General features: G+C 51.6%; 59 protein-coding genes and 4 tRNA genes (1 of these 63 running past the window's edge). 43 read left to right on the forward strand and 20 right to left on the reverse strand.

Annotated elements, in window-relative coordinates:
* A partial coding sequence (locus QI197_03530) for a hypothetical protein (protein MDK2372432.1) occupies nucleotides 1-565 on the forward strand: 565 nt, incomplete at its 5' end.
* Nucleotides 546-1205: an ERCC4 domain-containing protein gene (locus tag QI197_03535; GenBank protein ID MDK2372433.1), complete on the forward strand. Its 660-nt coding sequence runs from the start codon at nucleotides 546-548 to the stop codon at nucleotides 1203-1205. The genes QI197_03530 and QI197_03535, both read left to right, overlap by 20 nt.
* Here the strand turns inward: QI197_03535 and asnS are convergent.
* Entirely contained in the window at nucleotides 1196-2494 is a 1299-nt protein-coding gene (asnS, locus tag QI197_03540; protein MDK2372434.1) for an asparagine--tRNA ligase, read from the reverse strand. The genes QI197_03535 and asnS overlap by 10 nt on opposite strands.
* A 71-nt stretch (nucleotides 2495-2565) precedes the next feature.
* Here asnS and QI197_03545 point away from each other — a divergent pair, with 71 nt between their 5' ends.
* From QI197_03545 to QI197_03555, 3 genes are all read left to right on the forward strand, one after another.
* Nucleotides 2566-3891, forward strand: a complete 1326-nt coding sequence (locus QI197_03545) for a UbiD family decarboxylase (protein ID MDK2372435.1) — start codon at nucleotides 2566-2568, stop codon at nucleotides 3889-3891.
* Nucleotides 3892-3953: 62 nt separating this feature from the next.
* Nucleotides 3954-5060: a 50S ribosome-binding GTPase gene (locus QI197_03550; protein ID MDK2372436.1), complete on the forward strand. Its 1107-nt coding sequence runs from the start codon at nucleotides 3954-3956 to the stop codon at nucleotides 5058-5060.
* A 54-nt stretch (nucleotides 5061-5114) separates the two neighbouring features.
* Nucleotides 5115-5663, forward strand: coding sequence for a hypothetical protein (locus QI197_03555; protein MDK2372437.1), 549 nt, complete (start codon nucleotides 5115-5117; stop codon nucleotides 5661-5663).
* Here QI197_03555 and speB read toward each other — a convergent pair.
* Nucleotides 5589-6503, reverse strand: coding sequence for an agmatinase (speB, locus tag QI197_03560; GenBank protein ID MDK2372438.1), 915 nt, complete (start codon nucleotides 6501-6503; stop codon nucleotides 5589-5591). The genes QI197_03555 and speB overlap by 75 nt on opposite strands.
* 98 nt (nucleotides 6504-6601) lie before the next feature.
* On the opposite strand from speB, the gene QI197_03565 reads away from it, so the two are divergent.
* The 4 genes from QI197_03565 to QI197_03580 all read left to right on the forward strand — a co-directional run bounded on the left by QI197_03565 (nucleotide 6602) and on the right by QI197_03580 (nucleotide 9342).
* On the forward strand, nucleotides 6602-6856 hold the full coding sequence (locus QI197_03565; GenBank protein ID MDK2372439.1) for a hypothetical protein: 255 nt from the start codon (nucleotides 6602-6604) through the stop codon (nucleotides 6854-6856).
* Between the two features lie 101 nt (nucleotides 6857-6957).
* Entirely contained in the window at nucleotides 6958-7227 is a 270-nt protein-coding gene (locus tag QI197_03570) for a 4Fe-4S binding protein (protein ID MDK2372440.1), read from the forward strand.
* A 1-nt stretch (nucleotide 7228) separates the two neighbouring features.
* Complete coding sequence (locus QI197_03575) at nucleotides 7229-8458, forward strand: transketolase C-terminal domain-containing protein (GenBank protein MDK2372441.1); 1230 nt, start codon at nucleotides 7229-7231, stop codon at nucleotides 8456-8458.
* A complete protein-coding gene (locus QI197_03580) occupies nucleotides 8455-9342 on the forward strand; it encodes a 3-methyl-2-oxobutanoate dehydrogenase subunit beta (GenBank protein MDK2372442.1) in 888 nt (295 codons plus the stop codon). Before QI197_03575 ends, QI197_03580 begins: the two co-directional genes overlap by 4 nt.
* Here QI197_03580 and QI197_03585 read toward each other — a convergent pair.
* The gene (locus tag QI197_03585; protein MDK2372443.1) at nucleotides 9287-10921 is read right to left on the reverse strand and encodes a hypothetical protein; all 1635 of its coding nucleotides are present in this window, start codon (nucleotides 10919-10921) and stop codon (nucleotides 9287-9289) included. The genes QI197_03580 and QI197_03585 overlap by 56 nt on opposite strands.
* Nucleotides 10922-10995: 74 nt before the next feature.
* On the opposite strand from QI197_03585, the gene QI197_03590 reads away from it, so the two are divergent.
* On the forward strand, nucleotides 10996-12309 hold the full coding sequence (locus QI197_03590; protein ID MDK2372444.1) for an amidohydrolase: 1314 nt from the start codon (nucleotides 10996-10998) through the stop codon (nucleotides 12307-12309).
* Here the strand turns inward: QI197_03590 and QI197_03595 are convergent.
* Both QI197_03595 and QI197_03600 read right to left on the reverse strand, forming a co-directional pair.
* Nucleotides 12286-12849: a class IV adenylate cyclase gene (locus QI197_03595; protein MDK2372445.1), complete on the reverse strand. Its 564-nt coding sequence runs from the start codon at nucleotides 12847-12849 to the stop codon at nucleotides 12286-12288. The two genes, QI197_03590 and QI197_03595, sit on opposite strands and share 24 nt — an antisense overlap.
* A 47-nt stretch (nucleotides 12850-12896) precedes the next feature.
* A tRNA-Leu gene (locus QI197_03600) sits at nucleotides 12897-12986 on the reverse strand.
* A gap of 62 nt (nucleotides 12987-13048) precedes the next feature.
* Here QI197_03600 and QI197_03605 point away from each other — a divergent pair.
* The 7 genes from QI197_03605 to QI197_03635 are packed head-to-tail and all read left to right on the forward strand — an operon-like array spanning nucleotide 13049 to nucleotide 19203.
* Nucleotides 13049-13393, forward strand: a complete 345-nt coding sequence (locus QI197_03605) for a V-type ATP synthase subunit F (GenBank protein ID MDK2372446.1) — start codon at nucleotides 13049-13051, stop codon at nucleotides 13391-13393.
* Nucleotides 13394-13409: 16 nt separating this feature from the next.
* The gene (locus QI197_03610) at nucleotides 13410-13721 is read left to right on the forward strand and encodes a V-type ATPase subunit subunit G family protein (GenBank protein ID MDK2372447.1); all 312 of its coding nucleotides are present in this window, start codon (nucleotides 13410-13412) and stop codon (nucleotides 13719-13721) included.
* Nucleotides 13699-14340, forward strand: coding sequence for a V-type ATP synthase subunit E family protein (locus QI197_03615; GenBank protein ID MDK2372448.1), 642 nt, complete (start codon nucleotides 13699-13701; stop codon nucleotides 14338-14340). The genes QI197_03610 and QI197_03615 overlap by 23 nt, the downstream gene beginning before the upstream one ends.
* A gap of 2 nt (nucleotides 14341-14342) precedes the next feature.
* A complete protein-coding gene (locus tag QI197_03620) occupies nucleotides 14343-16130 on the forward strand; it encodes a V-type ATP synthase subunit A (GenBank protein MDK2372449.1) in 1788 nt (595 codons plus the stop codon).
* A 1-nt stretch (nucleotide 16131) separates the two neighbouring features.
* Entirely contained in the window at nucleotides 16132-17538 is a 1407-nt protein-coding gene (locus QI197_03625) for a V-type ATP synthase subunit B (protein ID MDK2372450.1), read from the forward strand.
* A 2-nt stretch (nucleotides 17539-17540) separates the two neighbouring features.
* A complete protein-coding gene (locus QI197_03630) occupies nucleotides 17541-18158 on the forward strand; it encodes a V-type ATP synthase subunit D (GenBank protein MDK2372451.1) in 618 nt (205 codons plus the stop codon).
* A 1-nt stretch (nucleotide 18159) separates the two neighbouring features.
* Nucleotides 18160-19203, forward strand: a complete 1044-nt coding sequence (locus tag QI197_03635) for a V-type ATPase subunit (GenBank protein MDK2372452.1) — start codon at nucleotides 18160-18162, stop codon at nucleotides 19201-19203.
* Nucleotides 19204-19329: 126 nt separating this feature from the next.
* Here QI197_03635 and QI197_03640 read toward each other — a convergent pair whose 3' ends face one another.
* On the reverse strand, nucleotides 19330-19656 hold the full coding sequence (locus tag QI197_03640) for an ATP synthase subunit C (GenBank protein ID MDK2372453.1): 327 nt from the start codon (nucleotides 19654-19656) through the stop codon (nucleotides 19330-19332).
* A gap of 73 nt (nucleotides 19657-19729) precedes the next feature.
* Nucleotides 19730-22135 (reverse strand): V-type ATPase 116kDa subunit family protein, encoded by a 2406-nt coding sequence (locus tag QI197_03645; protein MDK2372454.1) that lies wholly within the window; start codon nucleotides 22133-22135, stop codon nucleotides 19730-19732.
* Nucleotides 22136-22214: 79 nt separating this feature from the next.
* On the opposite strand from QI197_03645, the gene wecB reads away from it, so the two are divergent.
* The 4 genes from wecB to QI197_03665 are packed head-to-tail and all read left to right on the forward strand — an operon-like array spanning nucleotide 22215 to nucleotide 24718.
* Complete coding sequence (wecB, locus tag QI197_03650) at nucleotides 22215-23585, forward strand: UDP-N-acetylglucosamine 2-epimerase (non-hydrolyzing) (protein MDK2372455.1); 1371 nt, start codon at nucleotides 22215-22217, stop codon at nucleotides 23583-23585.
* A gap of 4 nt (nucleotides 23586-23589) precedes the next feature.
* Nucleotides 23590-23829, forward strand: a complete 240-nt coding sequence (locus QI197_03655) for a DUF131 domain-containing protein (protein ID MDK2372456.1) — start codon at nucleotides 23590-23592, stop codon at nucleotides 23827-23829.
* On the forward strand, nucleotides 23826-24098 hold the full coding sequence (locus QI197_03660; protein ID MDK2372457.1) for a hypothetical protein: 273 nt from the start codon (nucleotides 23826-23828) through the stop codon (nucleotides 24096-24098). The genes QI197_03655 and QI197_03660 overlap by 4 nt, the downstream gene beginning before the upstream one ends.
* Nucleotides 24092-24718, forward strand: a complete 627-nt coding sequence (locus tag QI197_03665; protein ID MDK2372458.1) for an orotidine 5'-phosphate decarboxylase — start codon at nucleotides 24092-24094, stop codon at nucleotides 24716-24718. The genes QI197_03660 and QI197_03665 overlap by 7 nt, the downstream gene beginning before the upstream one ends.
* A 4-nt stretch (nucleotides 24719-24722) precedes the next feature.
* Here QI197_03665 and QI197_03670 read toward each other — a convergent pair whose 3' ends face one another.
* Nucleotides 24723-27566: a DEAD/DEAH box helicase gene (locus QI197_03670; protein MDK2372459.1), complete on the reverse strand. Its 2844-nt coding sequence runs from the start codon at nucleotides 27564-27566 to the stop codon at nucleotides 24723-24725.
* A gap of 203 nt (nucleotides 27567-27769) precedes the next feature.
* On the opposite strand from QI197_03670, the gene thsB reads away from it, so the two are divergent.
* The 5 genes from thsB to QI197_03695 all read left to right on the forward strand — a co-directional run bounded on the left by thsB (nucleotide 27770) and on the right by QI197_03695 (nucleotide 32211).
* Nucleotides 27770-29401, forward strand: a complete 1632-nt coding sequence (gene thsB, locus QI197_03675) for a thermosome subunit beta (GenBank protein ID MDK2372460.1) — start codon at nucleotides 27770-27772, stop codon at nucleotides 29399-29401.
* 1 nt (nucleotide 29402) lies between these two features.
* On the forward strand, nucleotides 29403-29663 hold the full coding sequence (locus QI197_03680; GenBank protein ID MDK2372461.1) for a DNA-directed RNA polymerase subunit omega: 261 nt from the start codon (nucleotides 29403-29405) through the stop codon (nucleotides 29661-29663).
* A gap of 95 nt (nucleotides 29664-29758) precedes the next feature.
* Nucleotides 29759-30040 carry a DNA-binding protein Alba gene (albA, locus tag QI197_03685; GenBank protein ID MDK2372462.1) on the forward strand — a complete coding sequence of 94 codons (282 nt, stop codon included), beginning with the start codon at nucleotides 29759-29761 and terminating at the stop codon, nucleotides 30038-30040.
* A 73-nt stretch (nucleotides 30041-30113) separates the two neighbouring features.
* A complete protein-coding gene (gene lysS / locus QI197_03690) occupies nucleotides 30114-31736 on the forward strand; it encodes a lysine--tRNA ligase (GenBank protein MDK2372463.1) in 1623 nt (540 codons plus the stop codon).
* A complete protein-coding gene (locus QI197_03695; GenBank protein MDK2372464.1) occupies nucleotides 31720-32211 on the forward strand; it encodes a hypothetical protein in 492 nt (163 codons plus the stop codon). Before lysS ends, QI197_03695 begins: the two co-directional genes overlap by 17 nt.
* Here QI197_03695 and QI197_03700 read toward each other — a convergent pair.
* The 3 genes from QI197_03700 to QI197_03710 are packed head-to-tail and all read right to left on the reverse strand — an operon-like array spanning nucleotide 32205 to nucleotide 34879.
* Nucleotides 32205-33386 carry a glycosyltransferase gene (locus tag QI197_03700; GenBank protein MDK2372465.1) on the reverse strand — a complete coding sequence of 394 codons (1182 nt, stop codon included), beginning with the start codon at nucleotides 33384-33386 and terminating at the stop codon, nucleotides 32205-32207. The two genes, QI197_03695 and QI197_03700, sit on opposite strands and share 7 nt — an antisense overlap.
* A 10-nt stretch (nucleotides 33387-33396) precedes the next feature.
* Nucleotides 33397-34011, reverse strand: coding sequence for a TIGR00296 family protein (locus tag QI197_03705; GenBank protein ID MDK2372466.1), 615 nt, complete (start codon nucleotides 34009-34011; stop codon nucleotides 33397-33399).
* 4 nt (nucleotides 34012-34015) lie between these two features.
* Nucleotides 34016-34879 (reverse strand): ARMT1-like domain-containing protein, encoded by an 864-nt coding sequence (locus QI197_03710; GenBank protein ID MDK2372467.1) that lies wholly within the window; start codon nucleotides 34877-34879, stop codon nucleotides 34016-34018.
* A gap of 58 nt (nucleotides 34880-34937) precedes the next feature.
* Here QI197_03710 and tpiA point away from each other — a divergent pair, with 58 nt between their 5' ends.
* Nucleotides 34938-35624, forward strand: coding sequence for a triose-phosphate isomerase (gene tpiA / locus QI197_03715; GenBank protein MDK2372468.1), 687 nt, complete (start codon nucleotides 34938-34940; stop codon nucleotides 35622-35624).
* Here tpiA and fbp read toward each other — a convergent pair.
* The 5 genes from fbp to QI197_03740 form a co-directional block, all read right to left on the reverse strand.
* Nucleotides 35611-36708 carry a fructose-1,6-bisphosphate aldolase/phosphatase gene (gene fbp / locus QI197_03720; GenBank protein MDK2372469.1) on the reverse strand — a complete coding sequence of 366 codons (1098 nt, stop codon included), beginning with the start codon at nucleotides 36706-36708 and terminating at the stop codon, nucleotides 35611-35613. The genes tpiA and fbp overlap by 14 nt on opposite strands.
* A gap of 64 nt (nucleotides 36709-36772) precedes the next feature.
* Nucleotides 36773-37363 carry a TATA-box-binding protein gene (locus tag QI197_03725; GenBank protein MDK2372470.1) on the reverse strand — a complete coding sequence of 197 codons (591 nt, stop codon included), beginning with the start codon at nucleotides 37361-37363 and terminating at the stop codon, nucleotides 36773-36775.
* A 146-nt stretch (nucleotides 37364-37509) separates the two neighbouring features.
* Nucleotides 37510-38097, reverse strand: a complete 588-nt coding sequence (locus QI197_03730) for a signal peptidase I (GenBank protein MDK2372471.1) — start codon at nucleotides 38095-38097, stop codon at nucleotides 37510-37512.
* 1 nt (nucleotide 38098) lies between these two features.
* Nucleotides 38099-38242: a DNA-directed RNA polymerase subunit P gene (locus tag QI197_03735; GenBank protein ID MDK2372472.1), complete on the reverse strand. Its 144-nt coding sequence runs from the start codon at nucleotides 38240-38242 to the stop codon at nucleotides 38099-38101.
* Nucleotides 38243-38282: 40 nt separating this feature from the next.
* Nucleotides 38283-39335 carry a TFIIB-type zinc ribbon-containing protein gene (locus QI197_03740; GenBank protein ID MDK2372473.1) on the reverse strand — a complete coding sequence of 351 codons (1053 nt, stop codon included), beginning with the start codon at nucleotides 39333-39335 and terminating at the stop codon, nucleotides 38283-38285.
* A gap of 239 nt (nucleotides 39336-39574) precedes the next feature.
* On the opposite strand from QI197_03740, the gene QI197_03745 reads away from it, so the two are divergent.
* The 10 genes from QI197_03745 to rnz all read left to right on the forward strand — a co-directional run bounded on the left by QI197_03745 (nucleotide 39575) and on the right by rnz (nucleotide 47625).
* Nucleotides 39575-39651: transfer RNA gene (locus tag QI197_03745), tRNA-Gly, on the forward strand.
* Nucleotides 39652-39671: 20 nt separating this feature from the next.
* Nucleotides 39672-40013 carry a hypothetical protein gene (locus QI197_03750; protein MDK2372474.1) on the forward strand — a complete coding sequence of 114 codons (342 nt, stop codon included), beginning with the start codon at nucleotides 39672-39674 and terminating at the stop codon, nucleotides 40011-40013.
* Nucleotides 40010-41659 (forward strand): C25 family cysteine peptidase, encoded by a 1650-nt coding sequence (locus QI197_03755; protein MDK2372475.1) that lies wholly within the window; start codon nucleotides 40010-40012, stop codon nucleotides 41657-41659. Before QI197_03750 ends, QI197_03755 begins: the two co-directional genes overlap by 4 nt.
* Nucleotides 41660-41697: 38 nt before the next feature.
* Nucleotides 41698-41775, forward strand: a tRNA-Thr gene (locus tag QI197_03760).
* 21 nt (nucleotides 41776-41796) lie between these two features.
* Nucleotides 41797-42393, forward strand: a complete 597-nt coding sequence (locus tag QI197_03765) for a proteasome subunit beta (protein ID MDK2372476.1) — start codon at nucleotides 41797-41799, stop codon at nucleotides 42391-42393.
* Nucleotides 42394-42404: 11 nt separating this feature from the next.
* A complete protein-coding gene (locus QI197_03770) occupies nucleotides 42405-43514 on the forward strand; it encodes a M20/M25/M40 family metallo-hydrolase (protein MDK2372477.1) in 1110 nt (369 codons plus the stop codon).
* A 26-nt stretch (nucleotides 43515-43540) separates the two neighbouring features.
* Nucleotides 43541-44656 carry a site-2 protease family protein gene (locus QI197_03775; protein ID MDK2372478.1) on the forward strand — a complete coding sequence of 372 codons (1116 nt, stop codon included), beginning with the start codon at nucleotides 43541-43543 and terminating at the stop codon, nucleotides 44654-44656.
* A 5-nt stretch (nucleotides 44657-44661) separates the two neighbouring features.
* Nucleotides 44662-45711, forward strand: coding sequence for an NOG1 family protein (locus QI197_03780; protein ID MDK2372479.1), 1050 nt, complete (start codon nucleotides 44662-44664; stop codon nucleotides 45709-45711).
* Nucleotides 45683-46720, forward strand: coding sequence for a DNA methyltransferase (locus QI197_03785; GenBank protein MDK2372480.1), 1038 nt, complete (start codon nucleotides 45683-45685; stop codon nucleotides 46718-46720). The genes QI197_03780 and QI197_03785 overlap by 29 nt, the downstream gene beginning before the upstream one ends.
* On the forward strand, nucleotides 46696-47625 hold the full coding sequence (gene rnz, locus QI197_03790; GenBank protein MDK2372481.1) for a ribonuclease Z: 930 nt from the start codon (nucleotides 46696-46698) through the stop codon (nucleotides 47623-47625). Before QI197_03785 ends, rnz begins: the two co-directional genes overlap by 25 nt.
* Here the strand turns inward: rnz and QI197_03795 are convergent.
* A complete protein-coding gene (locus tag QI197_03795; protein MDK2372482.1) occupies nucleotides 47608-48093 on the reverse strand; it encodes an RNA-binding domain-containing protein in 486 nt (161 codons plus the stop codon). The two genes, rnz and QI197_03795, sit on opposite strands and share 18 nt — an antisense overlap.
* Nucleotides 48069-48503 (reverse strand): hypothetical protein, encoded by a 435-nt coding sequence (locus QI197_03800; protein MDK2372483.1) that lies wholly within the window; start codon nucleotides 48501-48503, stop codon nucleotides 48069-48071. The genes QI197_03795 and QI197_03800 overlap by 25 nt, the downstream gene beginning before the upstream one ends.
* An 87-nt stretch (nucleotides 48504-48590) precedes the next feature.
* Between QI197_03800 and QI197_03805 the strand changes: the two genes are divergently transcribed.
* Complete coding sequence (locus QI197_03805; GenBank protein ID MDK2372484.1) at nucleotides 48591-49736, forward strand: MarR family transcriptional regulator; 1146 nt, start codon at nucleotides 48591-48593, stop codon at nucleotides 49734-49736.
* Nucleotides 49737-49742: 6 nt separating this feature from the next.
* Here QI197_03805 and QI197_03810 read toward each other — a convergent pair.
* Together QI197_03810 and QI197_03815 are read right to left on the reverse strand one after the other, a co-directional pair.
* Nucleotides 49743-49829, reverse strand: a tRNA-Leu gene (locus QI197_03810).
* Between the two features lie 31 nt (nucleotides 49830-49860).
* Nucleotides 49861-50715, reverse strand: coding sequence for an NAD(+)/NADH kinase (locus tag QI197_03815; GenBank protein ID MDK2372485.1), 855 nt, complete (start codon nucleotides 50713-50715; stop codon nucleotides 49861-49863).
* 60 nt (nucleotides 50716-50775) lie between these two features.
* On the opposite strand from QI197_03815, the gene QI197_03820 reads away from it, so the two are divergent.
* The 5 genes in view from QI197_03820 to QI197_03840 are tightly spaced (at most 4 nt apart) and all read left to right on the forward strand, a layout consistent with a single transcriptional unit that may run on beyond the window.
* Nucleotides 50776-51273, forward strand: a complete 498-nt coding sequence (locus tag QI197_03820) for a hypothetical protein (protein ID MDK2372486.1) — start codon at nucleotides 50776-50778, stop codon at nucleotides 51271-51273.
* Complete coding sequence (locus QI197_03825) at nucleotides 51273-53414, forward strand: minichromosome maintenance protein MCM (protein ID MDK2372487.1); 2142 nt, start codon at nucleotides 51273-51275, stop codon at nucleotides 53412-53414. Before QI197_03820 ends, QI197_03825 begins: the two co-directional genes overlap by 1 nt.
* Before the next feature lie 4 nt (nucleotides 53415-53418).
* Complete coding sequence (locus QI197_03830) at nucleotides 53419-55530, forward strand: DEAD/DEAH box helicase (GenBank protein ID MDK2372488.1); 2112 nt, start codon at nucleotides 53419-53421, stop codon at nucleotides 55528-55530.
* Nucleotides 55511-56896, forward strand: a complete 1386-nt coding sequence (gene purB, locus QI197_03835; protein ID MDK2372489.1) for an adenylosuccinate lyase — start codon at nucleotides 55511-55513, stop codon at nucleotides 56894-56896. The genes QI197_03830 and purB overlap by 20 nt, the downstream gene beginning before the upstream one ends.
* Nucleotides 56865-57671, forward strand: partial view of an MBL fold metallo-hydrolase RNA specificity domain-containing protein gene (locus QI197_03840; protein MDK2372490.1) — the 5' portion only. It continues 543 nt past the right edge of the window; the window shows 807 of its 1350 coding nt (coding positions 1-807); the start codon lies at nucleotides 56865-56867; its stop codon lies beyond the right edge, outside the window. The genes purB and QI197_03840 overlap by 32 nt, the downstream gene beginning before the upstream one ends.

The raw sequence follows: 57671 nt of genomic DNA on the forward strand, positions 1-57671 counted from the left end.
TCCTCCCAAACTGGAAAAGGCAGCTAAGAGGATAAAGTATAGGAGGATGTGGATAGGCGAATCATCTGATGGCCTAAGGGAGTTCAGGGGGACAATCATCTCGTTCTCCGATACTGCGAGGGTGACTTGGCACTGTCCTAACTGCGGTGCGCGTGTAGAGTTTGAGTATGGTAGATTTCACTGTCCCAATTGCGGTGAGTTGGAGAGGGCCACCCCTCTGCTCTATATCACATTCACAATAGATGATGGGACGGGAATAGCAAGGGTCGTGGCCTTCAGGGACAGAGCCGAGAGGATACTGGGAATGAGCACTGAGGATGTGATAAAGGCAGCTGATGAGTTGGGGGAGCCCTCTCATTCCGTACCAACCGATAAAATAGCGAGAGAGATGATAGGTCGGGAAGTGATAGTTAGGGGAAGGGCCACGTACTTGGAGAGCGGTGCCGTTAGGATGGTACTGGATGAGATGGAGTATGCTGACTCAGCTGAGGAGAGCAGGGAACTAATTAGGGAGATAAGGAGCGTATGGCTCAGCGGTGAGGACATTGAGGATAGTCATGGATGATAGAGAGCCAGAACTAATAGAGAAACTGCTTAGAAAGCGAGGAGTAGTCGTTGAGAGGAGGAGAATAGAGGTATCGGATTATCTGATTGGTACCAACGTCTGCGTGGAAAGAAAATCACTGAACGATTTCATCAAGTCCATCTACGACGGCAGGCTATTCGATCAGGTCGAGCAAATGAGAACTAACTGTGAGATCATCGTAATAGTCATAGAGGAGCCCTATTTCCATATCAGACGAAATGCCGTCCCTCATTACTTGGGGGCTCTCTCCTCCTTAGCCCTTAGAGGCGTCTCAGTCATCCACGTCACATCCCCCGAGGACACGGCTAGGTTTCTGGCCTATTTATCTAGGAAGGTTGAGGGGGACAGACCCTCTATAATACCCATCAAAAGGAGGAGGAAGCCGAAGTCTTGGGAGGAGGCCTACTCGATCCTCGTGAGCTTTCCCTCTATAGGTCCTAAATCAGCCGAGAAGTTGTTAAACGAGTTTGGAACGCTAAGAGACGTTTTTAGTGCTGATTTCCATAGGTTGAGAAGGGTGGTGGGCGAGGCCAAGGCTAGGAAGCTCCAAGAGGTCCTGAACACGCCTTTTAAGCGGGTGAAAGAGGCGAAGTTGGAGGATGTGGGGGATCAGGGATAGAGCCTTGTCGGAGTCCTCGGGAAGGGTATTGCATCCCTTATGTGCGGTAGGCCGGCTATCCACCTTATTGTCCTCTCTATTCCTAGGCCGAAGCCTGAGTGAGGTACGCTGCCGTACTTCCTGAGGTCTATGTACCACTTGTAGTCTGAAGGATTCAACCCCTCCTCTCTAATCCTCTTGAGGAGCTCTTCCTCTGATTCTATCCTCTGACCTCCTCCCACTATTTCACCTATTCCCTCTGGTGCCAATAGGTCAGCGCATAGGACCACTTCAGGCCTATCAGGATCTGGTTTGTGGTAGAAGGCCTTAGCCTGCTTCGGATAGTGGGTCACAAATACAGGTAGATCGAATTCTAGCGATATGGCTCTCTCCACCTCGGTCCCGAAATCCTCCCCCCATTCTATGGATGCGCCCTTTCTTTGGGCGATGTCCAATGCCTCATCGTACGTAATCCTCGGGAAGTTTCCTTCTAGAGACTCGAATCTCCTACCTAGGGCTTCTAGCACATGGCCAGCTCTCTCCACCACCTTCTGGGAGACATATTTGAGCAGTGATTCAACCACATCCATCATGTCATTGAGATCGGCCCAGGCCATCTCCGCCTCGGCGTGCCAAAACTCGGTCAGATGCCTCCTAGTTCTGGACTTCTCCGCTCTGAAGCTGGGTTGCACCGTATACACATTCTCGAACGAGAATATGGCGGCCTCTAGGTAGAATTGGGAGCTCTGGGTTAGATATGCCTTCCTGTTGAAGTAAGGGACCTCAAACAGTGTGGCCCCTCCCTCAACCGCAGCTCCCACGAAGGTCGGGCCCTCGACCCTGACGAAGCCATTGGTTATGAACCACTCCTCAACGGCCCTCATGACCTCCCTTCTGATCAGAAGGGCGTTCCTCATTTTAGTAGTCCTGAGATGGAGGTGCCTGTTATCCAGCAGGAACTCCTCACCAGAGTCAGGTTTTATCGGGAAGTCGTGGGAGGAGCCGACTATCTTGATGCTGGAGGCGAGAAGTTCGACTCCTGTAGGGGACCTCGGATCCCTCTTCACCCTGCCCTCTACAACCAAGGATGCCTCAATGCCCGCACTCCTGCAGCGCTCTAGATCGTCTTGCCCAACTTCTCCCTCTTTCACCACCACTTGGACAACACCCGTGGAGTCTCGAAGTCGTATAAACACCACGCCTCCCAACTCGCTCTTCCTGTACACCCAACCCGCTATCCTAACGCGTTCTCCCTCAGGAAGGTCCTGCAGCTCTCCTATGAAGTGAGTCCTTTCACCGAATTTCCACATGGGGAAGGACACCTCGGTGGGAATCCGTAGTAGGGAATAAAAAGATGTTAAGGTCAGTGGGGGGGAGGCTTATGGATCTCAGGCTTGCCTTAAAAAGACTGAAGGAAAGAGATCTTCTGCACGTAATCGACAAGGAAACTTCCGTAGAGTATGAGATTGCGGCTCACCTGAAGAAATGGGATGGCAGGAAGGCGGTCCTCTTCAAAAATCCCCTGTTAATTGATGGAAGGAGGAGCGCTTTCCGGGTAGTGGGTGGTGTGGCGACGTCAAGGGAGACCCTCCTTACTTCCTTCAGTATCTCTGATATGAGGGAGATGAGAAGTAGGATAAGGAGGGCCCTCAAGAATCCCATCCTACCAGTGGAAGGGGGTCCTGAATGGGTTAGGGCAGGTATAACCCTATCAGAGCTTCCCATACTGAAGCACTACATAGGTGAACCCGGTCCTTACATGACGGCGTCTATCGTCGTATTCAAGGACGAAGATGGTCTCTTCTCATCATCTTACCACAGGATGATGCCTATCGGAGATAAAAAGCTCGTTTTAAGGGCTGTTGAGGGCAGAAAGCTCAGCAGAACCATAGAGAGATTTTCGGAGAAGGGTGAGGACTTACCGGCGGCGATCTCCATTGGAAGCCCTCTTGAGGTAATGCTGGCCTCGGCGGTGCCAGCGGAGAGCATGGACAAGATAGCATTGGCTGGGGGGATAGCTGGAGAGCCCGTAAGCATTTCCCAATGCGAAGGAGTTGAAGCGTGGGCCCCCTCCAGATCGGAGATAGTCATCTGTGGAAAGATTCTAGCCAAGGAGAGGGCCTTCGAAGGGCCCTTTTACGAGATATTGGGAAAGGACATCGTCAGGCAGCAGCCGGTCTTTGAAGTGGAGGAAATCTATGCGAGGCCTGATGGATTTTACCAAGCGATACTCCCTGCTGGGAGTGAGCATCAGCTCCTGATGGGTCTTCCTGTGGAACCGCTCATCGAGGACAGGGTCTCCGAGGTGGCGGATGTGGTGGATGTAGCCATGACCCCCGGTGGGGCTGGATGGATCGAGGCTGTGATTTCCATAAGGAAGAGCTCTCCTGATCAGCCTGCCTTAGCGGGATTGATGGCCATTTCGGCTCATAAAAGCCTGAAGAGGGTCATCATAGTCGACGATGACGTGGATGTGTTGGACTATGTGGAGGTTATGAGGGCCGTGTTGCAGAGGGCGCACATACCCGACGACTTCAAGGTGATCTCAGGGATTAAGGGGTCCTCCTTGGATCACAGTAACCTGAGGGAGATCGAATTAGATGGTAAAAAGAGACTCATCAAGCTCCCTCAAGGCAAGATGATAATAGACGCCACTGTTAAGGGTCCGAAGGAGCTTACAGAGAGGCCTCGTAACCCATACCTTTAGCCTCGAGAGCGAACAGTTTATTTACTCGATACCTAGATGCACAGGGAGGGAGGAAAGAGTAGGTGGCCGGATACAGGGCCATAACGGGAATGGTCAAGACTAACGTCCACGACCATCACATGTACAAGATAAGGATGGGTGAGCTGGAGTCCCTACTCAGGGCTCTCGGTTACAGGATAGTGGAGAGAATAATTCAGGTGAGGCCGAAGGAGACCGTGGACTATGTATTCGGGAAGGGCAAGGTTGAGGAGATCCGTGAAAGGATCAAGAGGATAGATCCCGACGTATTCGTGATCTATAACACCCTAACCAGCAAGCAGAAGTGGAACCTAGAGAGGAAACTGGGCGTTGAGGTCATAGACAGGTATGATGTCACCCTGATGATATTCAGAGAGGCCGCCAGTGACATACTATCGAAGCTCCAGATAGAGCTAGCCACCCTAGAGAAGGCATTCCCCTACGTAAAGCTGTCGGCTTCGATAAAGTACAAGAAGATGAGGGCAGGTTTCAGGGGAGGCGGTGAGTACGCCTACCACAAGCAGATCAGGGCCATACAGAAGAGGATGAAGATCTTGAGGAGGAAGATAGACAAGCTCAGCAGGCAGAAGGAGCTCGAAATAATGAAGAGGATCGAAGGAGGGGCGAGAATCGCGGTATTGACCGGCTACTACAACGCGGGGAAGACGAGTTTATTCAATGCTTTGACGGGGTTCGAGAAGCCTGTCAGCGATATGCCCTTCACCACCCTATCGTCCAAGTACGGGGGAATAGAGGGAGAGAATACATATTTAGTGGATACTATCGGGTTCGTTCTGGATCTGGACCCGCGACTGATAGCTTCCTTCCAGTTGAACCTTTTGGACATAACTCATTCCCACAGGCAGGTGCTGGTGGTGGACGTATCCGACAAGCTGGACCTCATGAGGGTCAAGCTAGCTGAGAGTCTGAAGATCTTATCTGAACTAGGTAAAGGAAGGGAGACTTTTGTGATAGCCGCTAACAAGGTGGACAGGCTAGAGGACTACGAGTACGATGCGAGAGAGGAAGTCATCAGGGAAATGATAGGTGATGGAGTCCCCATAATTCCAGTATCGGCTAAGAGTGGGGAAGGACTCCGAGAACTCGTTAGAGCGATAGTCCGGGCCCCGGAGTTAGAGGTAGCGGAGTGATTTCATTTTAGAAATATTTTTATTTTTGAAAGCATAGCCGCGTCGGTGGCTACCTTGGCGGTCCATGATGCGAGTAAGAGAATAGCCGCTGTATCGATGTTCGGAGCTTTGGGGAACGTGCTTGCCCTATTTTCGACGGTTTTAGGTAATTTACATCCTCAGATAGCGGTGGACTTATCGCATATCGCTACCGTATTTTCTGCCTATATGCTAGGCCCAGCTGAAGCTACCCTAGTGGGGGCAATAATCTCCCTAGTGCCCTTCATCAGATTCGGACTGCTAGGCGGGCTGGGACCTTTAGCTGGATCCCTGATGTTCCCGGGGAAGGCCTTGACTGGTCTGTTCACTGGACTACTAGCCAAGAAAACTAGTCACCCACTCCTAGCCCTAATGGTGGGGTATATCCCAGAGTCCCTCTTCACGTGGGCCAGCTTCAAGCTGTGGATCCCGGTGATAGCCCCCCAAGTATCGGGATGGATCACCGACGCGGTGATCTATGGGATTCTGATAAAGGCGTGGATAGAGATCCTACTCATCGGCGCCGCATCTGAGGTCCTGCTTCCCAGAGTAAAGGACATGATACCCTATGGACTTGTAGACTAGCCTAGCCACGGTGTAAGCATCGGACCTCATGCCCGGGCACGGGGAGAATTCTACGAAGTCCATCGCCACGACTTTCGCCCTCCTGAAGACCTTCCTGAGGACCATTACTACGTCTCTATAGCTCATCCCCCCGGGCTCGGGTGTTCCCAAGCACGGAAGTGCAGATGGGTCGAGCACATCCACATCCACGCTCAGATACACATTTTTCCCCTCTATTCCTCTGAGGAGTGCATCCATAGCTTCACCATCACGAGCGAGTAGAGGGATTAGGGTGACATTGTCTAAGGAGTCTAGCTCCTCCCTCTCCTCCCATCCTAAGGTCCTTACCCCGTAAATGATTACCTCCTCCACGAGCTCACTGATCCTCTTAGAGACTGTCGCGTGAGATATTCTTCGCCCCTCGTACTCGTCGTAAAAGTCTGCGTGAGCATCGAGTGTCATATAAACCTCAATCCTATCCTTCACCCCCTGTACGGCTCCTAAGCTCAGGGTGTGCTCCCCTCCCAGTAAAATAGGGACTTTCCCATCATCGATCACCTTGCCTACCGCTAATCTAACCGTGCTCACCATGGATTCCGGGGTAGATTCCAGCACTGAGAGCTCTGGAATGGTATGCAGACCAGCTTCAGCCGGTATGCATCCTAGCTCCATGTCGTAAGGGTCCATATAGCGAGATGCCTCGATTATGGCTAGGGGTCCCGCTCTGGAACCGGGCATCCAAGATGAGGTTGCATCATAAGGGACGCCCACTATAACATAACTAGAATCCTTGTAGCTCTCCTGAATTCCTAGGAAGCTATACGGGACAATACTACCCTCTAGACCGCTCAGGGAAACCACCTGTCCGACAGGATAACTCTCGCAGTTATATTTTTAAATGGACAGTAGCACGAGGGAGTAGACTGGCCCCATAACGGGCAGTGCGAGAGGTGAGCAATATGGTAACGAGAAGGGTTGGAGTTCCCATGACGGACCGGATACTTGAATTCCTTGAGGAGAAGAGGCCTGGACTCAAGGCCAATGTCTGGAAGATCTTTTACCCCATGAGAGACGAGCAGCCCATTGAGGTGAGCGTGAAGCCCGGTGCTCTTGCTGGGGAGACCCTCGAGCTCGAGTTCGAGGGCAAGAGGCTCATAGTAAAGGAGGAGGCCGTCGAGAGGAGGCCTGCTAGAGCCGGTGCAGGGGCTTACTGAGCCCCTACAAATTCCTTATTTTAGGAGGGGCTTTTTCCGGCCGTTCTATGCTTAACAATGTTTATAGGGGTTTTCTTGTAAGAGTCCTTGGTGCCTGTTAGATGGGCCTAGGTATCCCAATCATTATCCCAGTGTCCAAGCCGTCCAAAGGAGCGGCTGGTAAAACTGGTCTCTGGAGGGTCGAGAAGCCCGTAGTTGACGAAGATAAGTGCATAAAGTGCTGGCTGTGCTGGCTTTACTGCCCTGAGGATGTGATAACCGAGGGACCCAACGGGTTCCCACAAATAGACTATACTTTCTGTAAAGGATGCGGTGTCTGCGCTGACGTGTGCCCCACGAAGGCCATACAAATGATCAAGGAGGAGGAGTGATATGGCGGTCGAGGGAACTTGGGAGATAATAACTGGTAACCAGGCCGCAGCCATAGCAGCTAAACTGGCTCGTGTTAAGGTCGTTCCAGCGTACCCCATTACCCCTCAGACCACCATAGTTGAGTACATAGCTTCATTTATAGAATCCGGCCACATGGATGCTGAGTACATAAGGGTTGAGAGCGAGCATAGTGCCATGGCCGCAGCCATAGGAGCGTCGGCGGCTGGGGTGAGGGCCTTCACGGCTACCGCCAGTCAAGGGTTACTGCTGATGTCGGAGGTCCTCCACTGGGCAGCTGGCTCCAGGCTGCCGATAGGTATGGCCGTCGTCAACAGGGCGGTGGGTCCCCCTTGGAACATTCATGTCGATCACCAAGACGCCATGTCCCAGAGGGATACCGGCTGGCTCCAAGTCTACATATCATCCAATCAGGAAGTGTTGGACACCATACTCATGATGTACAAGGTGGCTGAACATCCTGATGTTCTCCTGCCGTTCATGGTGTGTTTGGATGGGTTCGTGCTCAGTCACACCTACATGCCTGTCAATATCCCGAGGCAGGAGGATGTCGATGAGTTTCTCCCAGAGTACAGCCCACCTCACTGGAAGTTGGATCCTGAGAATCCTATAACATTCGGCAATCTGGCGCTTCCTGAAGAGTATCAGGAGATGAGGTGGTCCATGGATCTCTCAATGAGGAGAGCCCTCGATCTCATCGAGGATGTCGCTGAAGAGTTCTTCCAGAAGTTCGGCAGGTACCACGGAGGGGTCACTTGGAAGTACAAGGTGGAGGACGCCGACTACGTCGTAGTGACGGCTGGCACTATGGCCTCTGAGGCTGAAGTGGCGGTGGACGAGCTCAGGGAGGAGGGAATGAGAGTCGGCCTCCTGAAGGTAAGGGCGTTCAGGCCGTTCCCTCACAGAGACGTGGCTGAGGTTCTGCAGGACAGGAAGGGAGTGATCATCATAGACAGGAGCATCGCCTTCAGCTCTGGCGGTCCCATTGGGATAGAGGTAAGATCTTCGCTCTACAACATATCTGGCAGCCCTCCGGTAGTCAACTACGTTACGGGTTTAGGAGGCAGGGATGTAACTTACGAGGACATAGTTGAGATGACCAAGGATGGGATCGGGAGGATAACCTCCGATCGGCTGAGGAGACCCTACTACTGGTACAAGCTCAAGCCGGAGTATGAGAAGATAGAACTCTCGGAGGAGGTGAGGTTATGACCTTGACCATACACGATCTGAGGAAGGAATCTGGTTCCTATCTTCCGGGATCGGCAGCCTGTCCCGGCTGTGGGGCGACTTTAGCTTTCAGAATAGCTTCTAGGGTGCTGGGACCTAACACCGTGTACGTGGTTCCTGCCTCGTGCTTCAGTGTCATTCAGTCGCCGTTCCCCAAGAGCGCCATCTCAGCACCTCTCTACAATATAGCATTCCCAGCAGCTGCCGCCACGGCATCTGGAGTGTACAGGGCTTATAAGATGCTTGGGAGGGATGTGAACGTTGTCGTCTGGGCGGGAGACGGGGGGACTGTCGACATAGGTATACAGGCCCTATCAGGGGCTGCTGAGAGGGGAGAGGACATAATCTACGTATGTTACGATAACGAAGCATACATGAATACGGGCATTCAGAGGTCAGGAGCCACCCCCTTTAGGGCTTGGACCAAGACCACTCCGACCGGCAAGAGGGAGATGCCCAAGGACATGCCCATGATAGTGGCGGCGCATAGGGTTCCTTACGTAGCCACCGCCAGTGTCGGATATCCCTTCGATCTAGCGAACAAGTTCGAGAAGGCCAAGAAGATAAAGGGATTCAGGTACATCCACATATTCTCTACCTGTCCGCCTGGCTGGAATTCCCCAGTAAGTAAAACCGCTGAAGTGGCCAAGCTCGCGGTAGATACCTACTTCTGGCCTCTATACGAGATAGAGAATGGGAAATTGAGGATAACGGTGAAACCGAGGAAGAGGCCCCTTAAGGAATTCTTGGAGCTTCAGGACAGATTCAGGGGGTTAAGTGATGAGGAAATTGAGGAGTTGGAGAAAATAGTCATGGAGAAGTGGAATTTTCTGCTCCACCTTGAGAAGTCGGAGAGGGTGTTCTGAGACCCTCCCCGCCCCCCTCCTTTTCGTTCGTGATTGACCCCTGTTCATAAGGAATGTTCCTGCCTCTTAGAAGGAATGTAATGCCTGAGATTATCACCGCGGCTGTCAAGGCCTCGGTGACAAGTCCAAGCGCCACCATCGCCATTGCCTGTATGGCCGTCTCTTTGGTCCTGCTCTCGCTCAGTACCTCAAGCGCCTCCTTTGAAAACGGGTTGAACCACGAGGTGGCCTCCGCATACTCCCTAGCTGTTTTCATTAGGGCTAAGGTCCTCTCATCTATCGATTCTACGTCTATGCCGAATGACTTGAGGAAGTCGGAGATGTCCTGACCGGCTGCCTCGCTGAGGTACCTGACGAAATCCCCTAGCTCCTTGACGATGACCCTGTCTCTCCTGATGAGCTGGAAGAACCTCTTGTAGAGGTCGGGTCCTCCGTACTTGTCCGCCAGCCTCCTTATCAGGACCTCACTAGCCGCGTAGTATAGACCGGGGTTGCCTGGGAGGCCCCCTCCCTTCCATCCTAAGATGAAACTTAGGTCTCCACCGGTTTGCATCATCACAGCTCTTTCGGCTTCCTTATCGTAGGGAACATGGAATCTAAGCGCCTTCTCCACTATCACGGAGCTTAGATATTGGGCCAGACCTTCGTGGGCCCATCTCAGGTCCACACTGAGTCCTGCTGCCTGCATGTACTGATGGAGGAGTTCGTGCACGAAGGTGTTCGGCAGCTCGTAATCGGGCATTCTGACCAGCATCATGTTCAGATTTATCTCTCCCTGAGTTATCACATCAGATGTGAACCTAGGCCCCGTGTATCCCAAGGTTGTTATCTCCTCCATGGCCCCTGGAACGAACAGATTGACTTTTACAGGTATCTCCTCTCTAACAGATGTGTACTCCTCTATTAAGGGTAGAGTGGCCTCGTAGTACTTGGTTATGTTGTCGACGACATCCTCGTATCTGGGGGGGTAGCTTATGGTGAGCTTGCCGACCTCCCTTTTACTGAACTCCTGACCGTCCTTCACCTTGAACGATATGAGGACCCTCATCGTATTGTTCTTGCTCCCGTCTACGTCATACTTCACCACATTGTACTCCCCCTCTCTCCGAAGCTCGTATCCCTTCGGCTCGATCCCTTGGGGGATGAAGCCCTTTGGAAGCTTCACCAGTATGGTTGCATCATCCTCCCGAGAGAAGGCTATCTGTGTGGAGAAGAACGCTCCGTTGGGTTCCACGATGAGAGCGCCAAACCTATAACTCCACGAGATCTCCACATTAGTTTCTGGTGTGTATGAGAACGTGAGGTTCGAGTAGAAGTAGTAGGACGTGTCCCTTATTAGCTCCTTATCCTTGATGGACCCTGAGAGGACCGTGAAGTTGTAGTCCCTGAATTTCGGCACAAGGACCCAGGTACTTCCCTCCCCCGTCGAGTTGAACCGAGTCACTATGTCTATCCAACCGCTCTCCTTGACCGTGTATATGTAAGTGTAATGTCCACTCCCCTCCTCCTGCTGAGCCGAGGGGATCATCTCAGGAAACATTAGAACAATCGTCAATAGGACAAGAGCCTTCCACTTCATTTAAGATACCAAGCTGGAATCCAGTAACGTCTATTTAATTTATCCGGCTGCTGATGAGGGGGATTCCCTTGGAAGTGCTCATCAAGGGGCTGGAGTATGTGGTTACTCAGGACGATAAGAGGAGGGTCCTGAGGGGGGCAAGCATCCTGATAAAGGACGGGGAGATTGAGGATGTGGGTGATGTGAAGGGACCTGTTGATGAGGTGATCGATGGGAGCAGCATGGTGGCGATTCCCGGGTTGATTAATACGCACTCCCACATACCGATGACCCTTCTAAGAGGAGTGGCTGACGACATGGACCTCTTCCCGTGGTTGCAGGAGAAGATCTGGCCCATGGAATCTCACCTGAGACCAGATCACATAAGGGCCGGAACCGCTCTGGGAGTGCTAGAAGCGGTGCGAACCGGTACCACGACGATCTTCGATATGTACTTCTTCGAGGACGTCGTAGCTGAGGTTCTCAGTGATCTAGGGATGAGAGGTGCGCTGAGCGAGGCGATAATAGACTTTGGAACTCCGGAATGCAAGAATGTAGACGAGTGCATGGTTTTAGCAGATCGGTTCGTTCAGAAGTGGCGAGATCACCCATTGATCGAGCCGGGCTATGGACCTCACGCTCCCTACACGGTCTCTCCGGAGAGGATGAGGGAAATTTCGGAGAAGGCGGAGGATAATGGGTCCACCATCCAGATTCACCTAGCGGAGACCGAGAAGGAGGTGTCTGATATTAAAGAGAAGTACGGGAAGGGGGCGATAGAGCTGGCCCATGAATACGGTATATTGGGTGATAGAACGGTCGCTGCGCACGTAGTTTGGCCTAGCAAGATGGAGATCGCTCTCCTTAGGGAGACATCCACCTTAGTATCTCACAATCCCGTGAGCAATCTTAAGTTGGCCTCGGGGATCTCCCCAGTACCCGACCTAGTCGAGAAAGGGGTTAGGGTTTCTCTTGGAACCGACGGACCAGCCAGCAACAACACATTAGATATGTTCGAGACCATGAAGGTGGCCGCCCTCATTCACAAGGTCTCGAAGAGGGATCCTAAGGCGATACCGGCTCAGACGGCGCTGGACATGGCCACTAGAATACCCGGAGATTTCCTTCGATGGAAGATCGGGAGGATCTGTAAAGGATACAGGGGGGATATTGTTCTTCTGAACGTCAAAGTACCTTGGTGGGTGCCCCTCCACTCCGTGGTGTCCCATCTGGTCTACTCTGCTAGATCTACAGATGTGAGGCACGTCCTGATAGATGGTAAGGTTATCTTGAAGGACGGCAAATTCACCAGGAGGGACGAGGAGGATATCTTTGCTGAGGCAGAGAGGGCTTCTCTGGACTTGCTTGAGAAATCAGGCGTGAAATCACTGCTTAAGGGCGTGGATTAGATCAGCGTAGCTGGGTATGATTGCTCTGCACTCTATACCGAGTATTCGAACTAGATCCATTGCATCGTCTCCCTCCACCTCCACGAACTCTCCTAAATCTCTCACGTAGTCCAGCGTGACCTCTACATCGAATCCATCCAATAGAACGGGCGTCCTTCTCTTCCATACCACGATCTTCACCTCATAACCTCTACTGGAGAGCAGGTTCATCAGCTCGTTGAGTTCGGGTGGGCAATTTACGTTTATTCCTACTTTGGAGAGGGCTTCCCCGCATTTCTCATCCCCCAATTCCCCTTCAATCTCCTCCCTGACCTTCTCTATACCTCCACCCTTCCTCCTCCCCTTGTAGGTGACTCTGACTAGATTACTAATGATCCTCACCCTCAATACCCTTCCTGAGGTGAGGAGGTCACAGGAGCGAGTGTCCATATAGAAGTCCTCCTGCTCTATCGCTTCCAGTATCTTGAAGGAGATTTTCTTCCCCCTCAAGAGACTCAGAAATTCGCTATGGGGGATCTTCAGCTTGACCTCCCTTTCCACTCCCAAGCAGATGCTCACCTCATGAGGGGTGAAAGGCGGCGGGGCCCTGGTGCGGGGGGTGGGATTCGAACCCACGCGGGCCTGACGCCCAGCGGATCTTAAGTCCGCCGCCTTGGTCCGAGCTCGGCCACCCCCGCTAGGGTAAGCGGGCTATATGGCTTTTTATAATTTTCCAAGCTTTCGGGTATAGGGTGCTTCAGTGAGCGAACGGACGAGGATTGCCAGCTCCCCTATAGCTGTAACGGACGACGAAGTGCTCGCGCTGGGATTCGAGATGATCGGAGTGCCCGCGAAGGTAATCAGGGGTCGCAGGAATCTGATAAAATTTTTCAGGGACAATGAGAGCGAGTTACCTCACGTGGTATTCATCAACGAGAGGGTAGCTGAGGAGATCAGAGATTATAGGGAGGATCTACTCAGAAGGGGTAAGGTGAGCCCTGTGTTCGCGGTAGTGCCCGATATGGAAGGTGCGAGGGGGGTGAGGTTGAAGGAGCTGGCATCCTTGCTGGCTAGAGCTTTAGGTAGCGAGGAGCTGAAGTTCTGATTATGAGGTGAGAGAAATGCCGAGATTGGTTGAGGCCATTATGGAGGCCGAGAAGGAGGCTGCCAAGATCATTCAGGAGGCCGAGGAGGAAGCCAAGAGAATGATCGAGGAAGCCGAGGAAGAGGCAAAGAAAATAATCGAGGAGGCCAAGAACACTCCGGTGGAGGTAGCGGTAATGGAGGATATCGAGAGGGAAGTTAAGGAGATTGTTGATAGGGCTAAGATGAAAGCTGAGGAGCTAAGGAGGGTGGCATCCGAGAGGATGAGTTCCCTCGTCGATGAAGTCGTTAGGGAGGTGCTCGAGGGTGAGTGGGGAGGAAGTAGTTAGCGTGGATAAGGACTCCGAGGCCATCGTCAGGGCTATCCTCAAGATGGCTGAGGATAGGGCTGATGCCATCAGGAAGGAGGCCGAGAAGAGAGCTAAGGAGATAATCGAGTCAGCCCGGAGAAAGGCGGAGGAGATACTGAGATCCAAGAGGGAGAGGGCAGAGAGGGAGATGAGGGAGGAGATTGCGAGGAAGAGAAGCGCTGCTGAGGTAGAGGCTAATCAAATAGTTCTCATGACCAAATCCGAGCTGCTGAGTGAATTCTTCAGGAGAGTGCACGAGAAGCTGGCCGCTATAGCCGATGGCCAAGAGCCGGGATGGAACTACGAGGAGATACTGACGAGATACTCGCTGGAGGGGGCGAAGGTCCTAGGAGAGAAGGAGGTACTCCTCATGGGTAGGGAGAAGGATAAATCCCTGCTCGAAAAGGTAGCTAGGAAGTTGGAGAAAGAAAATATAAAGGCCTCCGTTGACGAGAGAACGGTCCCGGTCATCGGAGGGGTCGTTGTGAGGGACAGTAGGGATGAGAGGAGGTACTACAACACCTTCGATGGTAGGCTGAGGGCCTACAGAGAGACCAAGGAGATAGAGATAATAGGGAGATTGTTTGAGGGGGTGTAAGCTTGTCCGAGTTAGTTTATGAGAGTAAAGGTATTATCGTCCACATAAAGGGTCCCGTAGTAGAAGCCGAGGGAATGAGGGGTGCTAAGATCAGGGAGGTCGTTTACGTCGGAGAGGAGAGACTCATAGGTGAGATAGTCAGGATAGAAGGGGACAAGGCGATAATACAAGTCTACGAGCCCACTGGTGGAGTGAAGGCGGGTGAACCCGTCGAGAGGACTGGAGAGCCCCTCTCAGCTGAATTAGGGCCGGGGCTACTGGGTCAGGTCCTCGACGGACTGGGCAGGCCCTTAGAAGTCATAGCCGAGAAAGCTGGCGGTCCATTCATCACTAGGGGAATTAAGGCGCCCACCCTCTCTAGAGATAAGGAGTGGCAGTGGACCCCCTTGGTCAAGCCTGGAGACGATGTCGTCGCTGGGGATGTCCTAGGAACCGTCCCAGAGGGCTCCATCACTCACAAGATAATGCTCCCACCGACCATAGAGAAGGCCAAGGTTATAGAGGTCCTCCCTGAGGGAGACTACACTATAGAGGAGCCTGTAGTCGTGGTGGAGCACATAGGCGGTAAGGAAGAGGTTAAGATGTATCATAAATGGCCTGTCAGGACGCCCAGACCTTTCAGGGAGAAGCTAGCCCCCGTAGAGCTTCTAGTAACCGGGCAGAGGGTGATAGATACTTTCTTCCCCATAGTCAAGGGAGGCACCTCCGCCGTGCCCGGCGGCTTTGGCACCGGTAAGACGGTGACCCTTCACCAAATCTCGAAGTGGGCAGATGCGGATGTCGTGGTATACGTGGGTTGTGGAGAGAGAGGTAATGAGATGACCGATCTGCTACACACTTTCCCAAAGCTGGTCGATCCCAAGAGCGGGAGTCCTCTGCTGGAGAGGAGCGTCCTCATTGCCAACACCAGTAACATGCCAGTCCCTGCTAGGGAGGCCAGCATCTTCATGGGGATTACTTACGCCGAGTATTACAGGGATATGGGGCTTCACGTGGTTCTCACGGCAGATTCGACCTCCAGGTGGGCTGAGGCGCTGAGGGAGCTTAGCTCTAGGCTTGAGGAGATACCATCCGAGAGAGGGTATCCAGCCTATCTACCTGACTACATAGCCTCGTTCTACGAGAGGGCTGGTAGGATTAAGGTCCGAGGTAAGAGGGACGACTTAGGGTCCGTCGCCGTTATAGGGGCCGTGAGTCCCTCCGGGGGAGACCTCAACGAGCCCGTCACCCAGCACACCATGAGGTACGTAGGTGCCTTCTGGGCTCTGGACAAGGACTTGGCGTTCAAGAGGCACTTCCCATCCATAAACTGGCTGAGGAGCTTCTCAAAGTATACTGGTGGATTGAAGGAGTGGTGGATCAAGCACACCGGACATGACATGATGGCTTACAGGGACAAGGCCATGGCCCTTCTTCAGAGGGCCTCCAGCTTGGAGGAGGTGGCCAGGGTGGTGGGGGAGGCCGCTCTCTCCGATGAGAACAGGCTCGTCCTCCTGTCTGCGGAGCTCATCAAGGAGGGATTCTTGGTGCAGAACGCCTACCACGAGGTAGATACCTACTGCTCCCCGAAGAAGCAGGCCCTCCTCCTGAAAACACTGTTGGAGTTCTACGATAGAGCCAGACCCATGATAGATGCGGGTGTTCCCATATCGAGGATAGCTGAAATGAAATCGCTGGGTCTCCTCAGGAGGCTCAAGTTCGTGCCCGAGGAGGAATTCGAGAGCGCTGTCAAGGAGGCTATAGCGCAACTTGAGGCTGAGATATCCTCCCTGCTTGCGGAGGTGAGATGAGATGTCCGTGTACGGTCTGACCTTCAAGGGGATTGATCAGGTGAAGGGACCCCTCGTCATAATGAGGGGTGTCCCTGGGGCTGCTTACGAGGAAGTGGTCAGGATATACTCCGAGGATGGCAGGGAGTGGTTCGGTCAGGTGCTGGAGGCCGGTAGGGATAAGGTCGTCATACAGGTGCTGGGAGACACTGAAGGGCTTGATTCCAACGCCATGGTCAAGTTCACTGGCTCGACCTTAAAGATCCCTGTATCGGACGAGATGCTCGGTAGAGTGTTCAACGGCGCAGGTGAGCCGATAGATGGAGGCCCTAAGATAAGGGCTGATGACTACAGGGACATAAACGGCGCTCCCATAAATCCGGCCAAGAGGGACTACCCGGACGAGTTCATCGAGACCGGTATATCCGCCATTGACGGGATGTTGAGCTTGGTCAGGGGTCAGAAGCTTCCGATATTCTCCGAGTCCGGATTACCTCACAACGAGGTAGCCGCTCAGGTGGCGAGGCAGGCGGTCGTCCCTGGAAAGGCTGAGAGATTCTCCATAGTCTTCGCGGCAGTAGGTCTGAAGTACGATGACGTTCTCTTCTTCAGGAGGCAGTTCGAGGAATTCGGAGCGCTGAGCAGGTCCGTGCTCTTCCTAAACCTAGCTAATGATCCGGTCATAGAGAGGATAACCACCCCGAGGGTCGCCCTGACCGCTGCTGAGTACCTAGCGTTCGACTTGGGTATGGATGTCCTAGTCATAATCACGGACATGACCAACTATTGCGAGGCGCTGAGGGAGCTCAGCTCCGCTAGGGAGGAGGTACCAAGCAGGAAGGGATATCCGGGATACATGTACAGCGACCTAGCGAGCATCTACGAGAGGGCAGGCAGGATAATCGGCAGACCTGGCTCCATAACCTTTATGCCCATACTGACGATGCCCGGTGGGGACCTCACCCACCCCATACCAGATCTCACTGGCTACATCACCGAGGGCCAGATATTCTTGGACTTGGATCTCCACAATAGGGGCATCTATCCTCCGATCAACGTCCTGCCGAGCCTTAGCAGGCTCATGAAGGACGGTATAGGTCCAGGAAAGACGAGAGAAGACCACAAGGAGGTCTCAGATCAGCTCTACGCCGCTTACAGCCAAGGTACCAAGGCTAGGGAGCTCGTCCAAATAGTAGGCGAGGCGGGACTTAGCCCGAGGGAGAAGCTGTACTTGGAATTCGCTAGGAGGTTCGAGAGGGAATTCGTGGCCCAAGGCTTCAGGGAGAGGAGGAGCATAGAGGAAACGCTGGACATCGCTTGGGACATACTGTCCATACTGCCCGAGGCTGAGCTGACGAGGATAAGCGAGAAGACCCTCAACAAGTTCCACCCGAAGAGGAGGATCGCAGCCCAGGCAGAGGGTGAGTGAGATTGAGCTTCCGCTCCGTGGGGAGGGTCCTCCCCACCAAGGGGTTTTTGATCCGTTTAAGGGAGAGAACGCGACTCCTCCGCTCGGGAGTCGACGCTCTCAAGATGAAGAGGGATCAGCTGGTCAAGGAGAGTCAGAACTTACTTCCGGACCTTAGGAGGAGGAACGAAGTCGAGAAGAAGTTAGAGAAGGCCTACAAGCTCCTAAGACTGGCTTATGCTGCCGCCGGACCCGATGAGATGAGGAAAGCGGCCTTGCTGACTATGCCCCTCCTCACGGAAATGAAGGTGCGGAGCGTCATAGGCGTGGAGATACCTGAGATAGAGATAAGGGAGTTCGCTTTGGCTACCTCCCCCTCCTTGAACGCAGTGGTGATAGCCGCCGCTAGAAAGTTCTCAGAGGCAATAAAGGAGCTGATGCCGCTAGTAAACTCCGAGGCCAAGTTCGAGAGGCTAGCTGCGGCTCTAGCAGATACAATGAGGAAGGTGAATGCTCTGGAGAAGATAATAATACCTGACCACGAGGCCGCCATCAAGTACATCGAGGAAGCCCTGGAGGAGGACGCTCTGGAAGAGTTCCTTCGTGTAAAGAAGTATAGACAGCTGAAAAGAGGTGTTTGAGATGTTAAAAGGTGCGAAGAGGAAGTATCTAGTTGTAAGAACGCACGGTTTAGCCTCTCACTTGACTGATCCGGAGGACATAAGGTCTTGGGTGTTTTTAGAGGATGAAAGGGCTCTCTTCGATAAGCTATCTCCTACTGCCTATGGAAGCTTTTTCGAGGGACCCGAAGATTTGCTCGATGCTCTCAAGGTAGAAGAGGTATGCTTGAGAGTTAACTCAATAAGAGCTAGGAAGTTGATCTCCCTCTCCAGAGGGACGCCAATTGAGGATCTCATCAAGGCATTCATGAGTAAGTACGATATAGAGAACTTGAGGAGGATAGTTTTCTCGTTGCTATTCGGAGGTAAGAGGAGAGAGCTGAGGCTCTTACCCGTGGAATACTACGTAATGGATGTGGAAAAGCTGTCTAAGGCTGATAGGCTTGAAACACTACTGGAATTGTTGGAGGATAGGAGACTAGTTATACTGCTGTCTTCGTGGCTCTCCTCCAGTGAGAGAGATATCACTGAGATAGATCTAGCCTTAGACAGGTACTATATGGATCGTCTTGAATCTCAACTTAAAGCCATGAAGATAGGCAAGAGATCCCCTACCTCATTACTACTCCACTCTTACATGGAAAACGTGCTCCTGAGGAACCTGCTGAAGGCTAAGTATCTAGGGGTGAAGAACGATTTACTCGCTAAGGTGTTCTCTAAGCTGCCTTTTAGAAAATTACTTGAAACTGCTACGAAAACAGATAGTTTAAAAGAATTCCTAGACGAATTAGCGAACTTAGCCTCATATAGGGCGGTTTCCATAGAAATAGATGGAGCTATGAAAGAGGTCGGAGAGCCGTGGATAATAGAGCATGTCATAGCTAAGAAGACCTACATAGACTCACTCAGAATATCTTTGAAGGGATCCATGACGGAGGCATATGTGCTCATGTACCTGATAAGCTCTGAGTGGGAGTCTCAGAGTATAAAGACGATCTTACTCGGGAGGATGAGTGGGGTAGACCCTGAAGTTCTATATAACCTGCTGGCCCCTCCCACTGAGTGATATTTTTCTTTACCACCAATTTGAAATTTCCCTTCTCAAGTACATCCTTGTGTACTGCTTATTTACCCATAAAGGAGAAGGATAGAGGGCAGGTATTCACTCGTATATAAATAAATTTGGGAGGATTCAGCCTCCCAGTATGAGGAAGGCTACCAGCAGACCGTAAACTGCCACTCCTTCTGCCAGACCTCCCAATATAAGGACCTGAGTGAATGCGTTCGGGTTCTCGGCGAGGAGAGCGCTACCACCTATGGCCACACCGTACAGAGCTATTCCAGCGGCGATGGTGCTTCCAATAATGGCGACGGCGGCTCCTATAAACTTTAGACCACCGGCTCCAGCCGCGGCCTCTTCAGGTGATGCAGCAGCACTTACAATCGACAGAGGCAGGAGCAATAGGGGAATTCCTAATATCACATATGACAGCAGTTTTTTCTTCCTCGTGTTGACCATACGATCACCCTTGCATATCTCGATCTGGTGGAGACCTCTGAGTGCATGGTTACCATTAATAAAAAATTTGTTATCAGGAGAGAGCAGGCCCGAGAAGCTCGGAGACCCTCTTGAACTCCCTCCCAGCCGCCTTGTAGAATTTCGAGAAGAACTCATAGAATGTCAACCTAGTGGCTTGTATGAATGAGAGCATTCCTTCGAGCCCCATAACTGCTATGTTCATGAACACGAATCCTATTAGGGCCCCTGGAGCTACTAAAGATCCCAGATCGGATAGAGTCGCGATCTCCTTACCGAGTATAAGCTGCGCCGTTAGGACCCCGAAGACCTCGTGAATCACCGCGAAGGCAGCCAACCTGATATAGGACAGTGAGTTGCTGAAGAGAGCTAGCACACTCTCTAATAATGTTGCGATCATTTCTGACATACCCTCTCCTATACCGTGTCCTTCCCTCACAGCCCTTATCACGGGAGCTGTAGCTGTTATAGATAGAGGTACTACCATTGATATGAACAGCGGATCGGTTATTGTACCCATTATATCGGCATTATTCCTGATAACGGCGTAGACAGCGCCTGCATACATGATTAGTGTCGTAGCTCCCTTATACTCGAATAGCGCGGCAAAGATATCCCCCTCCAGAAGTTTGTTAATGGTGTTCATGACGAAGCCGACCATTAGTTCGAAAGCTCCGAATAGAAGAGCGACAGCCATCAGCCTCATGGTATCATGGAGGGGACTGAGTATAGGATGTTCAGTGAATTCCATGAAGTAAATCATGCCGTATAGATAGCCAAAGAATGCTGCCGCCATTCCAGAGTAGATTAACAGACCAGCCAGTTCCTTCATTGCTCCTCTAGATCTACCCCATAGCAGAGCACCAAAGAGGGCCAAGGTGAGACCATGACCCACGTCACCGTACATCATCCCGAACATCAGTGGGAAGAATATCGCAGTTATTGGCGTCGGATCCAGCTCCCTTATCGATGGCAATCCGTAAAGCCTGTGAGTTAGTAGACGGACAGGTCTCAGTATTGTAGGCAATTTGACCTTGGAGGGGACTCCTTCGCCCTTTTTCGGCTCTTCTAACTCCAGAGCCACGTAATTACCCAGTTTATCCTTAATGCTCCTCTCGAAGTCGTCGATTTTAGATGAAGGGACCCATCCTGATATCACCGCTATCTCCTCACCTACATAGGTCATTTTCTTCAGTTTCTGCAGAATTGCCCTCGGTTTCACCGAGAGTGCCTTCGAGGCTAGCTTGGCTGCAGTTTCCCTCACCTTTAAGAGCAGTTTTTCTGCCTCCTCCTTCAGCTTGCCCACCTCTTCCTTGTTGCTGAGTACTTCTAGTTTCTTGATCTCCTCCTCTAGCTTACCTTTCTCAGAGATTATCGGTTTAGCTCCCTCTATAAGCTCGGATACCCTCTGTTCAGCTTCTCCTGCTGCTACCGCTTTAATAGTAAGCATTCTATCTCTAAGCCTGATAAAGGTCTCTCTTACGTTAGCGATAAGTTTCTTAGCTAACTGAAGCTTTTCCCTTATGGTGCCCTCCCTTCTACTTATCTCGTTTTCTAAATCAGCTATCTGCTGTGTAACCTTAGCTATCGCTGGCTCTCTCTCAACCAATAGAGGGCTCAACTCCGGAACCTTCCTTACAGTGTCTCTCATCTTATTCCAAAGACTTTCCACGGCTTTGAGTTCGGATAATTTGTCTTTCCTCACCATGTATCCTTCTATCTCCCTACTTATTTCTTCAAGAATCTCCTTGAGATCTTGTGTGCCTCGTTTAACTTCCTCTATCTCCTTCTCTTCCTTCAATTCGTCTTGTACCGCCAATAATCTTGCCTCTAACTCGGATAGGGGCTCCAGTAGATTCCTCAGGATCTCTCTTATATCGTTTATGGACATGGAGGGGTTTAGGGCCGCATTTACTAGCGAAGAAGCCCTCAGGAGATCCCTATCTATTTCTAGCAGCATTCTTCCCAGTCGCAGCTTTGCGGGATTTTCCTCAGTTATCTCAAGAGCTGCCGCGTAGTACTCCTTTATTTTCATCTCGAGCTCCTCGAGCTTCTCCTCTAGCTCCCTCAATCTATTAGCCCTTTCTTTAAGCAAGGATTTCGCCTTCTTTGCTAGCTCAAGCTCTTTCCTCAAGGAGAGGTACTTTCCCACCAATTCATCCAGTTCCGAGATCAGCTCCTTGTGATCAACGGTCTCTGGAATTTTATTAGAAGTAGCCTGATTCAAGATATCCTCTAGGGATATTCCAGTTAACGCGCTCGCTCTTTCTAAAGCCCTGATTATTTCTTCGTAAGCATTTAAATCTGGAGTTTCTAGGCCCTCCGGAGGTTTGACGCCGGGGAGTCCCTCTGGGGGTTCTACGTGGACATCATCGAACTCCATGAGGGCCTCTGCCATATCGTCCACATGCAGTTTAGTTGTGTAAGCGTAGAATCGGACTACCTTTTCCGGCTTGAGCATGTAGATCACCTTTCAGGTGTCTGGTAGGTCCACCTCCGTTTATTAAAAATGATTACAGGTCATGGAGAAGCGAAGGAACATGAGGTTGCTTCTGTCGGTGGGCACTAGACCCGAGATCATCAAGATGGCGCCTGTATACGAGGCTCTATCGCGTATAAAGGGTGTAGAGCTGTTTCTAGTGCACACTGGGCAGCATTACGATTGGGAAATGAGCGATGTATTCTTCTCCGAGCTTGGACTCGACGAGCCAGACCTCAACTTGGGCATAGGATCGGGAGATCAGGTGGATCAGACTGCTAGGGTTCTACATGAGATGGGAAAGGTTGTGGAGAACTACGAACCGGATGCCGTCCTGTCGGTAGGTGATACGAACTCCGTACTTGGAACCGCTCTGGCTGCTTCCAAACTAGAGGTTCCCTTCATACACATAGAATCGGGGCTCAGGAGCTACGATTTCACGATGCCGGAGGAGATAAACAGGAGGGTCGCTGATCACCTCGCGTCGCTGAACTTCGCCCCCACCCCCAGAGCATTCTCCAATCTCAATGAGGAGGGCTATCCCCCTGAGAGGATTGTACTGAGCGGTAATACCATAGTTGACGTCGTCGAGAAGATGTGGGGCAACATTAGACGATCTAGCATCCTGAAGGAATTGGGTCTAGTAGAGGGTGAGCCCCTCATGACCATCACAGTTCACAGAAAGGAGAATGCCGACAAGGAGTACAGAATGCTGGGGATAGTGAAAGCCCTGAGGGAATTGGATGAGCTGACCATAGTATGGCCCCTGCATCCGAGAACTTACAAGAGGCTGAAGGCTTTCGGTCTGTTGGGCGAATTGAGGACGTTGGAGCACGTGATGTTGATCGAGCCTCTAGGCTACATAGATTTTTTGAGGCTTCTCTCGGCCTCGGATGTGGTGGCTACCGATTCCGGTGGGGTTCAGGAGGAGTCGGCCACCCTGAAGAAGCCCTGCATCATATTGAGGGATAACACGGAGAGGCCTGAGATAGTTGAACTGGGATTCGGCGAGGTAGCGGGCGCCAATCCCTCCTCCATAGTGTCAGCGGTTAGAAGGTTCCTCTACGAGGAGGAGGTTAGGAGGAGGATAGAGGGCCTTCCCAATCCGTTTGGGGACGGTACGGCATCCAAGATGATAGCCGAGGTCCTCTGGAGGATCTGGGATCTAAGGTCCTTGAGGCACGAATCACCCCACTTCAAGGGAGGTTCACCGCACTACGTGGCTTTTAAGGTAGAGGGGAGATCCAAGTCCAGAGGAATGACCGTTTCCCAATTCATAGAGGTTACCGGGTACGAGGTCATTTCTATATACGATCCATCCGGTTCCCCCCTCCCCTTTGGCCCGAGCACGCCTTTAATGGATGGGGAGATAGTTAGGGTCAGGGGGGATCCGTCCAATTATCCCAAGCTCGCTAAGTTGATTGGGGGGTGAGATCTTGAGCCCTCTAGACCTCATGGGAATTCTCCTAATAGTTATGGGGCTTGTGCTAATCGTGTTGGCGCTGCTACTGCCATCCCGGAAGTTCGGAGACTACAGCGTCGGTGGAGTAATACTAATAGGGCCCATACCCATAGTATTCGGTAAGAACATTAGGACATCGCTCCTCATCGTACTAGTAGCAATATCCATCCTGCTGATGCTGACCATGATCGTCCTCATGGGGGCTTGGTCATGAGCGAGATAGATGAGAAGATATTCGTCAGGGTGTTCTTGATCTTCATGGGAGTGTCCCTCGTCATGATGGGCTTCATGGCCCTGATGATCTCACACTCCACCGAAGCTAGTTCCGGTGGAGGTTTCGTGGTGATAATAGGCCCCTTTATCTTCGCCGCTGGGGAGAATATTCCCCTGCATATCACTGTGACACTGATCCTGATCTCGCTAGTTTTAATTCTGGCACTCATTTACGTGGTCAGGAGATGGATGGGGGGCTCGGAATGGTAGAGGTGTTCCTGTCGCTCGACCTGACATCCTTGGACGAGGCTATTAGGATAGCTGAGCTGGCGGTGGGGGCTGGCTTCAGGGAGATCGAGGTTGGAACTCCACTGATAAAGGCTGAAGGAATGAGATCCGTGAGAAGGCTCAGGGAGAGATTTCCTGAGGTTAAGCTGTTCGCTGACACTAAGACCATGGACACGGGGTACCTAGAGGCGGATCTGGCCTTCTCCTCCGGTGCCGATCTGATGAGCGTGATGGCCGTGTCACCTGATGAGACGATAAAGGAAGCGGTCAGGAGAGCGGAAGAATCCAGAGGAGAGGTACTGGTGGACACTTTAGGCCTAAGAGATGTGGTGCCCCGTTTGAAGGAGATCATAGAGTTCGGGATACACAGGATATGCCTGCACAGGGGGGTTGATGAAGGGGTATTCTCCGAATACGAGTTGCTAGACTCCGCTAAAGAGCTGGGAGTCAAGATAGGTGTCGCCGGTGGTATAAACGAGTCTACCATAGGGGAAGTAGCTAAAAGAGCCGATTTCGTCATGGTGGGGAGGGCAATAACGAAGTCGGGCGATCCGAGGAGTGCCGCCATTAGAATCCTGAGGGGTGCGGGCCTCCTGACTTGACAACCTAACCAGACCTCTTCCTCCTTCTCCTCTTCTTCCCGGTCAACCTCCTCTTTACGGCCTCAGTCTCAACTTTAGCGAGTTCGGCCATGAAATCCTCGTCCAACTCGGTACGCCTCGATACCAGCCACTCGATGTCCATCGGATCCACTCCCCTAGCGGCCATCGCGACTACGGCTGGTAGCCCATACCTCTCGGTGAGTGAGCCGAGTTCATAGACCCTGTTAGCGAGCTCCCAATTGGGTACAGATGGCCTCCCCCTCCTCTTAGATTCCTCCACATATTCCTTAGCTTCGGATGCCCAATACCCAGAGAGGGCCGCTACCCTATCACTTCCACACACGGGACATTTGGGCACTTTCCCCAAATCTAGGAGGCTCGATACTGTGGTGTCCATGCTCCATTTCCAACAGTTGGAGCAGACCAGCGTGATCTGCTGTGAAAGTATCCTGTACTTGAAGCTCTCCAGCAGCCTCTTGCTCAATTCCGATGGAGGGATTATCTCTAGGGGGAGACCTGATCTCTCCAATCCTAGCAGAGATAGGGGACTCGGACCCTGCTTCTCAGACATGACCACTTCTATCTTCCCCGAGGATATCGACCTGAGCAGGTCCAGCGTCCCATCAACATCGAAGTCCTTCGTGAGGGACTCCCTTAAAGCTTCCTCGTAGACGGGAGTACCTTCGTATGCCTTGGCCAGCTTGACCAAGCTCACGATCCTAGAGCTCGCCGTATCTCTTATCAGACCCATCCTCTTAGCCACATGGAGTAGCCTGATCCTGAAGAATGAACTGTTGACTACAGCCTTCACCAGAGTATCCCTACCCTCCCTAGAGAGACGATGTAGGGTCTCGGCCACCGCCTCTTTACCCACTCCCATTATCACTATCCTGTAGGGATCCTCAGTAACCCTAACAGCGACCTTGAAGTCCCTGGAGATGACGAAGGACAGGCCTCTCCCCAACGTCCTGTTAACCAAACTACCTTGAGTGGAGTGAATCACGACGCCTGAGCCCGTTATCCCCTCTATCACGATCCTCCGATCTGTAGGAAGCGGATAGCCCTGTTTCATGTGATCCACTAATGTGGCTAGAGCTCTTCTGAGATCCCCAGACTTTGTGAAGGGGTACTCCCTCACCAGTCTGTCTACGAGCTCATCCAATGCGTCCTCAGATAGGGCCTCCTCCACGAGTCCCCTGATAGCCCCCACCTCAATTGCAGTCTCCCTTGCCACGGGTAACTGTTCCCCTATCCAGCTGGGTATGGCACCGACTGGGTCGAAGACCTGTTCCACGAAAATGCGACCGCCTTCTATCCTCTTGACCTTCCAGACCGATCCCCTGAAGACGAACTTAACGCCGGGAAGCAGGTACTCCAAGACGAAGGTCTCATCCAGCTGGCCTAGGTAGAATCCCATGGTGTCATCTATGACTGGATATGATGTGGTGTCGGGTATCGTGGAGATGTTCGAGAAGAAGTACTCATGGGCTAGCCCGCCTCCATATCTCTTGATGCTATCCCCTACTTCATCATACCAGATGATTCTGGGCCAAGCCTTGGACATGAAGGAAAATATTCCCCTAACCTCGTCGATGGTTATCTCCCTGTACGGCCATGATCGCTTGGCCAAGTCCACAAGGTCCTGCAGTGAGATGGATCTCTCTCCCAAGAGGAGTCCGATGGTGCTGTGGTAGAGCACATCATAGGACTTCTCTAAAGGCCTTAGTTCCTCCAAATCGCTCGAGAGGGCCCTCTTAGCTAGTATTATCGACTCCAGATAGTCGTCAGAGTCTTGGGCAACTACCACACCTCTAGCCACCCTGCCTGGACCGTGCCCAGATCTGCCGACCCTCTGAAGCAGCTTCATCGCCTGCCTAGGGGAACCGTACTGTACTACCAAATCTACGTACCCTACATCTATTCCTAGCTCCAACGAGCTCGTGCTGATCACCGCAGAGAGCTCTCCCCTCTTGAGCAGTGATTCGCTCTCCACCCTAGCGTCCTTCGATAGAGAGCTATGATGGACATGTATCTTCAGCTCCTCGAATGCTTTCCTCATCCTGTAGCCAAGGGCCTCTGCCATGGATCTGGTATTCGTGAAGACTATGGCCGATCTGGCCTCCCTTATCAAATCCGCCAATAGTCTGATCCTAGCTATCACCCCTGGTTCTAGGAGCATGGTCTTAGATAGCTCGATGTCCCTTTGAGATGGGGCCGGATAGACTACTGATATCTTCATTACGCGGCTCTCTCGCGAATATGCGACTTTTCCGTCCCTTCTGTAGGAGAAGTATTCTAGGGCCATCGAGGGATTGCCCAAGGAAGCGGAGAGCATTATCCTCTGGAATGTCCTCCCCCGTATCCTCTCAAGCCTCTCTAGGGATAAGGAGAGTTGTGCGCCCCTCTTATCGTCCAGTAGCTCGTGAACCTCGTCTATAATGACATATCTCACGTTTTTAAGCCACTTAGAGATCTTAGGTCCGGACATTATAATTAGGAGGGTCTCTGGTGTCGTTATGAGGATATGAGGAGGAGACCTTGATTGTCTAGTCCTCTCCGCCTTGGAGGTATCACCGTGCCTCACTCCAACATCGAAGCCGCATCTAGAGGACCAATAGGCTGTCCTTTCCTCTAGGTCCCTGTTCAGGGCCCTTAAAGGGGTCACATAAAGCGTGATAAATCCCTCTCCCACTCCTTCCCTCTTCATCATTGTGATAACGGGCCATAGAGCTGCTTCAGTCTTTCCCGATCCTGTAGGGGCTATCAAGAGGGCATTTTTACCCGAGAGGATGAGTGGAATCGCCATCTCCTGTATCTCCGTTAACCTCTCAATCCCTCTATCTTTCATAGCTGATTTCAGGCAATTGGCAATAGATTGATGAAATCTTCGCTTATCACTCAAATATTTCACCATTTTTACTCTCTCTTGGAGCTCCTCAAGTTAACGAGGGGGCTGGACAGACTGATAAGCTTTTTTAACTCGGTTATCGATCCTAACATGGGTAATCCCAGCGACAGGTTCTGAGAGACCCAGTAAAAGAGGTGATATGTATGGCCGTTCAAGGTGGCGAGGGAGCTGGAGCAATCCCCGTTCTGATATTGAAGGAAGGGACTTCAAGGACCAAGGGCAGGGAAGCCCTGAGGCTGAATATAACCGTTGCAAAGGCTATAGCTGACACCATAAGGACTTCCCTCAGTCCTAAGGGCATGCAGAAGATGCTCGTCGATCCCTTTGGGGATGTGATAATCACACACGACGGTGCTACCATAATGAAGGAGATAGAGGTCGAGCATCCCACTGCGAAGATGATGGTGGACTTAGCTAAATCCCAAGAGCAGGAAGCTGGGGACGGCACAACTACCGTAGTTCTCCTAGCCGGTGAACTACTGGCCAAGGCGGAGGACCTATTGGATTTGGGCATACATCCTACAGTGGTAATCTCCGGGTACAGGAAGGCCGCGGAAAAGGCGGTGGAGTACTTGAATGAGGTAGCGATCAAGGTCTCGTGGAACGACAAGGAGTTACTGAAGAAGATAGCCAAGATAGCCATGAGTAGCAAGTCCGCCCGGGTGGCACAAGACTATCTGGCCGATCTTGTCGTCGACGCTGCTCTACAGGTCGTGGAGGAGAGAGACGGTAGGAGAATTGTTGATCTCGATAACATAAAGCTGGAGAAGAAGGAGGGCGGTTCCCTGTTTGACACAAAGCTCATCAGGGGTATAGTGATCGACAAGGAGGTTGTGCATCCCAGAATGCCTAGGAGGATAGAGAACGCCAAGATAGCTCTCATAGAGAGCGCTCTTGAGATAAAGAAGCCTGAGCTCTCCTCTAAGATCAGGGTAACCTCACCGGCTCAGGTGAAGGAGTTCTTGGACCAGGAGAAGCAGATGCTGGCCGAGCTGGTGGAGAAGATAGCCGCTACTGGAGCGGACGTGGTGTTCTGCCAGAAGGGCATCGACGACGTCGCCCAGCACTTCTTGGCGAAGCACGGCATACTGGCCGTCAGGAGGGTGAGGAAATCCGATATGGAGAAGCTAGCCAAGGCCACTGGAGCCAAGATAGTCGTTAACGTTAAGGAGATATCCGAGAAGGACCTCGGTTACGCGGAGCTCGTTGAGGAGAGGAGGGTCGGAGAGGACAAGATGGTCTTCGTCGAGGGATGTAAGGATCCCAGGGCCGTTAGCATCCTGATAAGGGGTGGAGAGAAGCAGGTCATAGATGAGGCTGAGAGGAACCTGCACGATGCTCTAAGCGTGGTCAGGAACGTCATAGAGGATGAGAAGATAGTTGTGGGCGCTGGTGCCGCTTGGACGGATCTAGTGCTCAAGCTCAAGGACTACGCGGTCCAGCTCGGTGGTAAGGAGCAGAACGTGGTGGAGAAGTTCGCTGAGGCCCTCGAGTCCATACCCAAGACCCTGATAGAGAACGCCGGCCACGACCCGATAGTCAAGCTGGCCGAGCTGAGGAAGGCGCACGCCGAGGGCAAGAGGGAGTATGGCTTCAACATATACACCGGAGAGGTGGAGAACATGTACGAGAAGGACATAATAGAGCCTGAGAGGGTGATCAGGAGGGCCATAGAGTCCGCAGCCGAGTTCGCGACCACCGTGCTCAAGATCGATGATATAATAGCTGCTGCCGGTAAGAAATTCGAAGGTGGAAAGGGCAAGGGTGAGGAGTGAGGTGTCAGCTAATAGCGATCTGCTGGGTCCTAAGAGGCTCACCAAGTTCGAGCGCATAAGGATAATATCCATTAGGGCCCAGCAGATCGCGGCTGGCTCTCCCCTCTTTTTAGATGAGAGCGAGATACCTGAAGGTCTGACCGATCCCGTCGAGCTAGCTAAATTGGAGCTGGAGAAGGGAAAGCTGCCCCTAATCTTGGAGAGGAGGGAAGGAGAGAAGATCTCCCTCTTGGATATTAGGAAGCTCCTGAAGCGAGAGTAACTTTTTTAATTGCTGAGTGGTGAGTCAGACACAGCTCGCCCTCCAGGCTCCCCAGTGAAAGAGGCGGGCCTACAGAGGATAGAGAGGTGATACGCATGGTGGCTGAAGAGGGAATCGTCTATGTTGGTAAGAAGCCTGCTATCAACTACGTTATGGCTACCACTCTCCAGATAAACAGGGGTGTGAAGAAGATCGTGCTGAAGGCTAGAGGCAGGTCCATATCTAGGGCCGTCGATGTGGCCGAGATAACTAGGCTCAAGTACTTCCCTGGCAAGATCAAGATAACCGACCTCAGGACTGGCACTGAGGAGATCATCGACGAGAACGGTAGCAGGAGGGACATAAGCGTAATAGAGATCGAGCTCACCCAAGTGTGAGCCCGGGGGGAGAAACCCCCTCTAATTTTTGGGTAAATTTCTTATTGCTCACAGACCGGTAGGACCGATCTACATGGGTTCGGAGAGGAGACCTCATTTCTGGCTGGATAAAATAGCTAAGGACGTAATAGAGAGGGAAGAGAGGCTCGGAAGAAAGATAGATGTTTTGAGGGTTGAATCAGGGATAGGAGCAAGCGGTTTCCCGCACATAGGCTCTGTGGGAGATTCGCTAAGGGCCTACGGGGTCAAGCTGGCCTTGGAGGAGCTGGGATACAAGAGTGAATTGATAGCATACAGCGATGATAGGGACGGGCTGAGGAAAGTACCTGCAGGAGTGCCCGAGGAATACTCCAAGTACTTGGGAATGCCGGTGAGCGAGATTCCCGATCCTTGGGGATGCCATTCCAGCTACGGGGAACACATGAGTTCTATGTTGATAGACGCCTTGGAGAAGTTGGGCATAGAGTTCACGTTCATCTCCGGGACCGAGGCCTATAAATCCGGTTTGTTGGACGAGCAGGTCTCTAAACTATTGGAGAACAACGATAAGGTCGATAGAATAATCAGAGAGGAGGTGGGATCGAGTAAACCGGAGGGATGGATTCATTACTGGCCTAGATGCGAGAGATGCGGTAGGATATATACAACTAGGGTGCTAAAGGTCATTCCCGAGGAGGGCAAGGTCATTTATGCCTGTGATCAGGAGTTCAAGGGGGTAAAGGGGTGCGGGTACGTCGGTGAGGCCTCATATCTGAAGGGAGAGGGCAAGCTCTCCTGGAAGGGAGAGTTCGCAGCTAGGTGGGCTGCGTTGGGGATAGTGTTCGAACCTCACGGGAAGGACATAACCGACTCGTTCAGGGTGAACGGGAGGATAGCTAGGGAAGTCCTAGGGTACGAGCCACCGCTTACGGTGATGTACGAGATGTTCCTAGATTCTACTAGGAGGAAGATAAGTAAGAGCGCTGGGAACGTCTTAACTCCCCAGATGTGGATGGAGTTCTCTCCCCCCGAGGCCTTGAGGATGCTCATGTTCAAGAGATATCATGGAACCAGGAGCATATCCCTGCAGAGCTCTCCTCTCTACATAAACGAGCTGGAAAACAACGTGAGGAAGTATCACAACTTGGAGAGAATAAGGAGTGAAAGGGATCGCATCACCCTGAAGAGACTCATGGAGTTCACTTACCTAATGGAGGGCGTCCCCGAGCCGTGGCCTTACAGGTACTCAGCGGTCCTCAACGTCGTGTCAATGCTTCCGAGAGATATAGGCTTCGAGGAGTTGCTGAGGGTGACTGCCGACCTCATCTCAAAGTACTATGGCGTGGATCCCAATTCCCTGCTGAACGATGATATCTTCAGGAGATACGTGTACTATGCCAAGAACTACGTGGAGAACTTCGGCAGCAGAGAGCTCGGAACCGTGGAGATAGATAGTAAAGTCCTTGAAGCCATGAACTCCTTTGTAGAGAGTCTTTCTGAGGATATGAGCGACGAGGACATACAGAACCTAGCGTTCGAGACCGCTAGGAGCAAGGGTGTACTAGTAAGGGAGTTCTTCAGGGCTCTGTACATGATACTGCTGGGTCAGCCGCAGGGCCCCAAATTAGGCCCCCTCATCTCGAGGGTCGGCGTGAACAGATTTAAGGACCTATACAGGAAATCCTTGGAGGAAGGTAGGATTGTCCGAAAGGAGTGAGAGGATAAAGAATTTACTCAAGCTCAGGGAGTTCCTGAAGAAGAGGATAGAGAAGTTAGAGAGGGAAGTCCTTCAGTTGAGGGAGATGGTCGAGGTCCTTGATCAGGTCCTGCTGGAGCAGACCCTAGTGACTGCAGATCAACTCAAGTCGGAACCTGAGATTCAGCAGTTTAAGGATGTGGAGGAGAGGAGGCTCACCTCGGAGGACGGGACTTTGATCGGTATCGCCAGAGTTAACAAGAGGGCGGGCAGTATTGTGTTCGTACCGACCGAGAACGTGATGGTAGATGCTAGGGAGAGACCCATAAGCTCGTTCCTCGTGAGAAAGGTGGAGGAGTACGGAGGGAGATGCGAGGTCGATGAGTATCCGAACGGCAGACTCAGGGCAATAAGGATCCAAGTAGAGGAACCGCAGAATTTGGAGAGGATCTTCAGGGCACTGAGATGGGCGATAACCAAATCTTTAGTTCAGTAGAGAACTGACTCTATTATCCCAGCTGCTCTATCTAGGAAATTCCAGTCTTTAAATCTCTCCCTGAATCTCTTAACATTCTTCCCATATTCTTGCTTAAGCAGAGATCTCAACACCTCAAAGAACCTAGCCTCCACCTCAGACTGTCTGATCATCCTGCCCAGACCCATCTCCTCTATGGAGCGAGCGTTCTCCATTTTTTCCGTCTGTCCCGGAACGGGTATCAACAGGAGGGGCTTCCCGCACATGAGCGCCTCTGCGATAGTCGTATGCCCAGCTCTGGAAACCACCAGCCTAGCCTTCTCCAAGATGCTCCACTTATCAGGCAGCCAATTGTATATCCTCACGTTGTCCCGGACCTCCTCATCTCTGAAATTGGACGGCTCACCCAAAGATACTATGAATTCGTAGTCCCTTAGGTCCTCCGGTATGTCATTCAGGAGTTTCAGTATAACATCCGCTAGGGATTTTCTCTCGGCGCCTGGTCCGGATATCATTATCAGGATCACATCCTCTCTCCTGTCTGGCCTGCAGTTGGGCTCTATCAAGGGGCCCGAGAATACTATCCTGTCAATGAGGGGTTTCGGGAGATCTGAGGTGTGGTACTTGGATATGCTGAAGGGTGGGGGAAAATCCGCTATTATTGATGCTTGGGAGAGTCCCCAAAACCTAGTTATCGCCGTGTTGAGGAGCTTCTCCACCACCGTGGATAGTACACTATAACCCTCGCTATCACTCAGATCATCCGGAGGAGCGTTCCTCCTCATGAGAGGCGAGAGGAGTAACTTAGGTTGGTTGAGCACCACGACGCTGGGTACCCCTAGGTACTGAGCTGCGATCAATGTGGATATTCTGGAGTCAGATATTACGACGTCTGGAGATGTTGTTTCTATGTTCTCCTTCTCCGTCTTTATGTGGTGGAGGAACTTCCTCAGTTCAGATAAACTCTTGAGCGTCCCCCAGAGGTCGGGGCTTCCATCCGGCTTCTGCTTCCATAGCATCTCCTCACCACAATACACAACCTCCACTCCCTCCGCCCCCATCAGATAAGAGGAGGCATCTCCGTAGGCTGAGAAGAAGATGGAGAATCCCTCTTTCTTAAGTCTCATAGCTAGGTTCAAGGACCTAGACGCGTGTCCGTACCCTATGCCTAAAGGCGAGAAGTAGGCCCTCAGCATGGGTCGAACCTTATCCTATCTCTCTCCTGATGATCCGTCCCCTGGGTTCCTCTTCCTCAAAGATCTCTGCAGTGAATCTATATACTTCGGTCCCCTTCTTGAGCCAGCAGTCCACCCACATTCCGGCTTTTATACAAGTCTGGCTTAGAAATTCCTCGGAGTCCCAAGAGTATTCCACGGCGACCTGTGGAAGCAGGAGACCGGAATACAAACCGCGGCGAACTATCAGTCCGTGCTTCCCCACTATCACCAGCCTCCGTAGGTCGAGTCTGCTCTCCACTTTGTCGTCTATCCTCTCGGGAGGGGTCAGTATTGAGACCTCGACTGTGACCCTATCGAGCTCCTCCTTAGCTAGGGGAGGGAACCTCGGATCCTCGAAAGCCGCCGCTATGGCCGCCCTTATGACGGCTCTGTAAAGAGGCAGAATGGGTTCCGGATAACCTATACAGCCCCTAAGATTTCCCTCTGGATATATGTTTAGGGTTACAAAGGCTCCGTAAGGGCTCTTCAGCTTGGAATAGTGAGGATCGACCTCAAGAATTGATCTCCTTTCCATGTAGTGCTCTATGGATTTTCTAGCTAGCCTGACTAGATATTCTCCTTCCTCCATAGAGAACTCCGCCATCTTATCACCTCATTATGGCTACTGGACTCCCCAGCTTTCCACCAGCGTGTTCTGCAACGGCCTCGCATTTTAGTGTGAGCAAGTGCAATACCTTTACACCTAAGTCTACCTCGGTGAGGGTCTCGTAGTTGGCCATCCCCTTGGCTATGATGAGCTTCGAGGATCTGAAGATGTTCATGTTAACCTCCGTCTCCCTTTCAGGCATGACTCCAAGAGGGGAGCTCAAGCTGAAGATATAGGGTGACTTGTGCATCGATCGTAGTTCCTCTACAGTCAGGTCATCAGCTATGGGAGACTTTTTCGCAAACAGATATACGGACTTGCCCATCTGTTCCAGATACTTGACTAGGATTAGGTCTATTGGGGCTTCATGGGCGTTGTCGAAGATGAAGGATATTATGTCCCCTGAACCGGCTTTTGTTACTATATCGAACGCCTCCTCAGTGCCGTCTATCTCTAGATCCCTAGCTACCACCTTGGTGAACCTCTCTATGAGGTCCTTTCCTCCCATTAGTGGAACTTCGTACCCGTTCGCCGATGCGGAGTTTAGGACAAGCCATCTGAACCTGTGGTAGCCCTCAGGTAGGTTAAATAGCTCTTCCTCTATCAGGGGAACTAGATCCTTTCGGACTAGTTCGATTAGTTTCTCCTTTCTAGTCGCATAGGGATCTTCCGATCCTGAGTATGATTTGAGGAGCTTCTCCCTCTCGGCCGCTATGTGAGCGGGAGTAGGCGCCTCGTCCATCATAGAGTGGAGAACCCGCACTACATCCCTGACAAAGGGAAGTCTCCTATCGGTCGGTACATACCTAGCCTCTCTAGCTGCCACCTTCAATATACAGGCAGGGCACCTGTAATCCAGCTTCATCTCAATCGGGATCCCCACCTACAAAAAGCTGATTAAGATTTGGGATGACAACTAAACTATGAGTGTTCCTAGGCTGCTGGTTAACCTGAAGGCATACTTACAGGCTTCAGGAGAGAAAGCTGTGGAGATAGCTAGACAAGCGGAGAAGGTCTGGAGGGAAACAGGGGTTCTCATCGGCATTGCACCGAATGTACTGGATTTGAAAGTAGTGGCGGAAAGCGTTGATATCCCAGTGTACTCCCAGCATGTGGATCCTATAGACCCGGGGGCCCACACGGGTCATATTCCGCCTGAGCTCGTAAAGAAGTCTGGTGCTAGAGGTTCCCTGTTGAACCATTCTGAGAAGCAGATAGAGCTCCATCATATAAGTGTGGCCGTTACGAAACTGAGAGAATTGGATCTCTCGCCCATAGTGTGCGCTCCAACACCTCAAGAGTCGGCAGCCGTCGCGGCCTTATCCCCAGACGCGGTCGCCATAGAACCTCCTGAACTCATCGGAACGGGCATTCCGGTGTCCAAGGCTAAACCGGAGATCGTTCAGAGCTCGCTTAAAGCTGTGATAGATGTCAATCCTGACGTTGATCTCCTCTGTGGTGCGGGAATCACCAGCGGAGAAGATGTAAGAGCTGCGATAAGGCTCGGTAGCTATGGTGTGCTTGTTGCATCCGCTGTAGCCAAAAGTCCGAATCCTTACGAAAAAATGGAAGAGTTAGTGAGACCTTTCGTGGAAATCACTCGGGCCTGAACCTGTCCTTCAATTTCTCCAGTACCTTGGGCAAGGTCGTGTACTCCATTTCCTCGGGTCCGAGCCTATGTGGCATGAAGGGACCGTGCCTCCTCATGTAGTCAGTTATCATGTTAGCCGTTCTCCTAGCTTCATCGAAGGCTACATCCGAGAAGAGATCGCTCGGTCCTATTAGCCTCGAGTCCTGCACTTGGAATCCTAAGGCGACTATTCTGGGAGGGCCATCGAATCTACTGGGCCTCGCGTCGGCCTCGGAGACGGGCATGATGGGACCGTGGTGAGATCCTCTCATCCAGCCAGCCACCAAGAAGGGGAACGAGAAGGGTTCGAGCACCTCTCCTAGCGCCGGAAATCCACTTTGCGCCCTAACTATGGCCACGGGATCGTCCTTACCCACATACTTACCAGCGATCAGGTTCAGCCTAGTTGTACTGACCACGGCCGCTATCTCTCTATCGGACTTCCTAAACACCCTGCGTATCACGTACCTACCTGGGGTACCGATTAGGGAGAGGATGTCGTACATCTCCTCCGGAGAGGACATCTCCACGACCTTGCTCTCCATCACATCCATTATCTCGAATATGAAACCGTCATGGAGCCTAGGGTCTATAACCAAGCCAGCCGTGTTGAAGGGATCCGCGAATATCCGGAACATGGGGAGGTTGAAGGCGCCCGGTTCGGTCTTATCCGCCATGAACACAATTACAGGATCAGATGGTCTCTCTTCGAACTCCATTTCGGCTACTCCAGGTCCCATACCCTTTAGATTTCCTGAGAACGCGTCCTTTAGGAGGTCCTGCCCTGCACCATAGAGTCCTAACTCCTTCGCCACCTCAGTACCTCTCTTGAAAACATTCCAAGCTAGTTCGTGGATTTCAGGGTTCTCTACCCCTTTCCTGTGTGTCATTATCAGTTGAAGGTCATCCCCTACTGCCGTCACGTAGAAATCTTCTATAAGCCTAGAGTCTTTGGCTTTAGACAGCTCCTGAGCAGCTACTTCCTTGAGCTTAGGATGAACCACGTGATGCCCGGCCAGACCACCTATATCGGCTTTGATGACCGAGACCGTAGTCTTTACCATGGACCCACCCCCACAGCTAGCGCCTGACTAAAATAAAAAGAGCTGGAGTCGAGAGAACGTGCATTCAATCGAAAACTAGATATCCTCCTTCAGCTAGGATCCTCCTCAGTTTATAGACTGCCCTCTTTACGTCAGACTCCTTCTTCGCGCCGGTACAAACTAAGCTTCCAGAGGCGAATATCAGGAAAACGACGTCGGGGTCCTTCATCCTGAAGATCAGACCTGGGAACTGTTCTGGCTCGTAGAGAGTATTAGGAAGCTCCAAAGCCAGCTTCTCTATGTCCACCTTGACGAAGAGCTTTGCAGAGGCAACTATGTTCTCGGCCTTGATGAGGGGCCTCCTTTTGACCTCTATCCCGTGCTTCTTGAGGACCTCTATAGCCGCATTTATGGCCCTAGCCGATTCCTCTACGGACTTAGTGCCAGTGCATACAAACTTCCCACTACTGAAGAGCAGAAGGGCGGCCTTGGGTTCATCGAGCTTGAGCACTAGTCCAGGGAACTTCTCAGGATCGTACCTTGATTTCTTTATCTTCTTGGCAATCTCGTGTAGATCGAGTCTCTGCCTTATGTCAGCTGATGACACGACGTTCTGGATGGTTATCTCGGGCTCCCTCAACCTGCTTAAAATCTCTTCCACGTCTTCCTTTTTCATAGATTTTTCTTCCATTACTTCGCTTTCGCTATCGTCGAATGGCATAGTTTTCCCCGTTTCACTACTATCCGGGTGACCCGTTATATATAAAGGAGAGGCAGCTACCTTCCCCGCTCGGGCCTCCTGTAATCTCCAACTAGATGCCTCTAATCACTAGAATCTCCGGTTTCTTCCCAGTTATCGTCATGTTCAGTTGTGTAAAGCTCATAAGGCTCATTATCGGTACTCTCTTCCCCTAATACCTTGGAATACTCATAGAGGAGATAGGCTGCAATAATTCCTACAATCGCCAGCTTGACTGGAAGCGACTGGAGCAGCTCCAGAGCGGAACCCAAGTAGGGAATTCTGAGAACCACTTTGCCGTATATGTCCTTAGAGGTCCTGAAACCCGGATCAGGAAGCGCGTTGCTATCTCCCTTTGTGTAAAAGACTGGCCCGCTCATGCTCATGTCTATTCGGATTATCCTGTGAACTATGAGCGAGCTCGACCAAGGGACTCTGAACACTATTATATCTCCCACTTTTAGATCATAAGGGTCAGCGCCCACCACTATGAGTAGATCCCCCACTTCCAAGGTGGGTCTCATCGATCCCGATGTCACCACGGTAAATGGGGAGTCCACGCCAGTCAGCAGGGGTAGGACTACCTTGAAGAAGGATAAGAAGGTCAGGAATAATACGGCCAGTGTGAATATTTCCTTTGTTAACCACTTGTTCGCCTGACCGGCTGGCAACTCAGATCGCCTTCACCACCTTGGGCTCCTCTTTCCTCACTTTCCTCAGGATCCTATACCCGCATCTCGGACATTTGAAGTCCTTGAAGTATTCCTCCATCTCCTCTTTAGTGAAGATGTAGCCGCACCTCAGGCACTGATACATTCCCACTCACCATGGAGGCTGTTGAAGGGGAATAAAAAGATTATTCTTTCACCTGTGAGGCTGCTTTCACCTTCTCAGCTATTCTCTTCTTTATTTCGTTCAATCTTTCCTCTCCTATCTCATCTAACCATTCTTTGCGGGCCTTCTGGATGAGTTCCTTGTACCTGTTCCTCACGGTGACCTCAGTAACGTTAGCTGCCTGAGCTAGCTCTCTCTGAGTCCTGTGTATGCCTAACTCTTGGCAAGCCATGTAGACTGCTGCTGCAGCCACGCCTACCGGCTCTCTTCCCATTGTAGCTCCGTTTTTCTTGGCTATCTTGATTATCCTTATTGCCTGCGTCGCGATCTCTTCAGGGAGGTTCAGCTTGGAGCATATAAGATATACGAAATTCTCCGGTTTCGGTGGAGGTATCTGTATCCCCAGCTTCCTGAACAGGAACCTGAAACTCCTCCCAACCTCTTTCTCCTCCAGAGAGAAGTACCTCGATACCTCCTCTAGGGTCCTAGGTACATCGGTTCTCCTACAGGCGGCATAGATGACCGCGGCTACCATTGCGTCCATGCTCCTCCCTTTAACGAGTCCAGCCCGAGCGGCCATCCTGTAGAGAGTGGCCGCATCCTCGACAGTCTCCTGCGGTAGGTTTAGGGACTCAGCAGCATCTCTTATCTTCCTTAGGGCAGGTTCCACGGTCTTCTCCTTGGAGTCCGCCACATGTTTCTGGGTTCTCTTCAATTGGTTCACAGATTTCTTGCTTAGCCCCCTAGTCAGAGTTATCTCAGTGTCGAGACCGAAGCCCGGTCTTAATGGAGTAACCGGGGCACCAGCGTGAGCTCTCTCCATGTACTCATCCGAATCGAAGGCCCTCCAGTCCTTCGAGAAGTTCAGAACGCTTGAATCTATAATGAGACCACAATCTTGGCAAACCAAATCCCCAGTTTCAGGATCCTCCACTATGTTAGTGCTCCCGCATCTGGGGCACTTTAGCTCCTCCTCTTCTTGAGAGGAGGGTTCAGCGGCCTTAGGATAATCTCTCTTCTCCCGAGACAGGAAAACCCACCACCCCTTTAGAAATTGCCGAAGTGTAGGCCCCATATGCGTATATAAAAGTTTCGCTAAACTTATCAATGGGCGGGGGGCCTAGCCCTCCCTCGTCCTCCTAGATCACTGCATTATAGTAACTGTTATTATAGTAAAATGCTGCGGACAGATCCTTCTAATTCGTTAGAGTAAAACCAGTTATCCATTAATATATTTACCAATTCGATTTCGCGGATCCCCGGTACGGGCGCTGAGCTAAAGTTTTTAGATCCAGAAGACAGCATAGACAGCTGGCGGCCGTAGTCTAGCCTGGACAGGATGCCGGCCCTCCAAGCCGGAGACCCGGGTTCAAATCCCGGCGGCCGCACCATAACATACAGGTGTCGCGTCTTGGCAGCGGACGAGCTCGAGGAGGTCATCTCTTCTGCAGTAAGGGAGCTTGCGAGGAAGGAAGGATTCAAGTCAGGTAAGTCGTTAGATTTAGCGGTTGACCTCACTCTCGCCTTCATTAGATCTGTGCTCTCCTCTAAGAGGAGGCTCAGGTCCCTAGCAGATCTTCTAGATGACGAGGACCAAGAGTGGAAATACATAGCGTATTACGTGAAGAGAACTCCGGTTTGCTCCATCCCATGTCGTTTCTCCTCGGACTTAGAAAGGGTACTTCAAAACTACGGGTTTACCAGTTTGCAGTATCAGATACTGTTCAAGAAGGAATGCGGGGGTAATGATTGAGATCTTTCCTTCTCATCATCGTTTCACTGGTGGTAATGTCGGGTGTTTCGATCCTAACACCCGCTCAAGCTGGCAGCCTTCCCCTAGTTCACGTCTTCGAGGACTACAGATCAGCTTCAGCATTCTTCCTCTCGATGAGCCCGGGGGAGAGGATAGTAGTCGCCCGGAACGCCTCCTACGTGAGAGATTGGCTCAGGGAGATGGGATTTCCTGTAAGAGTCGAATCCTATGAAGCTATCCCCGGAGAGATGACTCCTCACGAACTCGCTTATTTCCTGCTTTACTCTAAAAAGAAGGGTCTCCAAGTGGCTGACTTTGAACTCCTAAAGAAATTGGATCTCATATCCCGAGAGCTCTCTTCTATGGAGAGTGAGGTTGCGGTCCTGTTCTACAGCTCGGATGGGCCGAATTACTCTTTACTGGCGGCCTATGCAGCCTTCCTCAAAAGGGCTAAGTTAATTGATTTAGATTCGGCTCAACCGAGCCGAGACCTCTTGAAGGGGGTTAGGTACGTCATCTTATTGACCAAGCCCCTCACCTCCCGAAACTATGAGAGGTATCTGAATGTTATAGACTTCCTAACCTGTATAGACGATGATCCGTATCTAGACGCCTCCTTAGGAGTCCTTACCGGTCCCGATGTGGCTGCACCCTTCCTGATGCTGCTCGCGGACGATGCTGCTTCAATGGGTTTGATCAACAGACTTAGAGGTATCTCCCTCGTCGAGGACCTTCCTTTAGCTAGGAAAGTGGAATTCATAGCATCATCCTACGGATTGAGCACGAAGGTGCTGCACCCCGATGTGGAGTATTCTAACCTGACGGCGAAGGACTCCGCTAAGATGCTCAGAGAGGCAAGAAATGGTATTATCTATCTCAACCTGCACGGGAACCCCTACGTCATGGCCCTGAAGACCGAGGGGCATGTGGTCATCACACCCTCCATAGTGAGGTCCGCTAGACCGTTGGGGGCTATAGTGATCACCCTGTCGTGCGATACCCTGAGGTTCCCAGATCTCGATGATCCCAAGAGTTCCATAGCCTATTCGTTTCTAGAAGCCGGAGCGTTTGCATATATAGGAGCCACGAGGGTGGAGTTCAGCATAGGATCTGAGGCGGGTACCTCCTATCCAGATCTCATCTTGATGATGGCCCTGACGGGTCGCACTTTGGGAGAGGCTGTTATGACGGTGAACAACTTACACATAAAGGAGGCCACGGAGAAAGGGATAGGTCCCAGAGAGGCGGCTTATGAGGTCCTGCTGGGTGATCCTACCTTGAGTCTGGCATCTCACCAAGTTCCCTATATCATAGAGAGGAATGGTCACATGTACAGAGTGAGTATCTCCAAGGCCACTCCGGTTGTGTACCTTCAACTGCGATTGCCTGATGAAGGGGATTTCCTCCCCTATGTGGAGGTAGACCTTCCCTCCGTTTACTTTAAGTGGTATGAGGATGAAGGGGGCCTATTCATCTATGTGTCAACCCTCTCCTCGAGCTTTACTGGGTACTTTAGGGAGGACACGAGCGTGAAAATCGAGCTCAGGAGGCGCCATGGCTACCTAGAGTACATTCCATACCTAGCCATCATGCTCGTCACGATCATCTCCTTAGCGGCTCTCATAAGAGCTAGGAGGATTACCTGATAGCATTTATAAAGAGATCAGGATACAGTTTGAGGTGGGCCCCGGTAGCTTAGCTCGGTTAGAGCGCCGCCTTGGTAAGGCGGAGGTCGCGGGTTCGAATCCCGCCCGGGGCTCCATTTAACTTGAGGGGTGTTACAGTGGTTCTGGCTACTGCTCTGGGCTTGAAATTCAAGGGCGGCGTCGTTCTCGCGGCGGACAGGAGAGTATCTTACGGTACATTCGTCCTCAGTAAGTCCGCCAAGAAAGTGTTCCTAGTTAATGATAAGGTCGGTATTTCCACTGCCGGACTTCCTGGCGACTTCCAAGAGTTAGTCGATGTCGTGAAGTTCAATATGACTCTATATGAGCTGGATTTGGATAAGAAGGCTTCCCCCACTAATGTCGCCAAGCTGCTATCTCTGCTTCTCTATCAGGGGAGGTTCAGGGGGATTTACTACGCCGAGCTTATAGTAGGTGGTTTGGAGGACGGAGAACCCAAGATATTGGTCTTAGATCCCGCTGGAGGGCTTATGGAGGAAAAGTTCGCTTCTGTAGGTACTGGAGCGCAGATAGCCACGGGTATCTTGGAGAGGGAATATAGGGAGGACTTGAGTGAAGAGGAAGCCCTCTCTTTAGCCGAGAAGGCGATGAAGGAGGCCATATCTAGGGATGCTCTGTCAGGAGACGGTGTGGACCTGCTGGTGATTACCGAATCGGGTGCTAGGCAGCTGTATATCCCCCTGAGATCGTCATGAGGGGGGATCATATGGGCCTCACGGATCAGGAAAGGACACGCAATCTGTTGATAGATTTAGTCAGTATAAAGAGCTTGAGGGGAAGGGAGGGCGAGGCCGTTTACTACATAACGGACACTCTATCGAGATACGCTGACAAGGTAGTCCACCAACCGGTCAAAGATTGCGCCGGTAACGTCGTGGCCTTCCTCAACGTGAAAAATCAGGATAACCTGCTGTTCCTTGCCCACACCGACACATTCGAGATATACTCCAATTGGACCAAGAATCCTTGGGGAGAGCTGGAGGAAGACAAACTCTATGGACTAGGGGTTTTTGACGATAAGGGAATGCTGGCTGCGATGATAGAGGCCTTCATAGCTGCCTCAAAATGGAATGATAGTAGGGGAGTCGTCTTTGCTGCTGTATGCGATGCCGAGGGTTTCAGCAGGGGGACCTACGAGCTCCTGAGGAGCGGTATCCTGCCGCGAGTCAGTGAGGCCATTGTGGCCGGACCGACCAATAAGAAGCTCTTCAGGGGAGCATTCGGCAGGTTTGTATTCGATGTTGACATAAAGGGATTGGCAGCGCCTGGGACTGAGGAGGCTGGTATAAACGCAGTCATAGAAGCGGCCAAGATCATTTTGTGGGCTGTGGACCTGCCCAAGGTCGATGGGATAGGCGGTAGCGTAGCTCCCTTGAGTATAAAGTCCCCGGAGCTGGTAATGGCCCATCCAGACAGATGTCTGGTCAGGCTGGATAGGCATTACCCGCCCGGTAACGATCCGGGTGTTATAAGGAAGAAGTTCATGGATCATCTAAGGAAGACACCGGAGTTGAGGGCCAAAATCAAGATATCCTTGATGAAGAGGCCTACTCCCTTCATGGAGCCCTACGAACTCCCTGAGGACGATGACTTCGTTAAGAAAGTGCAGGAAGTTGCAGAGAATGTGTTTGGAGGGCGCCTTGAGACGGATGTTTACGGGACGGTCTCCGATGCCAATTACCTCTACAAGATGGCTAGCATTAAGCCCATCATACTGGGGCCCGAGGGGGGTAATCACCACTCAGCGGATGAGTACGTCAAGCTCCCCTCCGTGTATGAGATGGCGGAGTTCTTGGCGCACCTCTTAAAGGGTTGATCGTCTTGATATCCCAAGGTTTCCTGGTGAACTTCTTCGTATTTTGGGCTGTGGCTTACCTTGTTGGCCTCTTATTGAACCGTTATCTCGGAGGAGAGAGAGCTAAAATAGGTGTCTTCTACTTGGAGTTCTCCTTTAAGCCGGAGAGCTTCAGAGGGATTATAGGAGGATTGGCTAGGTTCGTTGGTCCTCTATATAAGGTCGGGATCGGCGCTCTCCTGATCTCCTCCGCGTTATTTCTTATATTTCTCGTCAAAATAACCATAGACACCTTATTCGGTCCGAAGGTCGCCCAGATAGCCCCTGTGATACCGGGGGTCACCTTCGACATATCCGCCCCCCTCCTGATATCCATATTCGTGATATTAGCCGTGCATGAATTTGGGCATGCCGCTGCTAGCTGGTACTTCGGGGTCCCCATAAAGAAGATAGCTTTTTTCGTTCTATTTGTCCTGCTAGGCGCTTTTGTCGAGCCAGATGAGGAGATACTCAAGAAACTAGAGCCTCTTAAGAGGATGGGCGTCTATTCGGCTGGGATCTTCATGAACTTCGCTACGTTCTTCGTGGCTCTCCTTCTGGCCATGATCATATTCCCGGGTTTCTCGATATTCCCAGGGATGTCCCATCCTTCTGGGGTGTACGTTCAGGAGGTTATAGAGGGCGGACCATCTCATGGAATACTCCCGGATGGAGTTGTCATAAGGCAGATAGATGGTTACAGGGTTAGGGATTTCGCTAGTTTGGTGAAGGCACTTGAAAAGCTGAGACCCGGTCAGGAGGTGGATGTCGTCACTGATAGAGGCACCTACAGGGTGAGGCTGGGATCTAGGCCTGACGACCCGAGCTCACCATTCTTGGGGGTGATGCTATCGAGGGTGCCCTACTTCGATCCCATAGCCCCTATGCCGACCGGGGTAGCGATCCAGCTGATAGAGCTGTTCGGGTTCCTGATCATGTTCAATCTGGGACTGGCTGGCCTCAATGCCCTGCCTATGTTGCCTTTGGACGGAGGGTTGGTCCTCTCAGAGGTACTCACCATGTATTTGGGCGATGAGGAGATGGCCCGCAGGCTAACATGGGCCGTGTCAGCGCCTATTGCGCTAATGCTGATATACAATGTCCTCCTATTCTTCCTGAGTTGATAGAATTGCCTAATCCCTTCAGAAGGGCCATGGTCCCTCTAAGCGTGGATGAACTGCTAGACATCTCCTTCAGGAGGGCCTTCAAGAAACCCAAGACTGCGTCGAGAAGAGGGGACAGGATAGCGACTTACAGATCTAGGGAAATATCCAGAATCCAGACGATCTCCGACACGGTGGTTAGCAGGCTAGATAAGGTGGTGAAGTCCTTCCCCAGCGTGGAAAGGTTAGATCCCTTCTACAGAGAACTTTTGGACGTCTTGGCTGGTGTAGATCAAGTGAGACACGCTCTAGGCGCCGTTAAATGGGCCTCCAAGACGATCTCGAGGATCTCCAGATCCTACATCTCCAAGATAAATTGGACAGAAGACCCTGAACGCATGGCGACCCTCAGGAGGGAGGCGACGGGTAGGATATCGTCCGTATTGAAGAGGATCAAGCCCGAATTGGACTTCTTGAGAGGAGTAACACCGAAGCTCAGGAATCTACCGGATTTGAATCCTGCTCTGCCCTCTGTAATAATAGCTGGCATGCCCAACACGGGAAAGAGCACACTTCTTTCCAAGATTACCACCAAGGAACCTGAGATAGCCCCATACCCTTTTACCACCAAAGGCATCATCATAGGACACCGGGATTTGGAGGGCGTTGGGAGGGTCCAGTTCATCGACACCCCTGGTTTGTTGGATAGACCTCTCTCCAAGAGAAATAGGATAGAGATGCAGGCTATAGTGGCCCTTAAGCATGTGGGTGGCTTGGTCCTGTATTTGCTCGATCCCACTGAGACTTGTGGCTATGCGCTGGACGAACAGAGGTCCCTGTTCAAGGACATCGTGGCTAACTTTTCTGGGGAGATAGTTGCCGTGATCAATAAGATAGATATGGAAAGTGACTATCTAGATAAGTTCTCCGAGATCAGAGGCTTCTTGATAGAGGAGGGGGCCGAATTCGTGGAGATATCTGCAGAGAGGGGTTTCGGAATGGAGGAGCTGCTGAGAACCGTTAGATCAAAGCTGGGAGGAAGACAAATTGAAGATAGCATTTCATCTATCGGGTGAGCATCCATCCCTTCCCAAGGCCGAGGTAAAGGCTGTTTTAGAGTCGTTCAATGTAATATTCGAGACACACTTGGACTTGGACTCGCTGCTAGTCTTAGATGTTGGAGATCTCCCGAGCTCATTCATGAGAAAGGTGGCAGCTAGACTCGCATACACTAGGTCAATAGGGAGGTTCCTAGTCGCCCTCAATCCAGCCGACTTTCCACAGGAGTTGGAGAGTATCGATCCGCCCAGAGTCGGTAAGAGGTTCAGAGCTACCGCTATTAGGGTAAAGGGATGCTGCAGCGAATTAAAACGTGTGGAGGTGGAGAGGGAGGTCGGTAGATGGGTACTGAGGGGTAATCCCCATTCCAAGGTTGACCTTACCAACCCCAATTCCGAGGTAGTGATAGTGATGACCTCTGGGCTGCTGGTGATCTACGTTAAGGAGGTCGAGGTGGACAGAACATCTTTCAAGATAAAGGAGGTCGCTGCACGACCTTTCGTCCATCCGGCTTCCATGAGACCTACCCTAGCCAGGGCTATGGTGAATCTAGCGAGGACTCGTGAGGGAGATCTAGTACTGGATCCTTTCTTGGGGGTTGGGGGCATAGCCCTTGAGGTGTTATCTATCGGTGCCCGCTTGGTGGGTGCCGATATAAGCGAAAGTAGAGTTATAGAGGCCAAGAACAACCTCATAGCCTACGGTTTCCTAGATGGTTTCAAGCTGATGGTCGGAGATGCGCTAAGTCTTGCGTTGGAGGAGAGGGCGGATCGCATAGTTACGGATCCGCCCTATGGGAGGATGAGCTCGGCTGTGGGCAGATCGCCTGAAGATTTGGCCAAAGATTTTGTAAGAAAGGCCCCAGCATATCTGAAGGAGAACGGATGGATGACGATCTCAGTCCCCGTGAATCATCTAAGTGAGGACGATTTCAGCAGGAGTGGATTTGAGGTAGTCGAATATTTTGATGTGAGGGAGCACAGGTCCCTCATTAGGAGGATATGGGTAGCGAGGATGGGAGAGTGAAGGTGAGGTTCCTCGGAACGAGTTCAGCGGTACCTACGGACGACAGAGGATTGCCTGCCATCCTTGTGAAGACATCAGGAGATTCTCTTCTATTGGACTGCGGTGAAGGTACTCAGAGGCAGTTGATCAAGGCCAGAGAGAGCTTAATGAAGATAGACAAGGTGATCATAACTCACCTCCATGGAGATCACTTTTTCGGGATTATGCCTATGATCCAGTCACTGAGCATACTGCGGAAGGGTTCTGAGCTCCTAGTAATCGGACCTAAGGATTTGCGTTACATACTGGAGGAGGTTGAGGAGAAGACCGGCTCTAAACCACAGTTCAAGGTGGTATTCAGGGAGATAGAGATCTCCAAGTCCATAGAACTAGGTAAGTTCACCGTAGAGTTCTTCCCCGTCGACCATGCTGGATTCGAGACCTATGGCGTCAGGATCAGAGAGAGAGATAGACCGGGGAGATTCGATCCTGTGAAGGCAGATGAGCTCGGCGTTCCTTTGGTATTAAGAAGCGTTCTCCAGAGGGGATTCTCCGTAAAGCTACCCGATGGTAGGATTGTGAGGCCCCAGGACGTTATGGGCCCGCCCCGCAGAGGAGCCATCCTCGTATACTCATCCGATACGAGACCGACCGAATCGGTTGTATCTGCGGCAAGGGGAGCTGATGCTTTGATACACGAGGCCACCTACCTCGATGAGTTAAGGGAGAGGGCTGTAGCTACCGGGCATAGCACCGCACTAGAAGCTGGTAAGATTGCGGAGGCTGCTGGCGTCAAGAGGTTAATCCTGACGCACTTCAGCGCCAGATACAGGGAGGAGGATCTAGTTAGGTTTGAAGAGGAGGCCGCTAAAGCTTATAGTGGACAAGTTATGGCTGCTCGGGATTTTCTAACCGTCGATCTCTGATGAGTTAGTCCTTCCGTAGAGTAGTTCGTGAGTGGTGGCCTCTCTAATGGGCCTCCCTCTCTCCGTTTTGGGGGTGAGCCAGTCGGCCAGTATTTGGGCGTCTCCTTCGTAATTTATGATAAGAGATATCACACCCAAGGGAGACATCTCGTCCTCATCGCAAAGCCTCACCTTACCCACATATGCTGCCTGTTTGTGGAATCTCAAGGCTCTCAGGTTTCCTCTCCTCGTCATGAGCAGACTTCTCGCGGTATCTAGTATCCTGTTATTTCTGAATGCTGATCTCAGTTTAATTAGCGCTTCATGACCCTCCTTCCTCACTCTTATCAGCTTCCTTCTTCCTTTCTCCTCTATATCGACATCATCGACCTCCTCGCTGAACGGGATTATGGTGTTCATAGCTTGGAGAACCCTTTTGATGTCTTCGGTCGGGTAGACTTCAGCTACCAGTGTTGCTCTGATCGCCAACCTTCGGTCAATATGCTCCAACCCGCGACCCTCCTCTTCAAGAAGCTACTTACCTCCTCCACCAAAGGGGGCAGACCCGTAGACTTATAGTAACTTCTGGGAAATTCATCTACTTTTCCTCCCATTTCTGTGATTATTCTCTTTAATTTATCATGCAAAGTCAAGCCTTCCGTATCAAAATCCGTGAGTATGATAAAAGTTCTTCCTATTATTCTAGCCTCTCCCAGCTCTCTGATGTCCCTGATCAGCCTAGAGGCGTGTGTGAATGTTGCACGAACACCAATATCCTCTAAAGCTGCTTCATCCTTTGGGCCCTCTACTATAACCTCTACATCCGAAAAGGACGCTCGCGAGTTCAGTTTCCTAACCCACTCCAATACTTGTTGAAAAAGGAGGGGATTTGTCTTCAAGTCAGGTCTCCCATCGACTAGAGCCGTGATAGTTTAATAATGTTTTCTTAGGTCCCCCTTAGGTAGCCATAAAAAGGTGAAGAGCCTATGAAACAAAACGCAACGATACTAGCAGGAATACTTCTACTCGTAATGGCCCAATTGAGTTTCCACTCCATCGGGGGACCCGTCGCCGGCGTAACTATAAATGAAATGAATGTTAGTACGGAGCTTTATGAGAATACATCTGTTAAGGTAACGATCACCGCTGAGATCGTTGTTAGTGAAGAATACAATAGCAGCGTTAACTCACTGATGTTCCCAATACTTCCGGTGGGTATAGTCATGGAGAATCCGTATAAAGGCATAGAGAATTTGAGACCGCTGTCAGGGGACATCTCCGTAAGTAAGATCGAAACGAAGTCCTATGCCGACGTCATATTGGTCAAATTCGGAAAGGAAATGAGGCCCGGTGATGTAAGGAATATCACATTCTCTTTCATGTTTAAGCCGAACACCATACTGGTCAGGCTTAAAGACAACACGTATAGGCTAGTATATCGCTTCTACATGCCTAATGCTACTGTAGAATACAACAGGTCTACCATGAGGATATTGCTTCCATACGGAGCTGCCATAACCAAGATAGGGACTTCCGGTGCCGTGGAGATGGATCCCTTATCAGAGAGGCTGACAGCATTTTGGAAACCCTTCCCCCTACCGAGGGGAAACGCATGGGACTTCAGCATAGTATTTAGAGTAGAGGGAGAAACTCTACCCCCTAAGAGCGAAGAGACAATGGTCATCACCAATACTACGCCGTCAAATGGTGGGGAGAGAGGGCTACCCCTCACGGAGCTACTGTTGGCCATTCTAGGATCGAACGTTATAACGGGAGGGATAGCCTTCATGCTCTACAAGAGAGCATCAAGGGGACCCAGAGTGGAGGGATGGTCTGGTTCCTCGCCTGAGGAGATAGTTTTAGATGATGAGACAGAGGAACAGTACAGGGAGCTGATGGAGAGGCTTGACAGGGATGAACGCAGTATTCTGGATATAATACTAGAGAAAGGAGGGAAAATCGAGCAGAAGGACCTCCCTGAGCTCACGGGCTTCTCTAAAAGCAAGGTGTCTAGGATTTTGAAGCGGTTGGACTCGGCAGGTGTAGTGAGGAGAACCTCCGTGGGTAAGACGAAGATAGTTGAGATAAACCCGGTTCTCATAGAGATGTTCAGGAAGTACGGAGAACTGTGAGGTGAATGCGGGGGGTGGGATTCGAACCCACGCGGGCCTGACGCCCAACGGATCTTGAGTCCGTCGCCTTGGACCTGGCTCGGCCACCCCCGCCCCGCGTTCATGTCCTTCCATTCTCAGGAATTTAAAGGTTTTGTGGGAGTATGCCCGTTTCTAAGTAGTCCATTATGCCTGTTAGCCTCCTTGGAACCATCCTCTTGACTATCCTCTTGTAGAAGTCGGCTGGGTTAGAAGACAATCGGACGAAAACGCCCTTGATATCTGAGCCTGAAACTCTGATCGGGGGTCTCATCTTCAGTGGAGTGAGACCGTCAGCTACGATGTAGGCTTGGGGATCTGGGGACCATATCTCCACCTCCGACTCTAAGGGGAGTATAAAAGACTTGACTGCGAGGGTGAGGCTAGGTGGCCACGGAGCTACGTAAGACACGACCATGTCCTTGGATCTGGGATCAACTAGGGGACCGCCAGCCGCAAGAGAATAAGCTAGTGAGCCGGTTGGAGTGGATATTATGACCCCATCGCATATGCACTCCCCAGTTGGAATCCCATCAACAGCTATTCCCAACCTAGACGACTTACCGAGCTTTCCACTCCTTATCAAGAACTCGTTTAGTGCTACGAGCTTGACATCACCTCTAGTTTCAATAGTCGATGTCTCCTCGAGCCAGTACATTCCTCTCGAGAGTATATCCGGTATATACTCTATCTCGTCTGGATCGACCTCTAGCAATGTTCCATACGTCCCATCTTTCACTCCCAAGACCGGTACCCCACCCAAGGTCTGATGGAAAGCCCTGAGAAGTGTTCCGTCCCCACCGATGACCACGACCACGTCTGGACCGTCTTCTAATCCCACGATCCTTATTTTAGACTCTTTAAGTAGACTCTCAAGCCTTTTGGCCAGCTTTAACGTCTTCTTCTTGCCGTCATTGTATATCAGCGTTACGCTGCTTGCTGGAGAGCCCTTTACCAGCATCGCATGAATTTGGAGTCGTGCTTATTTAACATACTTTCTGGAATAGATGGGTGCCCCTCCGTGATATCTAAGAGAATGGCTCGCGTCTTGGAGGAGATACAGCAGGTTAAGATCACACCTAAAAGGGATTTAAGCCTGAAGTGGCTTGGAATCAGGTTGTTCAAAGATGTGGAAGCGGAAGTACCCAAGTGGTTGGCTGATATCCTAGCGGAGGAGGGCTTCGCTGAGGTCGAGGAGGTGAACTGGAGGATCATCAGCGAGAAGCTTTACAAGGAGAAAGTGTCCCTGATGCCCTTAGAACTCCCCCCCTACACGTATCCCCTGATCAGGGAGATATTGGAGCGATCCCCTGAGGATTCTCTGATACGTAGGGATGCGATTTCCCTAGTAAATAAGAGGATTTCCAAGATCTTGAATCATATAAGAACCTCGATAGCGTTAACGAGTAAAAGAACTCCCAAAAATCTCCTGCCTGAAGAACTCATCCTTTATAATGCCCTGAGGGCGGTTGTAGATGGGTGGATGAGCGCTTTCTTAGGAGTAAGGGATGATGAATAATGGTGGAGAGGGCCCCTCTTCTGTCTCCCGATGAGCTCGCTGAGAAGTATAAGGAGTTCATAAGGTTCTACTTGGATGGAGACGGTGAGCCCATCTATAGCAACGCATTAGCTCAGATGATAGAGGATCAAAAGAGATCCCTAGAGGTTAATTGGGTCCATCTTTACAATTTCAACCCTGAATTCAGGGAGATAGCCGAGGATATCATAGTTCATCCGACTTTCCATTTAGAAGCCGCCTCCAGAGCCCTGAAGGAGCTTGTAAGCGAACTCTTAGGTGATCTGGTCAGGGAGGATAAGTTCAGGATCTACAGCGGGGGAGACTTCCACCTCAGGTTCTACAATGTCCCTACAAAGGCAGCCCTGAGGGATGTGACCAAGTTCTCCATAGGGAGACTGGTAGAGATAGAGGGGATAATCACCAGGGTATCGGACATCTATGATAAGCTGGAGAGAGCCGTGTACGTGTGTACTAATCCCATGTGTGGTAGAGTAGAGGAAATTGAGGTAATCAGTGGAAGATTCAGGCCTCCAGATAAATGTCCCGACTGCGGGGCGCCAATGAGGTTCGATCACGAGCTCAGCGAGTTCGTGAGATGGAGGACTATAAGGATCCAAGAGAGGCCAGAGGATCTCCCTCCAGGTATGATGCCTGAGCATATAGACGGGATCCTCTTGGATGATATAGTGGATGAGGTCAAGCCGGGAGATAGGGTCAAGATCACGGGAATAATAAGGATCAAGCCAGCTAGAAGGGACGAGGGAAGGGGGCAAGGTCCGATCTATAAGCGTTATTTGGAGATAGTGCATGTCGAGGTTCCGAATAGAATCTACGAGAAGCTTGAGATAACTCCAGAGGACGAGGAGGAGATCTGGAGGTTAGCTGAGAGGAAAGATCTAGAGGATCTCATCGTCAAGTCCATTGCCCCCTCCGTGTTCGGCTGGATAGAGGTAAAGAGGGCGATAGCTTATGCCCTCTTCGGAGGCAGTACCAAGATACTGGCCGACGGCTCTAAGGTAAGGGGAGAGATAAACATCCTCATGGTGGGGGATCCGGGAGTTGCCAAGAGCCAGCTTCTCAAATACGCTGCGCAATTAGCGCCTCGAGGCTTATACACGACAGGAAAGGGATCGACCGCGGCAGGCCTGACCGCTGCGGTTGTTAGGGACTCTGCAACGGGCGGATGGACTCTCGAGGCCGGTGCGCTGGTACTGGCAGACAGGGGAGTCGCTTGCATCGACGAGTTTGACAAGATGAACGAGGACGATAGGAGATCAATACATGAAGCCATGGAGCAGCAGACTATTTCGATAGCTAAGGCAGGGATAGTGGCTACACTTAACGCGCGGACTACCATTATTGCCGCAGCTAACCCGAAGAAGGGCAGGTACGATGACTACGTTTCCATAACTGAGAACATAAACCTCCCACCAACGATCCTCTCCAGGTTTGACCTAGTGTTCATAATGAAGGACAGACCGAGCCCCGAAGCCGACAGCATGGTAGCCGAGCACATACTCATCACCAGAATGGGGAGGAACCCCGAAGCCAAGCCCCCGATAGATCCTACTCTGTTGAAGAAGTACATAGCGTACGCGAAGCAGAACATAGACCCAACGCTAACCGACGAGGCCGCCAGAAAGATAAAGGAATTTTACGTAGAGATGAGGAAGAAGGGCATAGCTAGGGATGAGGAGGGAGGAGATATCCTCTTCGAGACCATCGCAATAACCCCGAGGCAATTAGAGGCTCTCATAAGGCTCAGCGAGGCTAGGGCTAGGATGCACCTCAGGAAGGAGGTGACAGACGAGGACGCCGAGATGGCGATCAAGTTGGTGAATATAATGCTGGAGGGGGCCGCTCACGATGTAGTATCTGGGATAAGGGATATCACCGGGCTCATGACTGGCGTCTCCTACACGATGGTCAAGAGGAGGGAGATAGTCTACTCGCTGATCAAGCAGCTAGTGAAGGAATCTGAGGACGGTACCGTTGATAGGGATGTAGTGGTGAGGCTAGCCGCTGAGAAGCTCAATCTGAGGGGGAAGGAGTACGTGATAGAGGACATCCTGAAGAAGCTCAACGAGGACGGTCTGATAATATTCCCTAAGCTGGACAAAATCAGCCTGTTAGAAGGATGAAAGAATGGGACTAGAGGATCTCCTCGAGAGTTTGGGTGTTACGGAGCTTTACCCGACGCAGAAGGTGATTCTAGAGAGGAATCTGCTTGAGAAGGGGAACTTCGTTTTAGCTGCTCCTACCGCTGCTGGGAAGACACTATCAGCCGAGATGGTAATGAATGAAGAGTTAGAAAAGGGAGGAAAGGTCCTCTACCTAGTACCTCTGCGTTCTTTGGCCTATGAGAAGTATGAGGAGTTCTCTCGGGTGTTCAGCGGTCATAAAGTGAGGGTCTCGATAGGCGACTACGACTCGTCCGAGGAGCCTCTAGCCCAGTACGACCTCGTAGTGATGACGTATGAGAAGTTCGATTCGGTTCAGAGGCATGGGACTGCTTGGCTAGGGCAGCTGACCCTCCTAGTGCTGGACGAGGTTCACTACGTTGGAGATCCCTACAGGGGACCTACCCTCGAGATGGCCGTCTCCAAGTTCATGTACGATAACGATGATGCGAGGAGGGTAGCCCTCAGCGCGACCATCACTAACTTGGAGGAAATCGCATCATGGCTGGGAGCCACCCCTCTGAGAGTTAACTGGAGACCCGTTCCCTTGAGGGTGGCTATGTATCACGCTGGACACCTGATATTCCAAGATGGAGAGATCGAACCACTGCCTGGGGAAGGGGTCCTCCCACTAGTCATGAGGAGCTTGGAGAGTGGTGGTCAGGTCATAATATTCTACAACAGGAGGATGGATGCTGTCTCTTGGGCTGAGAGGCTCTCGTCAAAGTTGAATCTGGAAGGAGTGGAGTTGGAGGAGTTTGTTGAAGGGAGTCTAGACGGATACAGCTCCTCCAAGCTCGTGGAGAAGCTTGCCCTCTTCATGAGGAGGGGGGTCGCCTTCCACCATGCCGGATTACCCTTCGAGTTGAGGAAAGCTGTAGAAAACGCTTTTCGCTCTGGAAAGATCAGGGTGATAACTGCGACTCCAACCCTAGCAGCAGGAGTGAACTTGCCAGCTAGGACCGTCATCATAAGCTCCTACAGGAGGTTCGACAGGAGATTGGGTAGAATGGCTCTCATCTCGGTGATGGAATTCTGGCAGATGGTTGGGAGAGCCGGTCGACCTAGATACGACCCCTATGGCGAGGCCTTCGTGGTCGTCGGAAGTGGGAGTGATGCCGAGAGGGTGTTCAAGAGATATCTCTCATCGGAGCCTGAGCCGATAACCTCGTCGTTATACGATATATCTCAGCTTAGGAACCATGTTTTGGCGCTTGTATCTTCTCGGGGATATATGAGCAAGTCTGATCTCGATGAAATCTTCAGGAGGACCCTTCTTTATATCCAAGGCGGGAGTAAGCTCATAGATAGATCCTTACCCTACGTCCTATCGTCTCTGGAACGGGAAGGGTTCTTAGTGAGCGAGCACGACGGTTACAAGGCTACCTCGATTGGCAAGAGGGTCTCCGAGCTTTATGTAGATCCATCGTCGGCTCACCTAATGATTCGATCCTTGGACGAACTTGATCAGAGATTCGGCTCCGGCGATTCTGTAGAGCTACCCGTCCTACACCTCATCTCGATGGTTCCCGATATGCCGAGGGTTTCCCTCCAGCGTGGCGGTAGATCCCTGTTAGAGGAGGTACTAGAGGGAGTTGATCTCCTTCTTCCAATTGAGGAGATCCCCGTCTCCTCAATGAGCGAGCTCCTTCAAATTACCAAGGCTGCGCTCTCCTTGAAACTTTGGATCGAGGGTGTTGCTGAAGGAGATATCGAGGAGAGGCTTGGAATAGAGCCGGGCGATCTGAGAGGACTGGCTGAGACAGGTGCTTGGCTCTGTTACGCTTTCTCGGAGATAGCCAGACTATTGAGGAAGAAGGCGCTCGCTAACTGGCTGGGCACCCTGTCCATGAGGCTGAAACACGGCATACCGGAGGAGATGTTCCAACTCGTCTCAATAAGAGGGGTGGGTAGGATAAGGGCCAAGGTCCTCTTTGAGGCTGGGTACAGGACCGTTAAGGATATAGCTGAGGCGACTCCAAGGGACCTCGAGAGGTTGCCGGGGATAGGAAGGCGTCTGTCCAAGGAGATAATAGAGCAAGCGAGGTCAATGATCCATGCCGGTTCACCCGATTGATTACAGATATGGATCGAGCGAGATGAGGCGTGTCTTCGAACCTGAAAACAGAGTGAGGCTCATGGCCCGAGTGGAGGTCGCCCTACTCGAGGCACTCGCGGACAGAGGTATAGTGCCCAGAGAGGCGGTCGAGGATGTGAGGAGGGCTGCTGAGTCCTTAAGCTGGGATGAGGTGAGGAAGGAAGAGAGGATCACGAAGCATGAGACGATGGCCTTGGTCAGGGTGCTGGCTAGGAAGGCGGGGAGGAGTGGGATGCATGTGCACCTCGGGATAACCTCTAACGATGTGCTCGATACGGTGATGGCCCTGCAAATCAGAGAAGCTGGATCTCTGCTCGTGAGGAGGGCAGTAAACCTCCTAGAGGAAATCGTCAGTAGAGGGGAGGAGGTAAGGAAGAAGGGGATAGTGGCTCCAGGTAGGACGCACGGCGTCATAGCGGACCCGATCCCTCTCTCAATGAAGTTCGCGCTGTGGTCGTATTTCGTGAGGAAGAGTTTGGAAAGCCTATTAGAGACCCTAAATGATGCTGCAGTCTGCAAGATATCTGGCGCAGTCGGGACGATGGCCGCGCTCGTGGAGCTGGGCGTCGAGGATCCCATAAAATTCCAAGAAGATGTGTTGGGTAGGCTCGGCCTTAAAGCCGCAGAGATAAGCACTCAGGTAGTTCCTAGGGACAGGCTAGCCCGGCTAATCGCATCTATATCGGCAATGTCCTCCTCCTTAGATGCCATAGCTAACGAGATAAGGAACCTTCACAGGACGGAGATAGGAGAGATTCAAGAGTACTTCGAATCCACCGCTCAGGTCGGATCTAGCACCATGCCTCACAAGAGGAATCCCATAAAGAGCGAGAAGGTCTGCGGGCTAGCGAAGGTGGTGAGATCCCTCGCAATAACAGCGCTCGAGAACGTAGTGCTCGAGCATGAGAGAGATCTGACGAATAGTTCTGCAGAAAGGTGTTTCCTGCCCGAAGCTTTCCTGCTACTGGAAGAGCAACTCATCTCTCTTACCGATGTGATGAGAAATCTGGTGATCAATGAGGATCGGATAAGGGAAAATCTCGTAAGGTACTCTGACCTAGCTTTGAGTGAGAGGTTGATGATAGCCCTAGTGAAGAAGGGCTTAGGAAGACAGGAGTCCCATGAGCTAGTGAGGAGGGTAGCGATGACATCCTACGAGCGGGGAGAGCCCCTATTCAAGGTCGCCTTGGAAGACTCGACCATAAGCGGCCTCCTAACTCCTGAGGAGGTTGAAGCCCTGAGAGATCCTAACACATATATCGGGGCTGGTCATGAGATAGCCCGTCTGGAATTTGAGAGAGCTAAAAGACTAATTGAGGAGGTGCGTAAGAACGAGCGGGATTAAGCTCAGGTTCTTGGGTGCTGCCGAGAGGGTAGGAAGATCCAGCTTAGAGGTGATCGGGAAGGAAGGGTCGATCATACTCGATTCCGGCGTCGATTTCGGGGGGAGGGGCAGGGACAAATTCCCTTTGGATCCTCAGCATGAAGTCAGCTCCCTAGTGCTGACCCATGCTCATCTAGATCATTCAGGGTATGCCCCCGCCGTAGTATCCAAATGGGAATGCGACCTCCTAGCTACCCCTCCCACCGTAGATGTGTCCGAGATCCTACTGAGGGATTTCCTTAATCTATTTCCTGAAGATGAACCGAAGCCCTTCACCAATCAGGATATAGGGTTGCTGAAGAAGAGGGAGAGGTCCATCAGATTCGGCATGTCCACCCAAGTGAGAGATTGGGAGGTCATCCCCTTCAACGCGGGGCACGTACTGGGCTCCGCGATGATATATCTGAGATCGCCTGATGGGATTTCCCTTCTGTACACGGGCGATCTGAACACATCAAATACTAGGACGCTCAGAGGCGCAGATGTAAACCTCCCGGAAGTGAATTACCTCGTGATAGAGAGTACGTACGGCGGAGACCAGGATGTCCACCCCTCCAGGAAGAAGGTGGAGAGGAAGTTCGTCGAGGACATAAGGTCCGTTATCCAGTCCGGTGGCGTGACGATCGTCCCAGCTTTCGCATTAGGAAGGGCCCAAGAGGTCCTTCTGACGCTAATCCACTATATGGAGTCTGGATTCCTCCCCGAGGTCCCGATATTCGTTGATGGTATGATCAGG

Source organism: Thermoproteota archaeon (genome assembly GCA_030130125.1).
GTDB lineage: Archaea > Korarchaeota > Korarchaeia > Korarchaeales > Korarchaeaceae > Korarchaeum.

Bases quoted from the DNA above. Each gene is read 5' to 3' on its own strand.
- QI197_03725 (MDK2372470.1), bottom strand. From the start codon at position 37,363: ATGAAAAAGGAAGACGTGGAAGAGATTTTAAGCAGGTTGAGGGAGCCC.
- QI197_03635 (MDK2372452.1), top strand. From the start codon at position 18,160: ATGTTAAAAGGTGCGAAGAGGAAGTATCTAGTTGTAAGAACGCACGGT.
- QI197_03565 (MDK2372439.1), top strand. From the start codon at position 6,602: ATGGTAACGAGAAGGGTTGGAGTTCCCATGACGGACCGGATACTTGAA.
- QI197_03580 (MDK2372442.1), top strand. From the start codon at position 8,455: ATGACCTTGACCATACACGATCTGAGGAAGGAATCTGGTTCCTATCTT.
- QI197_03705 (MDK2372466.1), bottom strand. From the start codon at position 34,011: ATGGCGGAGTTCTCTATGGAGGAAGGAGAATATCTAGTCAGGCTAGCT.
- albA (MDK2372462.1), top strand. From the start codon at position 29,759: ATGGTGGCTGAAGAGGGAATCGTCTATGTTGGTAAGAAGCCTGCTATC.
- QI197_03625 (MDK2372450.1), top strand. From the start codon at position 16,132: ATGTCCGTGTACGGTCTGACCTTCAAGGGGATTGATCAGGTGAAGGGA.
- QI197_03545 (MDK2372435.1), top strand. From the start codon at position 2,566: ATGGATCTCAGGCTTGCCTTAAAAAGACTGAAGGAAAGAGATCTTCTG.
- lysS (MDK2372463.1), top strand. From the start codon at position 30,114: ATGGGTTCGGAGAGGAGACCTCATTTCTGGCTGGATAAAATAGCTAAG.
- QI197_03710 (MDK2372467.1), bottom strand. From the start codon at position 34,879: ATGAAGCTGGATTACAGGTGCCCTGCCTGTATATTGAAGGTGGCAGCT.
- QI197_03610 (MDK2372447.1), top strand. From the start codon at position 13,410: ATGCCGAGATTGGTTGAGGCCATTATGGAGGCCGAGAAGGAGGCTGCC.
- QI197_03735 (MDK2372472.1), bottom strand. From the start codon at position 38,242: ATGTATCAGTGCCTGAGGTGCGGCTACATCTTCACTAAAGAGGAGATG.
- QI197_03640 (MDK2372453.1), bottom strand. From the start codon at position 19,656: ATGGTCAACACGAGGAAGAAAAAACTGCTGTCATATGTGATATTAGGA.
- thsB (MDK2372460.1), top strand. From the start codon at position 27,770: ATGGCCGTTCAAGGTGGCGAGGGAGCTGGAGCAATCCCCGTTCTGATA.
- purB (MDK2372489.1), top strand. From the start codon at position 55,511: ATGCCGGTTCACCCGATTGATTACAGATATGGATCGAGCGAGATGAGG.
- QI197_03660 (MDK2372457.1), top strand. From the start codon at position 23,826: ATGAGCGAGATAGATGAGAAGATATTCGTCAGGGTGTTCTTGATCTTC.
- QI197_03815 (MDK2372485.1), bottom strand. From the start codon at position 50,715: ATGCTGGTAAAGGGCTCTCCAGCAAGCAGCGTAACGCTGATATACAAT.
- rnz (MDK2372481.1), top strand. From the start codon at position 46,696: ATGGGTAGCGAGGATGGGAGAGTGAAGGTGAGGTTCCTCGGAACGAGT.
- QI197_03670 (MDK2372459.1), bottom strand. From the start codon at position 27,566: ATGAAAGATAGAGGGATTGAGAGGTTAACGGAGATACAGGAGATGGCG.
- fbp (MDK2372469.1), bottom strand. From the start codon at position 36,708: ATGGTAAAGACTACGGTCTCGGTCATCAAAGCCGATATAGGTGGTCTG.
- QI197_03575 (MDK2372441.1), top strand. From the start codon at position 7,229: ATGGCGGTCGAGGGAACTTGGGAGATAATAACTGGTAACCAGGCCGCA.
- tpiA (MDK2372468.1), top strand. From the start codon at position 34,938: ATGAGTGTTCCTAGGCTGCTGGTTAACCTGAAGGCATACTTACAGGCT.
- QI197_03585 (MDK2372443.1), bottom strand. From the start codon at position 10,921: ATGAAGTGGAAGGCTCTTGTCCTATTGACGATTGTTCTAATGTTTCCT.
- QI197_03645 (MDK2372454.1), bottom strand. From the start codon at position 22,135: ATGCTCAAGCCGGAAAAGGTAGTCCGATTCTACGCTTACACAACTAAA.
- QI197_03805 (MDK2372484.1), top strand. From the start codon at position 48,591: ATGAAACAAAACGCAACGATACTAGCAGGAATACTTCTACTCGTAATG.
- QI197_03825 (MDK2372487.1), top strand. From the start codon at position 51,273: ATGGTGGAGAGGGCCCCTCTTCTGTCTCCCGATGAGCTCGCTGAGAAG.
- asnS (MDK2372434.1), bottom strand. From the start codon at position 2,494: ATGTGGAAATTCGGTGAAAGGACTCACTTCATAGGAGAGCTGCAGGAC.
- QI197_03740 (MDK2372473.1), bottom strand. From the start codon at position 39,335: ATGGGGCCTACACTTCGGCAATTTCTAAAGGGGTGGTGGGTTTTCCTG.
- QI197_03770 (MDK2372477.1), top strand. From the start codon at position 42,405: ATGGGCCTCACGGATCAGGAAAGGACACGCAATCTGTTGATAGATTTA.
- QI197_03570 (MDK2372440.1), top strand. From the start codon at position 6,958: ATGGGCCTAGGTATCCCAATCATTATCCCAGTGTCCAAGCCGTCCAAA.
- QI197_03700 (MDK2372465.1), bottom strand. From the start codon at position 33,386: ATGCTGAGGGCCTACTTCTCGCCTTTAGGCATAGGGTACGGACACGCG.
- wecB (MDK2372455.1), top strand. From the start codon at position 22,215: ATGAGGTTGCTTCTGTCGGTGGGCACTAGACCCGAGATCATCAAGATG.
- QI197_03665 (MDK2372458.1), top strand. From the start codon at position 24,092: ATGGTAGAGGTGTTCCTGTCGCTCGACCTGACATCCTTGGACGAGGCT.
- QI197_03830 (MDK2372488.1), top strand. From the start codon at position 53,419: ATGGGACTAGAGGATCTCCTCGAGAGTTTGGGTGTTACGGAGCTTTAC.